This is a genomic window from Paenibacillus sp. FSL K6-0108 (assembly GCF_045040695.1).
GTDB lineage: Bacteria > Bacillota > Bacilli > Paenibacillales > Paenibacillaceae > Paenibacillus > Paenibacillus pabuli_B.
The window spans coordinates 6,920,391-6,978,061 of the sequence record NZ_CP150288.1 but is presented as its reverse complement, the minus strand read 5'-3'; the positions used below and the strand labels follow the sequence as shown (position 1 = coordinate 6,978,061).

The window sequence follows — 57,671 nt, the reverse complement described above, 5'->3', positions numbered from 1 at the left end:
TCTCGATCCCGAATTCACGGATGCCATTGAAGAAACGTTGACTGGACACGGCATCAAGCTGGCGCTGGGCCAAACCGTACAGAAATTCACCGGAGAGAATGGCAAAGTGAACAAGGTCGTTACATCCAAAGGAGAATTCGAAACGGATCTCGTTATTCTGTGCATTGGTTTCCGTCCAAATACCGAACTGCTCAAAGGGCAAGTGGATATGCTGCCAAACGGAGCAATCATCGTAGATAAATATATGCAAACCAGCCAAAAAGACGTCTTCGCTGCTGGAGACAGCTGTGCAATTCATTACAACCCAACCGGCAAGGCAGCGTACATTCCACTGGCAACCAATGCAGTGCGGATGGGTACACTTGTAGCGCGGAACCTGGTTCGTCCTACGACACCGTACATGGGTACACAAGGAACATCAGGTATCAAAATTTATGAGCAAAATATTGCAGGTACTGGCCTGACGGAAACATCTGCAGCTGATGAGGGGCTGATCGTTGAAGCGGTAACACTTGAAGATGCATACCGTCCGGAGTTCATGCCAACGGCCGAGAAGCTGCTTCTGAAAGTGATCTATGAACAGGCTACTCGGCGCATTGTTGGTGCACAGGTGATGTCGCAAGCTGATCTGACACAATCGATCAATACAATCTCTGTCTGCATCCAGAACAACATGACGGTAGATGAGCTGGCCTTCATCGACTTCTTCTTCCAGCCACATTACAACAAACCTTGGAACTTCCTGAACTCGGCTGGTCTTCAGGCGTTGCCTCCAGTAGAATTAAAAACACCAGCGATGGTATAACCAAGCAATGGTATATTCAAAATATCTAAGAACTGCCGCATTCATTCTGCGGTAGTTCTTTTTTTGTTTTTTCTGCACATCAAGCAAAAGAAAACAGAAGGATTAAAATGTTAGTTTTCAGACTTTGTGATAAAAGTAACAAACCTCCCGAAACCTTCGCGATACAATGAACATATCAACAATAGAAGTTGCTGATGATGTCCATGAACTATGAAGGAGAGGATCGTTATGGCAGCAAAAACACCTCTTGAGGTTGCACAATATACGGCGCATACGGGGATGAAGAAAGCTCAAAATCCGGTGTCCTCCGTATTGATACTCAGTTTTCTGGCAGGCGCTTTTATTGCGCTCGGATTTCTGCTGGATATTCGGGTCATTGCCTCTGCTCCGGCCGAGTGGGGCAGCTTGGTTAATCTGATTGGTGCGGCAGTATTCCCGGTAGGTTTAATCTTGGTGCTGATTGGCGGCGGGGAGCTGCTGACAGGAAATATGATGGCCGTTCCACTCGCGACGATTGCACGCAAGCTGTCTGCGGGAAGCATGTTGAAGAATCTCACCTTAGTAACGATCGGTAATTTCCTTGGGGCGATCTTTGTGGCCTATGCGTTCGGGCATGTGCTTGGTCTGACGGCAGAGGGGGCTTATTTGACCAAAGTGGTGGATATGGCTGGACACAAACTGGATGACAGCTTCCTTCAGGCTTTTATATCCGGGATCGGGTGTAACTGGCTGGTAGCTCTTGCTGTCTGGCTGTCTTATGCATCGGATACGATGAGCGGAAAAGTACTGGGCATTTGGTTTCCAACGATGGCCTTCGTGGCTATTGGATTCCAGCACGTTGTCGCCAACATGTTCCTGATTCCTGCGGCCATCTTCGAAGGGCATTATTCATGGGGGCAATATATTATGAATTTTATTCCGGTATGGCTGGGGAACCTGACGGGAGGGGCACTATTTGTAGCGGCTGCCTACTGGATGGTGTACCTGCGCAAGCATGAGCCGGAAGTGAAGCCTGAGGTGGTCATGGCTGCGGCCCAGCCCGTGGAGACGGAAGCCAGAACGATGTGGAGCAAGCAGGCGTAGCGGTATATTCCGAGTAACCGTGATACGAGTGCAATGACGAGCGCGAAGGTAAACCGAAAGGTTAAACAGAATAGTAACAGAAATTGGCGATTCTAATCTCGTTCAAGTCATGGCGGCTGTCCTGTGCTGGCTGTGACGGACGAGAGATGAAATCGCCTTTTTTTTGATCAACACATTTTCACGCAAAATAAATTCGCCATGACAAGGTTCGGGGGAACGAAACCTGTTCATGGCGAATTTCGGGAGTGGTCCATGATATGGCATGAGGAGGAAGTGGGGAAACACTAACCTAATGCCTTGTTGTTAATTTACCCCTGAATTTGGAGATTGAATCAAGGGGAAATAAGATTTTTTGAAAAAGATTTGGAGCGGTTGTGGCGATGAAAAAAGACTGTTCTCTTTACGCGGTTACCATGAAGAAGATATGATATGAGGATAGCTTTGAAGGGGGAGGAACTTGTATATGATCGATCAGGAGAATGGTATATTTCCGGCGGTTTGCCCGCTCGATTGTCCGGATACTTGCGGCCTGCTGCTTCATAAGGAGAACGGCAAAATTGTGAAGGTAGCGGGCAATCCGGACCATCCAATTACAAAAGGCGCCATCTGTAACAAGGTTCGAAATATGACGGAGCGGGTGTATCATCCCGAGCGGCTGCAATATCCGATGCGACGTATCGGGGCCAAGGGCGAAGGCAAGTTTGAGCGGATCAGTTGGGACGAAGCCATCGGCGAGATTACGGCAAAATTCAGTTCGCTGGCAGATGCCTACGGACCGGAGAGCATCCTGCCCTACAGCTTCTATGGAAACATGGGCATTCTTGGTGTGGACGGCATGGATCGTCGATTTTTCAACGCGCTAGGTGCGAGCAAGCTCGAACAGACCATCTGTAATGCAGCGGGAAATACTGGCTGGAAATATACGATGGGTGCGAACCGGGGGACCTTGCCCGAGGATACAGAGCATGCGGATGTCATTCTGGTGTGGGGAGGCAACATCGTCAGCACCAATATGCATCAGGTTGTTCTGGCCGAGAAAGCCCGCAAAAAAGGAGCCCAAATTGTCGTCATCGACGTCCATCGCAATCGGACCGCCCAATGGGGAGACTGGTTCATTCCACTTTACCCGGGTACAGACAGTGCATTGGCACTCGGATTAATGCATGTATTGTTTGAGCAGGGACTGACGGATGAGGCTTTTATGCAAAAGTATACCGTTGGCCATGAGGCACTGCGTGATCATGTCCGCAGCTACACCCCTGAGCGCGTTGCACGTATTACAGGCGTACCGGAAGCGGATATCATAAAGCTGGCTGAGCTGTATGGCAACGCACAGGCAGCCCATATTCATATCGGCAATGGCCTCCAGCATCACGACAACGGTGGCATGAATGTGCGCAGCGTAGCCTGTCTGCCTGCCATTACAGGGCAGTGGCTGAAGCGCGGCGGTGGCGCCATTCGTACCAACAGCTACGCGAGCACCAATAGCGATGCGCTGGAGCGTCCGGAGCTGCGGCAGAATCCGGAGCCGCGCGTGGTGAACATGAACCGGATTGGCGAAGCGCTGCTGGAAGCCGAGCAGCCGATTCGGGCGTTGATGGTCTATTGCAGCAATCCACTGGTAGTGGCACCGGATACCGAGCGGGTGGAGCGAGGTTTTGCACGGGAGGATCTGTTCACGGTTGTCCATGACCTGTTCATGACGGATACGGCGAAATACGCGGATATTGTGCTGCCTGCGACGTCTTCATTTGAAACGACGGATCTGTATACGTCCTACTGGCATCAGTATGTTCATTTGCAAGAGCCGGTCATTGCGCCTTTGGGTGAGAGCAAGAGCAATGTGGAATTGTTCTCTTTGCTTGGACAGGCAATGGGGTATGACCCGGAGATTTTCGGTGAGACACCGGAACAGATGATCGAGGAAGCACTTCAGGGTACAGGCAATCCCTACATGAACGGAGTGACGTTGGAAGGGCTGAAGCAGCATCATTTCGTCAAGCTGGATATGTCTGCACATGAGTCCTATTTGGAGCAGCTACCTACACCTTCGGGGAAAATTGAGCTGTATTCGGAAACGATGGCACAGAAGGGATTGCCGCCGTTGCCTACGTACAGTGTTCTCGTCGAGGGGTATGACGGGGAAAACCCGGCCGGACCTGCGGATGTTTATCCGCTGATGTTTCTGTCACCGCCAAACCATAATTTCCTGAATTCCACCTTTGCCAATTCGGCCAAACATCAACGTTTGGAGAAGATGCCATTATTGCAAATGCACCCGGAGGACGCCGCCCGCAGACATGTGGAAGACGGCGATGCTGTGGTCGTATGGAACGACCGCGGCCGGATCGAACTGACCGCCAAGGTGAGTGAATCGATGCTGCCAGGAACGGTGATCAGCCAAGGGTTATGGTGGGATGGCAATGGCAAAAAACAGCGGGCGAACTCGCTCACGTCCAATCGTCTGTCCGACATGGGAAACGGGGCAACATTCTTCTCGGCCACTGTCGAAGTGAAGCGTCAATGAATGTGCTTGCAGATCGGGTCTTTTCAGGTAAGATGGACAAAGGATAGATTGAAAGCAGAATGATAAAGAGCAAGATTCGGAATTCAAATTACAACATTGTAAATTTCTAAGTTCAAATGGCCTTCGCTCTGGCTAATCATGCCGTCAGGGCAAGGGTCTATTTTTTATGGCAATATGCTTTTTGAAGTTACTAAGGAGAATAAATACAATGATGAGATGGCTGGATACGTATCCAAAAGAAGTGAAAATATTTTTGCTGGCAAGTTTGGTCAATGCGACAGGCAGTGCCTTGATGTGGCCGCTGACCACGATGTATGTATTTGACGAGCTTGGACGCACGATGGCGAACGCGGGGTTTGTTATTCTGATCCAGTCGTTGGGCGGCATCTTCGGGCAATTGCTCGGCGGTGCATTGTACCACCGGGTGGGGGTCAAGAAGCTGATCGTCGGATCACTGGCGTTGAACGCTCTAGGGCTGTTTGCTCTGCCGTGGATTAGCGCGTATTGGGTTGTATTTATATGTGCCATGGGCTGGATTGGCCTTTTTAGTTCATTGTCGTTACCAGCGATTCAAGCCTTTATCGGTTTCCGGTTTGCGGAGCGACGCGGGGAACTGTTCAATGTAATCTATGTCGCCAACAATATCGGTGTGGCAATTGGTACAGCACTCAGTGGTTTTCTGGCTGACTTTTCCTATCACCTCAGTTTTGTACTGAACGGGGTGACCTCCGCCGGATTTGCGATTTTCTTCTGGTATTATCTGTCGCGGGCAGAACCGAATCAGGGCGAAGTGCATCTGACCAAACGCAAAACGGTTCAAGGTGGGCCGGGCGTCTGGGCGCTGCTGGGCAACACCCGATTATATCTGTTCATGAGTCTGGGTGTGCTGTTCCTGCTGTTTGGTAATTCCATCTGGAATACGGGTGTGTCTCCATATATTATTTCCGAGGGTATGGAGAAAAGAATGTACGGTTTGCTCTGGACCTTAAATGGAGTGCTGATCTTTGTGGGACAACCCTTTACCAGCTGGGTCAAGCGTACGATGGCCCGTACATCGACCGCTCAGATGACGGCAAGTGCGGTGTTCTACGGCATGGCCTACATCGTCATGATCACCATGTATAGCTATCCGGGGATGGTGCTTGCGATGGTACTGGCTACCTTTGGGGAAATGCTGATCTCACCTGCTACGCCGGCATTCATCTCAGAGCATGCGGGGAGATCGGCACCCTTCTATATCGGGATATCTGGTGGGATCGGTGCGGTTGGCCGGGTGATCGGGCCGTATGCCATGGGTGTCATGTATGACAAACAGGGACTGATCCCTGTAGCGTGGCTGGCGACCGGCACGGCGGGTATTGCGGTGCTTGGTTTTGTACTGCATGCGGTGCTGAACCGAAATCGCGAAGTGAAGGAGTACGGATTGGACGCTTAGCCTTTCGGGGCTGAGTGGTAAGTGGAAGGGAGAAGACAGGTTGAAGTGGAGGAGCAAAGAAAGGAAAGCTACTTTAACCTGTCGGATCACGCCGTAAGCTTCTATTGACAAAAAAATCTTTTTATGCTATAATTTACATATAGTTATATTCCGTATATACTAAGGTTCTCCTGGCCAGGGGGAACCTTATTTTTGTGTGTACGGGAGGGTAAAACATGAAGCAAAATGAGTCCAGCATCACATCCTTGATTTCGGCTTTTGGCCGAGCCTACCACTGCCAATACGATACACCTCTTATTTTTGATGATTATATAGCCAAAGAGCTTATCTCTCCCCAAGAATTTTCGGATATCCGCGAGAATATGATTCAAGGCATCCATTTTTTTAATCCGGACATGGCTCATCTGATCAAGGACGACCCGGACAAGATTTTAAAATGGATTACTCAGGTACAATTATCTCCAATCACACTGGCTCGAGCCGCCTTTTGTGAGCATGTACTGCTGCATGAAGTCGAGTTGGGAATGAAGCAGGTTGTTATTCTTGGCGCCGGGATGGATACGTTTGGTTTGAGGCATCCGGAATTGGAGGACACGCTGGAACTCTTTGAAGTGGATCATCCGGCTACACAACAGTTCAAGCGGGAGCGGCTGCATCGGGCCAAGCTGATTATTCCGGGCAATCTTCATTTTGTGCCAATGGATTTTACCCGTGAGCCTTCGTATGAACGTTTGACTGATGCAGGTTTGCGGAAGCACAAGACGATGGTCAGTCTATTAGGTGTTTCGTATTATTTGTCCAAAGAAAATCTATCTAACTTGCTCCGACATGTATTTTCGGATCTTCCAACGGGAAGCTCCATTGTGCTGGATTATGCAGATGAACATCTCTTTGAGGAAAAAGGAAAGTTTAACCGTGTTGATAATATGGTTAAGATGGCTGCAATGGGAGGCGAACCGATGCAATCCTGCTTCACTTATGAGGAGATGGAGCGGCTATTGGCCGATGTGGGACTTCTTATATATGAGCATCTATCGCCAGAAGACATACAGGATCGATATTTCAGCAATCGCACAGATGAGTTATCTGCCTTCGAGACGAACCATTTTATCCATGCGGTGAAAAAATAAAACCTTATCCTAATGTGAGTATCATAGACTAGGGTTTGAACAAGAAAGGGGATGTCCCGTCAGTTATGAACATGACGAGGGCATCCCTTTTTAGCGTTAGAACTGTTTAACGAACCGAGCGTGTGTTATTGGCGTCAATTTCCACATTCAGGCGGTCCTGCCGCTGATTTTGCGGGAATAACATGACTGCAATTCGTTAAACTTTATAATCCACAATATCCGCAACCTATCCAAACTGGGCTTGATGCAATCGGCTATACGAGCCCTGACGTGCCAGAAGTTCATCATGGCTGCCTTGCTCGGCTACGCCGCCATTCTCCACAACGACAATGCGATCCGCGTGTCTGATCGTGGCCAGTCGATGGGCAATAATCAGTGTAGTACGCCCCTGTGCCAGCTCGGATAAAGCCAACTGAATGGCGACTTCCGTCTCGGTGTCCAGTGCGGAGGTCGCTTCATCCAGAATGAGGATCGGCGGATTTTTAAGAATCATGCGAGCAATGGACAGACGCTGCTTCTGCCCGCCAGACAATTTGACACCTCGCTCACCGATCAGGGTATCGAGTCCTTCCGGTTGAGATTGTATCAGCTCTTCCAGTTGGGCCCTGCGGATGGCTTGCCAGATTTCTTCATCAGGTGCATCCAGTTTGCCGTAGGCAATATTTTCACGAATCGACCCATCAAACAGGAAAATATCCTGCTGCACAATCCCGATATGAGAGCGCAGTGACTCCAGCGTCATATCTTTTACGGGAATCCCGTCAATGGAGATGTACCCCGCATCCACATCATAAAAGCGTGGAATGAGGCTGCACAGCGTAGATTTTCCTGCACCCGAAGGTCCAACCAGCGCAACCGTTTGCCCTGCCTGAATCTCCAGATTGACCTGATCCAAGGTTGGTTTGTGTTCCCCATAAGCAAATGATACGTCATGGAAGGCGATGTCACCTTTCACATAAGGGATGGGTTTGGCTTGTGGTGTATCATCCACATCGGGCTCGGCTTCCAGCAGCTCCAGATATCTTTTGAATCCGGCAATGCCTTTAGGATACGTTTCGATGACGGAATTAATCTGCTGAATTGGCCCAAGAAACACATTGGATAACATGACAAAGGCGATAAATTCTCCGTAGGTCATGCTGCCCTGAATGACAAACCATGTACCGCATACCAGAACAAACAGTGAGACGAATTTCATGAGAATGAAGCTGAGTGAGGAATTCCACGCCATAATGCGATAGGTGATCAGTTTGGTAAGACGGAAGCGTTCATTATTTTCGACAAAACGTTTCACTTCATGCTTTTCATTGGCAAACGCCTGAACGACACGAATTCCGCTCACATTGTTCTCTACGCGTGCATTATAATCTGCGATATCCGCAAACATGCGTTTGAACGCTTTGGACATTTTGCGGCTGAAATAGAGGGACAGGAAGATCATCAGCGGCACGATAATAAAAGTCATTACAGCCAGCTGCCAGTTGATGCCCAGCATAATGCCGAAGGCACCAGCTAACGTCATCAGGGCAATGAACAGATCCTCGGGTCCATGATGCGCAATCTCGCCAATATCCATCAGATCGTTGGTCATGCGAGAGACGAGGTGCCCCGTCTTGTTGTTATCAAAAAAACGGAAGGATTGCTTCTGCACACGCTGGAACAGTTCCCGCCGCATATCGGATTCGATGTTAATACCCAGCTTATGTCCCCAGTAGGTAACTGCATAATGGAAAAAGGAACTGAGCAGATAGATGCCCAGCAGTCCGGCACAGGCTGCTAATATCATGGACCAGTTGCCTGCGGGAAGCAATTGATCGACAACCTTGTTCACAGCCAGCGGAAATGCAAGCTCCAGCAGTGCAGCCAGAATGGCGCAGGAGAAGTCCAATATAAAGAGTCCCCGATAAGGACGATAATAGGCCATGAAACGGCGAAGCATATGTAGCCACTCCTCTCTAACGCAAAAGCCCAGGCAGGCTCATCGGCCTGTCCGGACATTACGTTTCTATCTATGAAATGATTATTGACTCCATCCTCTTATTTACGATTTCGCTGTGCACGTTCTACGATCATATCGGCAAATTCTTCAGCCTGACCCTGAATCGCAATCGGGTCGAAGTACCAGTAACGGTCCTCCAGCAATTCGTACACTTGATTGTTTTTCACAGCCGGGAGTGATTGCCAGATGGCGTCACCTTGGTAATTTTTATTGTTCTCCCCTACCGTCAGGAAGATATGGTCTCCTGCATAATCACCAACGACTTCACGCGAAATCTCTTTCCACTGGGTGTCGCCCATCAGTTCCTTCTTCGTAATCTCGAGTGGTGCAAGTTCCAAAGCACGATAAACGGCTTGTCCACCGCGACCAAAGTTGTCTCCATATCCATAATAGCTCTTGTCGGATACTTCGAGGATGGAGAAGGTTTCCTCCGGCTTAATGACTGCTTTTACTTTGGCGCGAGCGGCTTCAATACGTTCGTTGTATGTTTTTAGCCAGGCTTCAGCTTCTTCGGATTTGTTCATGAGTTCTCCGAAGCCTCGAATTTCATCCTCTACATTGGTAAACGTACCGTAGGGAATGACCACGGTAGGTGCGATTTTTTGATAACTCTCAATTTCTTCAGCTTGATCAGAGTAGGTAATGATCAGATCCGGGTCCAACGCGACGACCTTCTCCAAGGATACGGCACCTCGGTCGCCAATATTCTCTATGCCCTCCACCTGATCGGCGTAGAATGGATTTTCCAGATAATATTTAATAGATCCAACGGGCTTTATACCGAGTGCGAGCAGATCACTTACGTACATATCCGTAACAATCCGTTTCGGTTCAGCCGGAATTTCCACATCTCCACTTAATGACTTGTAGATCCGCGTAGAACCGGAAGAGTCGGTATTTATTTCGGTCGAATCTGTTGTCGATTCTGAACCCGCCGCTGTTGGTTCCGTTGTGCCTGAACCCGTTCCACTGTTGCAGGCAGCCAGGATCATGATGATGGCGAGCATCAGCAGCAAGCCGGAAAAGCGTTTTTTTGTAGCAAACATATAATTGTTCCCCCTGTGTATATAATCAATAATGATTATTATTCTCATTACTAACATAGAGGATGACGTAACATTTGTACATGGACATCTATGATGACTAATGCATGGACAATTGTGATGTCAGTTTGTGCATGATGTGCTGCAATTGCTCCATAACTGAGATGGGGTCGAATCCATAAAACATATCCGAATCAATCTCGTACAATCGCCCTTCCCGGACAGCACTTAAGGTATTCCAGGACTCCTGAGCAAACAGCTTGTCCACAGCCTGCTGCTCCGACGATTCGCGGGCATAATCTATAAAAATATGATCTGCGGCATACAAATGAATTTCATTGAGCGGAACATGGATGTAACCTGTGAGCAGTTGACCATCTTTCTCCATTCGTGCAGGAGGGGTGAAGCCCAGTGAGTGATATAAAATATGAGACGCTCTGCCCCACCCCTGACCATAGATGTAAGCTCCACTCTCACCAATCATGAATATACATACCGCTGAACCACGTGTGCCCATCATCTGATCCAGCGTACGATTGGCTTCTTGCTGAAGCGTATCATAACGATCTAATAATGCACGAGCTTTGGCTTCCAGCCCTGTGATACGTCCCAGATGAATGAATTGCTCCTGCCAGTCCAGTTCTTCAAAGGGCATCAAAATGGTTGGTGCAATCTGCCGTAAGTCATCCCTACCCGAATGAGGTGCGTAACCAAGGATGACATCAGGATGAGAATCTGCGATTAACTCCGGATGATTGATAAGATCATGCTCGAAACACTGATCAAATTGATCTTGTCCATTTCTGATCATTCTACTTCTCATCCATTCTGCAACGGCACCCAGATGCGGGACAAGGCCCAGAGCGAGTAAGGAAGCGGTGTAGTTGTATGTAAGGCTTACGATTTTTTTTGGCGTTTTCCGATAGAGGGTTGGTGCACAACCTACCGTTTGTTTGAATTTTCGACTTAGATAAAAGGTGTCCCTGTATCCCGTTAACTTCGCAAGCTCCTGCAATGTGGGAATGGGATTAGCAAAAAGCAGCTGTTCCTGGACAATTCGGATTCGCAGCCTAGTAACATATTCGACGAATGTAAGTCCGGTGTGCTTTTTGAATTCTCGTGAAAAATGCTCTGGGCTCACATTAACCTCCCTCGCTAATTGCTCCCGGGTAAGGGGATGGGCAACCATCTCATGTATGTGTGCAATAACAAAATCCAGCCATGAATGATCATCATGAGCCAGACGCACAGCATGATCCCGTAACGTATCCAACAGCTGGTAAAATAATGCATGAGCTTTGAATGGACCGGATTCATTACTTTTTGAACAGACCAGAATCAAGTCGGAGACCAGTTCGCCAATGACACGGTTTGTAATGGCAGCAGGAGGTCCGAAGGGCCAGATGCTCTGTTCGTTATCGACAAATTCAAAGGCCATGGCAATGCCCTGGACCGGAGATAGTGAGCCGCGTTTGCTCTCATGCTGCAGCAAGGTCCCCGCTTCGCGTACAACAGCAGAGCCGGTATTAACCATCAACTGTCCATGAGTACTAATCAATCTTGCCTGACCAGAGGTAATGACATAGAGAACATGCTTGTTGCTCCAAAGATCATCTATACGAGAGTAAGATTCCTGATCATGGAGCCGAACCAGATGGCATAGCCTGAACATTGCCGGAGGGAAGGTGATTGTTTCCTGCAAACGACCAGGTGTGAGTTGGTCAGATTTATGAAAGGTTGTATCCAGATTGCTCATGACATAACGGACTCCTTATACGGGATTGGATTAATATGCAGTATAATACCACAAAGGCATGATGCAGGTACCCAAATCATTCCGTTCACATATTTCTGTGAAAAATGGATAAAGAGGTTGAAATCGCTATCAACTCCGACTATAATGAAAATGTCGAAACGTTTCAATCTATGGTTTACAGGTATAATCATTATGATTTATAATGAATTCTTCCTCTAGTCCAATATTGAAATGTTGTTTATCGACAAGGCTGTATCTACAAATAAAGGGCACATGAATCCGTAATGGGGCTTAGAAAACGTGCAGAGGGCTTTTTTTTGAGAATGCTTCGAAACGTTTCGATAGATAGGCATTTGATGCAGCATCTCATGTATGATGAATAGGAATGAGTGGTTGTTGCAACCATTTAACATATAAAATGATAAGAGAGAATTTGGTCTAGTTAGAAGGAGTGAACGTGGAATGGCAACGATTAAGGATGTGGCAAAGCTGGCAGGCGTGGCGCTCTCGACCGCTTCCTATGCACTCAATGGGGACAGCAAAGTAAGTGCCAAGACCAAGGCAAAAGTGCTGGCGGCAGCACGGGAACTGAATTATCGCAAAAACGGCTTTGCCATGGACCTGAAGCGGAGCCGGACGAACACGATTGCGTTGATTCTTACAGATCTGTCGGGTCCTTATTACTCCGAATTGATTCGCAGCGTACAGGACGTAGCGCTGGCTAACGGATATGATCTGATTGCATGCAGCTCTATGGGAGGACGGGACTCCACAGCGGTTCGTTTCTTGCGAGAAAAAAGAGTAGATGGCGCCATTATTCTGGCTCATAACATCCATGATGATATTCTGGTCGAATCTGCCGGGGAACGTTTCCCTATCATTGTGATGGATCGGCAGCTGTCAAGTGACCACCTGGTCAACGTGCTGGTGGATGGGGAGCAAGGCGGTTACCTCGCTACGCGGCACCTCATTCAGAAGGGTCATAAGAGCATTGCCTATATCAGTGGGCCATCCAATTCTTATGATAATGCTCTGCGTTACCAAGGATATTTGCGAGCCATGCAGGAGGTGGGCCTGGAAGAGAAGTCCAAATGGCGTTTAAGCGGTAACTTCGTACGTGAGGGCGGATATAGTGCAACCAAGATGATGATTATGCAGGGCGAGCTGCCATCAGCTGTATTTTACGGGAACGACGAAATGGCGATTGGTGGACTGAAAGCATTTGAAGAGAGTGGTATTTCGGTACCGAATGACATTTCGGTCATCGGATTTGATGATATTCAGCTGTCTGAATATGTTCATCCTCCGCTTACAACAGTGCGACAGCCCAAGCATGAAGCGGGATCATTGGCAGGGCATTTGCTCTTCCAGATGCTGAACGGCGAAGCAGTGAATCCATCGTATACGTTAACCATTGATCTGGTGGAGCGGGAATCTGTACGTTCAGTACAGGTGGAGTCAGGAATCCAGCCGGTCTAAGGATTAACCCACTTTTTTTTGAGTAGTTGAATCATGGGGATCACCGTCCGAATGGGCCAGTCAAAGGTCACTTCGCAGAGGACCCCTATTCTTTTTCAGATTTATCGAAACGTTTCGATTTTATACTAATTGAAGGAGTGAATCGTATGACAACGATGATTAATGAACCAATCCGGCTGACTGCCGGGGAGTTATCCTTTACCTTTTTGAACAGTGGGGACCTGTACCAGGCCAAGTCCGGTACGACCATGCTGAATCAACTGCTCAGCAACCAGATTGATGGATCTTTGAATAACCTGTACCTGCGTGTACACGAGGGAGAGAAAATCAGCTCGTTCCCACTGCTGGGTGTGCGTTCGAACAGCAAAGTAATCACAAGCAAAGCGCAATCCGGCAATCAACTGATCTGGGAAGGTACAGTACAGCTAGAAGGCAAAGAACAAGGCGTTGGCTATCAGGTTGTGTTTACAGCCACAACGCAAGGCGTCTGGTTCTGGGATGTAAAGCTCACAGGACAACAACTTAACGTCGACGTGGTATATGGACAAGATGTAGGTCTTGCTGATCCAGGTGCAGTACGCAGCAATGAAGCCTATCTGTCACAGTATATTGACCATACGGTGTTCGAGGATGAAGCGAAGGGATATGTGGTATGTTCCCGTCAAAATCAGCCTCAGGGCGGTGCTTTCCCTTACATGCAACAGGGTTCTCTGACTAAGGCAGTTGGTTACTCGACAGACGGATTCCAATTCTTCGGTCTCTCCTACAAGGAAACAAATCAGCCTGAGAGCCTGAGCCATAATACATTGGCAAATGAGACGTACCAATATGAATTTGCCTACACAGCATTGCAATCGGAGCTTGTAAACCTGGACGGGGAAGCCCAAGTGGTCTTCTACGGACTGGCCAAAGCAGATCATCCTGCTGGAATTTCCGCTCTGGAATTCGGGGATGAAGTGACTGCAGCATGGAACGAAGTACAAGCATTGACTGTGGAGCAAGGCGAGACGTTGGAACAGGTGAAACTGTCATCCTTCTTGGGTGAACCACTTGCTGCGCTTGATTTGACACAAGATGAGATTAATGATCTGTTCCCTGATCGCCATCAGGAAGAGCGTAGCGGAGATTCGCTGTTATCCTTCTTCACGGGTAGTTATGAACATATTGTCCTGAAAGCGAAAGAATTGCTCGTAGAGCGTCCGCACGGCCATATCCTGATGAGTGGTGGCAATGTACAGCTTGGTGCGCAGGTTATTACGACGACATCGTATATGTACGGTATTTTCAATTCACAACTCGTTATTGGTAATACCAATTTTAATAAAATGATCAGTAATGCCCGCAACGCATTGAACGTGCCGAAGACGGCTGGACAACGCATTTATGTGGAAATGGACGGACAATATCGTCTGCTGATGATGCCTTCCCTGTTCGAGATTGGCTTCAACTATGTGCGTTGGATCTACAAAACCGAATCGGATACCATTATCGTGACCAACTACACTGGAGCACACACCACTGAAGTGAGCATGAACGTGCGCTCGACAAGTGGCAAAGCATATCGTTACCTGGTAACCAACCAAATTACGATGAATGTCAATGAATACGAATATCCGCTGCATATGACGCAAGATGGCAACACGCTGATCTTCAAGGCTGATCCGCAAGCGATTAGTGCCGGAACGTATCCTGATCTGCAATACTGCATGTCGGTGGATGGCGCAGCCGTAAATGTTGGGGACGAAACGTTGCTGGCGAGTGGCATCCGCAGTGGATCTGCATCGCTGGTTACACTTAGTCTGGAAGAGAGTGCAGCATGGACGCTGAAGATACAAGGCGTATTGGAAGGTCAAGTAAATGAAGCGGATGGTTCTGTGGCAGCATGCTCCAGCCTTGCTTTTGAAGAGGAAGTTCAGGCATACCGTGAGTTCTTCGCAGGTGTAATGAATGGTTTCCGTTTGTCTCGTGGTGAAGGCCAAAGTGCAGAGGATCTGTTCAAAGTGAACGCGCTGGCGTGGTGGTACACACACAACATGCTGGTTCACTACTCCGTGCCTCACGGATTGGAGCAGTATGGCGGCGCGGCGTGGGGTACTCGGGATGTATGCCAAGGTCCGGTTGAATACTTCATGGCTACGCAAAAATATGAGCAGGTTCGCGATATCATCAAAATGGTATACACCCACCAATATGAAGATGATGGCAACTGGCCGCAATGGTTCATGTTTGACAAGTACTTTGCCATTCAGCAGGAAGAGAGCCATGGTGACATCATCGTATGGCCGCTGAAAGTGCTGGCAGACTACCTGACAGCGACTCGTGACTATGCGATTCTGGATGAGAAAGTGCCGTATACCGTTAAGCACAGCTTTGGTTTCACGGAAGAAACGGCAACTGTATTGGATCACGCGAAAAAAGAGATTGAATACATCCGCTCGCATTTCCTGCACGACACATTCCTGTCTTCTTACGGTGATGGGGACTGGGATGATACGCTCCAGCCAGCCAATGCCCAGCTCAAACAATATATGGTGAGCAGCTGGACTGTTGCTTTGACTTATCAGTCTGTCAATGTGCTCGCACAGGCGCTGCAACATAAGGACGCTGCATTTGCACAGGAGCTGGACGTTCTGGCTCAAGGCATCCGTGAAGACTTTAATCGTTATATGCTGGGTACAGATGTGATTCCAGGCTTCGTATACATGGAAGAAGCGGATCAGGCGAAGCTAATGCTTCACCCAACGGATACAGAGACAGGCATTCAATACCGCCTTCTGCCGATGACACGCAGCATGATCGGTGAATTACTGAATGCAGAACAAGCTGAATCACATTATGCGTTGATTCGTGAGCAGTTCCTGTGCCCGGATGGGGTACGTCTGATGAATCGCCCGGCTCAATATGCAGGTGGGGTGAGCAGTCACTTCAAACGGGCAGAGCAAGCGTCCAACTTCGGTCGCGAGATCGGTTTGCAGTATGTACACGCTCATATCCGTTACGTTGAAGCGATGGCGAAGCTTGGTAAGACAGATCAGGTGTGGAATGGTCTTGCCATGATTAACCCGGTTGGCATCGGCGAAGTTGTACCTAATGCGGAGATTCGTCAGGCGAACGCGTATTTCAGCAGTTCCGACGGCAAGTTCAATACGCGCTACGAGGCGCAGGAGCATTTTGACCAACTACGCAAAGGAACAGTACAGGTGAAAGGTGGATGGAGAATCTACTCCAGCGGTCCTGGAATCTACATGAACCAACTGATCTCGAACGCACTTGGCATTCGTCAGGAAGGCGGAGATCTGGTTATTGACCCGGTATTGCCAGCTGAGCTGGACGGCATGCAATTCGAATTCGAATATGCAGGAGAGCCGGTAACGTTTATCTATCACTTGAATGAAGGTGCTGTGAACCGGGTAACGATAGACGGTAAGGACATCCGCACTGAGCAAACGGTGAACCGCTACCGTCAAGGTGGAGCTCGTATCTCGCAGGATGAGTTCAAACAGGCGCGTAATGCTTCGGAGCGCACCATTGTTGAAATTTATATGTAAACTCAATACAAGCTCGATGTTTCACTAGAGTGGAAGGTCATCCTCCTTAACAGGCAGGGTGACCTTTTTTTATTGAAGAAGGATTCATTGGCAGGTCAGGGGGGAACTCGCTACGGTACGAAGATCATTCTAACGCAATGGAACGGCCAGTACCGTGTGTAGCAGCGCATTATGGCGTATATGCTTCGTCACATAGCCTAAGTCCTCCAGCGAGCCGCACAGTCCGTCCAGCAGCGGGAAATGACGTTCCTTTATCGTTTGTAACTGCTCCTCATGACCTGCTGCCTCAGCCTGCTGGATATACGTCTGACGGTGAGCTGCATCAGCAAACATCAGGTCTGTCAGGCAGATCCGTCCACGTGCAGTTAACACTCGCTGCATCTCTTGTAATGCCAGTTGCTGCTGATCTGGGCTCAGATGATGGAAGGCGAAGCTGGATACGACAAAATCAAAGGACTGGTCAGCGAAAGGCAGCGCCAGAAAGTTGCCAAGCTTCACATGCATCTCGGGATATTTGGTGCGGCATGTACGCAGCATCTCCCGGGATTGATCGATGGCAGTCATCGCTGCACCGCGCTCTAACAGTTTGCCAGCCAAATTCCCCGTGCCTGTACCGATATCAAGCCCTTTTTCGCCGGGTGCAGGAGATATCCAGCTTGCTGTCTGCTCCAGTGCCTCGTCGTAGTTGTCATATATATTGAAAGGTCTTGCACCTACTCCCACTTCCAATTCTTCCGATCTTGATCCTACATTTTCTGGATACGTTGTATCGCTGTTTAGCCTATGTGCTGTCCGGCTATTCTGCTGGCTGCGAACTTCATCGCCGTAATGATCTGGTCCGTCTTCTCGATCCGACTCAACCGTTGCTTGCATGGCTACAAGTCCTGAATCAATGCTGACATTTGAGGCAATTTGTCTTGGTAGACGACTATTCGCCGCCTGTACACGTTGATCGTGGATTGCCGCCTGCGTATCGTAGTTCCAGCGGTCATGCCAGTTCTGCCGGGCTTCCCTGAGGCGGCGTGCACTGTCTGCAAGATCATGCAGATGGCTGACATCCAGTGGCCCGTCCTGGCGGTTGAGATCAATCATGCGCTGGGTTGTATCCAGCATGCGTTTGAGCTCGACCCACTGGGCATACATGACTGCCTGCTGCAGCTCCAGATATTCTTCCAGCCGCTGCTGATTGCCCTGGTCAATCTCTCCGAGCGCTTGGGTGATATCCTGAAGTGACATTCCGATCTCACGCAGAGCTGCAATGGTTTGCAGCCGCCAGATATCATTCTCGGTATATGTACGGTATCCGTTATTTGTCTGTTTGACGGGGGAGATCAGTCCTTTTTCCTCATAGAAGCGAATGGCTCTCGCCGATATGCCGAGTCTGTCCGCGGCATCCTTGATGTTCATCACATACACCTCCTTATCGAATCAGTATATTATCGATTTAGTATAAAGGATGACGTTACGGAAAGGTTAAGCATGAATTTCATTCTACACAGTGAAATTTTAGTCAAACCTGAGGCTATGCTACAATATAAGGCAAATGAGCTTTTGCATCGTATTTAATTGCAAAATGCCAAAATGAGCAAGGAATATCCTATTTATTAAACGCTGCTTCGCACAGCGTTATCAATTATTGCACGAAAGGTTGAAGTTTTATGCTTACCAGTTACACGTATACCATTCGGCCATCCGAAATTAAGGATGCAGCCCAACTGATGGAACTGGATGCTCTGGTATGGGATAAGCATACCTCTCCGGCCCCGTTTCAGTGGCGCTCCAGACAACAATATTTGCAGCATTGTCCTCCAGGCAGCCAGCTGATTGCCGTTCAGGGAGAACGGGTATGTGGTTATGTGGGCTTTTATCTGCCGACAGGAATGCCTGTTAACCGACATGTATACGAGATTAATATCGCCGTTCATCCCCATGATCGTCGCTGTGGTATTGCCACAGCTCTGATGGATGCCATGAAGCAGCATGCCTCTGAACAAGGGATCACCAAGCTTAGGTTGCGGGTGTTATCCAGCAATCCGGGGGCAATTGCTTTTTATAAACAGTGCGGATTTGTGACGGAAGGCAGACTGGTGTCGGAATTTTATATTGCAGGCAAGTATGTGGACGATATTCTGATGAGTTATTTCATCCAGGCCAACGGATAGAACAGAGTCGAAGGAGGAACAACAATGGACATGGGACTTCGAGGTAAAAAGGCACTGGTGCTTGCATCCAGTCGAGGACTGGGCAAAGCGGTAGCCGCTCAATTGGCGTCAGAAGGCGCCGATGTCATGCTCGCCAGCCGGAGCGAAGAGAAGCTTGCAGCGGTGAAGCAGGAGCTGCTGGCGCTTGGTGGTGGCGGACGTATCGAATATTGTGCAACCGATGTGACAAACAAGGAAGATATTGATGCCCTGATTCGCAAGACAGGCGAACAGTTTGGGCAGATTGATATTTTGGTGAACAATTCAGGCGGGCCGCCTTCAGGAACATTCGAATCATTGACCGATGAAGATTGGGAGCGTGCATTTGAATTAAATGTACTTAGCTATGTCAGACTGATTCGCGGTGCGCTTCCTTACATGAAGGAGAACGGCGGACATATTGTAAACATTGCCTCCACCTCGGTGAAGCAGCCGATTCCCGGTCTGATTCTGTCCAATACGTTCCGTACGGGTGTATTCGGATTGGCCAAGACTTTGTCACAGGAGCTTGCACCATATGGCATTCTGATTAATACGGTTGCGCCTGGTCGGATTGGAACGGATCGAATACACAAATTGGACGCAGCGCGTGCAGAGCAGAACGGAATAAGTGAGGAAGAGGTTGCCGAACAATTCCGTAAGGAAATTCCACTGGGACGTTATGGTCAACCCGAGGAGTTTGCCAAAGCAGTTGTGTTCCTCTTATCAGGAGCAAATACGTACATTACAGGTACATCTCTTGTGGTGGACGGTGGCATGGTACGTGCGCTCTAAGAAGAAGTCGGATCGAGAGATTACAAGTTATATGGATGCATAAATGCGCAAATAAGATAAGCCCCTCCTTATTCTCCACATATTGTGGAGGAGGAGGGGCTTTAAGATTTAATGTATGCCTATGCCATTGTGTGAGGGCCAGATTCCCAGCAGGAATTGGTCCTACAAGCATTCAAATTATGTAAGTCTAATTAGCGCAAAAGTTCCCATTCATGCTGCAGCATGCCATACACCGCATGGTTTACATAGCCCTTGGGCAGCTTCTCCGCCTGGCGAATAACGCCTTCAAGGACGAATCCAAGCCGTTCAGGGATGGCCCGGCTCCGCTTGTTGTTGGTTGCAGAACGAATCTCGACACGGTTCAAATCCAGTGTGACTAGAGCGTAGTCCACCAGAACGCGGCAAGCGCTGGTCATCAAGCCTTGTCCTTCAAAACCTTTGCCAAGCCAGTATCCGATGCTTACCGAGCGGTTGGTCCAGTTAATTTCGTGGAAGCCGATGATGCCTGCAAGATCGCCTTTCAGCCAGACGCCTGCAGTAAAACCGCCGTTTTCCGCTCCCTGTTTCAATGCATTGCTGATAAAATTGGAAGTATGCTCAATCTCGGTAACGTTGTCCACCCACGGTAACCAATGCCTCAATTGATCCCGCGAGCGGTCTGTGAGTTCGAACAACGGTTTGGTGTGCTCCATTGCAAGTGGGCGGAGTTCGGTATATTCATCCAATGAATAGGTAAACATGAGTGCAACCTTCTTTCTTTGTAATAATGGTTTATCGGGAAGTCTTTGGTAGCTTGCGCTCCAATGCAAACAGGTCTTCTTCCATCGAGGCCATGCGTTGATTCACCGTCGTACGGGCGTCACCCAGTGCCTGATTATATATGTAGGGAGCCAACTGGGTCATGAAAAGATCCAGCACACCCCAAGCTGCCAGATCGCCCAGTTCTTCGCCGCGTTCCTCTTCGAAATACGACTGGATGGTGCGTATGGCTTCATCCTGTTGTTCTTTGGACAGTTTTAGCGCGTTCAATGGGAAACCCTCCCTTAAATTCTGTTTTTCTATCATGCTACATGATTCGTGCGAACCCGTCAAAATGGTTTTGGGCCTATCTTGTGTGCAATTGATCCTGATTATGGTGGCGTTATTTATTGAACTCCTCCCTCGTTAAAGGTATATTTAAATGAAACGCGTTGCAATTGCTGAAAGTTCCAATCAATTCATGAAAGGTTTGATACCTGTGGACAATCGTACAACCCCACCTAACTTTATCAAAAATATTATTACCGAAGATCTCCGGTCAGGGAAAGTCCAGGAAGTCATTACCCGTTTTCCTCCGGAACCGAACGGTTATCTGCATATCGGCCATGCCAAAGCGATCTGGATTAACTTTGCACTGGGTGGCGAATTTGGCGGCAAAACAAATCTGCGCTTCGATGACACGAACCCGGTCAAGGAAGATGTGGAATACGTACAATCGATTCAGGAAGACGTGAAATGGCTTGGATACGAGTGGAGCGAAAAACGTTTTGCCTCGGATTATTTTGATGAAATGTACAACCGTGCTGTCTTGCTGATCCAAAAAGGAAAAGCTTACATCGACGACCAAAGCGCTGACGAAATACGTGCCATGCGTGGAACGCTCACGGAGCCGGGCAAGAACAGCCCATACCGTGACCGTTCAGTAGAAGAGAACCTTGACCTGTTCACACGGATGCGTGCAGGCGAGTTCCAGAACGGTGAGAAAGTGCTGCGCGCCAAGATTGATATGGCCTCACCGAACATCAATTTGCGTGATCCGGTCATTTACCGAATTGCTCATGCCCATCATCATAATACGGGTGATAAATGGTGTATCTATCCGATGTACGCATTCGCGCATCCGCTCGAGGACGCTATTGAAGGGGTAACCCATTCCCTCTGCTCTCTGGAGTTTGAGGACCAACGTCCATTCTATGACTGGGTTATTGCTGAATGTGAGATGGAGAACCAACCGCATCAATATGAGTTTGGCCGCCTGAACCTGTCGCAAATGGTGACAAGCAAACGGAAGCTGAAACTGCTCGTGGACGAAGGCCATGTGGATGGATGGGATGATCCGCGCATGCCAACGATTTCGGGTCTGCGCCGCCGGGGATATACACCGGAAGCCATTCGTGATTTCGTATTCGAAACAGGCATTTCCAAAAGCCAAGGGGTTATCGATCTGCAAACGCTGGAGCACTTTGTACGTGAAGATCTGAAATTGAAAGCTCCGCGCACGATGGCTGTCCTGCACCCGCTCAAAGTGGTCATTACCAACTATCCTGAAGGGCAAGTGGAATGGCTCGAAGCAGAGAACAATGTGGAGAACCCGGAGATGGGCAATCGCCAAATTCCATTCTCCCGCGAGATTTACATTGAGCAAGACGATTTCATGGAAAATCCGCCGAACAAATATTTCCGTTTGTTCCCGGGCAACGAAGTTCGTCTTAAACATGCGTACTTCATCAAATGTAACGATGTGATCAAGGATGCGGAAGGCAATGTGACTGAAATCCATTGTACCTACGATGTGGAGACGAAGAGCGGCAGCGGCTTCACAGGCCGTAAAGTCAAAGGAACGATCCATTGGGTGGAAGCGACCCAAGCAGTTCCGGCTGAATTCCGTCTGTATGAACCTCTGATCTCCGCAGAAGCACCGGAAGCTGATACCGAGCCAGAGGTGGCCGTGGCAGGCGCTGAGGTTGAAGTTGTGGAAGAGCAACCGGAGAAAACATTCCTGGATCAATTGAATCCAAACTCTCTTGAAGTCGTTCAAGGGTTTGTGGAGCAGGAGATGAAGGAAGCGAAAGCACAGGATAAATTCCAGTTCTTCCGTCATGGTTACTTCAGCGTCGATCCGAAACATTCCGAGCCAGGCCGTCCGGTGTTTAACCGGGTCGTATCCCTGAAAAGCTCGTTCCAACTGCCAAAAGCATAAGGCAGGTGGATGAACTTAATGTCCGTTCATCAGAGTGCTGGCAGTCAGCCAAGTTATAAGTTAAAGAAAGGGCATCCTTCGTCATGATCATGACGAAGGATGCCCTTTTGTTTTTTGAGGTAAGAATCTAACGAACTGAGGACACGCTATTCAAGTGTATTTGGGCGTTCCAGCAGCGTAACGAATCGTAGACACCTTATTTCCTCGTTTGGCCTGTCTTTTTTGGATTTTAGCGTCTCTTATGCGAAATAACGTGGCTGAGATTCCTTAGCTTTAGAATTTCGTGAAATTGCTGTAAATAAGGCGGCTAAGGTTCGTTATGGGCAACAAACCTTAGCGATTTTCTCTTATCTGCTACTATTCTTAATCTTTTGTTTGAATGTTTGAACGTTTTATTTACACCATAACGGAGAGGACAGAATAAAGCTGGAGAAGCGGAGCGTTCGCCTAAAAGCTTTCTGAAAGAAAGCTGCATCGGTAGCATACGCTTATCACCGGATTTTACCCTTATAGAAAGGGAATCCAAAAAATTCGGAGATAACAGCGATCGGAAGGTTGTTCTGTCATCGGAGTGCTCCAGTGTGACTTTGAACGTGCGAATAGCCTATAACAAAAAATTACCTTTCACCCATTTCCGTCAGCACAGTTGGCTGATAGCCGTTGCGACGGTTCGAGAACCACATGATACCAAAACCAACAGCACCAATCAGGGAGAAGAATACCCCGATGTTATACATAACCTCAGCACCGAAGCTCTGGAACAGCCAGCCACCGAACAGGCCGGCAATGACACCGGATATGCCGCCCCAGGCCATCGTATACACGGCCTGACCAGAGGAACGGTAAGGCCTTGGAATAAACAGCATCGTCAGCTGGGTCCCGACATAGAAATACCCGCCGAACGTAATGGAATGCATAAGCTGGATGAACACAATCTCTAATGGGTTGTTCGCCAGGGCCATGAGCTGCCAGCGGATGGCGAACAGCAGACTGATCAATATTAGCGAAGCGAGAAGCATGCTCATTTTGCGTTTGAGAAAACGGTCCAGGAGCAAGAATACACCGACTTCAAGAATGGATGAGGTGAAGATGGCCCAGCCAACCATCTGTTTATCGCCACCCATCTCCACGATGTACAATGACATAAATGTACTGTTCATGGCGTTGGGTACGGAAACGAGCACCCCAAGCCCGATAAAGATCATAAAGTATGGATTGAACATCACCCTGCCGAAACGTCGAAAGTTCACTATCGGTGTATCTGAAGCGATCGGCTGTCTGGGTAGAAACAAGGCAAAGACAAAGGCTATGACAATCATGAAGGCAAAGACAATCGATACACTGCCTGCTCCCAAGCGGTCAATCAGCGGTCCGGCAGCTGCAGCAGTCAGAGCCCAGCCCAGCGATCCCCAGAGCCGAAACGTACCGAATTTCTGAGTGGTTCCATCGATATAACCGAGGATGAGGCTGTTGGTTTGGGCAAACAACGGACTTTGAAAAAAATAAAAAAAGATCATGGCAGCATAGATCCAGGCATACGTAGGCGCATAGAATACGGCCTGAGCGAGTACAAAGGTGCCACCCATCATCATCATCAGGATAATTCGAATATTGCGTGATTTATCGCTCCAGAAGCCCCAGAACGGATTTGCGAACAAGGATACAAACGGACCAATCGCCATCAGACTGCCAATCTCCAATTTGGTCATACCGATCTCTTGCAGATACAACTGAAGAAAACCGGCGAAGATTGAAATGGCTCCATAAATGAAAAAGTTATATAGTTTCAGCGAAACCAAAGAGGGATTACCTCTTCCGGGTGCATATCTATCCAATAGAGCCATTCCTTTCAGAATCATATTCTTCAATGTATCATTTGTTGAAAGGGTATTCAATGTATAGAATAAGTTTATCGAACGAGGAGGATAACCGTGAGCACTATGGAATGGACAGGTATTATATTGGCGGGAGGCTTATCCCGCCGTATGGGTTCCAATAAAGCAATGTTGGAATGGAATGGTTCCAGCGTGCTGGAACAGGTCATCCAAGCGATGACACCAGCTGTGAATCGTATAATCGTTTCTGCAGGAACCAGCACGGCTGCATACAACACATTGCCCTACGACTGCGTTCAGGATAATTACCCCGGGAAAGGGCCGCTTGCAGGGCTGCATGCCGCGCTGGAAGCCTCAGAGACGGACTGGAACCTCATCTGCGCCTGTGATATGCCGCTGCTGGAGTCGTCCTTTTTCGAAGGTATGAAGAGGCTCACCGAATCAACTCAAGAGCATCATGTGATCGTTCCACGATTGGCAGGGCGTGTTCATCCGCTTGCAGGTGCATATCATAGGCATGTTCTCCCTGGACTTGAACAGCGTTTAATAGATAATCAATTGAAGGTAACCCAATGGCTTGAAGAGATTGAATGTCGATATGTCGACATGGATGAGCTGGAAAGCGCTGGTGTCCATGATGTGGCCATTCAGCTTAGTAATATGAATACGCAGGAAGACTATGAGTTTCTTCGGAACCGATAAGACGGATCTAACCCATCCATTCATTCATTACGTTAGTGAAAGGTCTAGCGAATCTGCTGGAGCTCTCACTGTTCTCCGTCCGATTTCGTTTCCCCGTTGGATGCTCTGGATCCGATGTCGCTGGAGCTCTCTTGAGCGGCGTTGCGATATTGAATTGGGCTCTGGCCAGTCCATCGTTTGAATTGCCGACTGAAGTGCGACAGATGGGTGTAACCCAGCTTCCATGCAATCTCTCCCAGAGAGAGCTTTGGCTGTTCAATCAGCACTTTGGCTTCCTGCAGCTTCAGACTGGACAGATAGGCTCGTGGAGATTGTCCGTACACCTTGCGGAAGATCTGCAGCCCGTATCCCGGGCTGATGCCAAACGAGGATATGATCTGCTCCACTTTGACGGTGGATACATTGCCCTCTTTGATTCGAAGCTGCGTATGGAACGCTTGCTTGATGGCTTCTGCGATGGCCCCTGCATAGTGCATGGCTGCGGGAGCTGGAGCATTAGGCGAAGCATCAGATCGGGTGGACAGCGGTTCGCGGTCAGCTGCTTGAGACAATAAGGCAAACAATTCAAACATGCGTGCCTGCATGATAAATTTGTCTGTGGAAGTGTATGCCTCCGATGTTCTGATCATGTTCATCCAGTTCTCCAGGACAGGGCGTATTTGCATATTATCTGTGGTACCCGTCTCATAGATTCGGCTGTGATGTGACATCAGCTTCAAGGTGAAAACAGGGTCATCCACATTGAAATGTGCACTGAAATACGTCATGCCTTCGGGTGATACACATCGGTTCGTATGTTTGAATCCGGGTGGAATCAGCAGAATGGAACCTTCCTCCACCGTATAGGTATACCCGTGAATAATGCTTTCCTGTGTTCCCTCTATAATCAGCATAATCTCAAAGCCCGGATGGGATTCCTCCGGCATCGCCCAACCGTATGGAACTTGTTGGCTGTGCGCTCCATAGAATTTAATGTTACAGTCGATAATAGGCAGCCAGTGAGCCAGTGTATGATGTGGCATTTCTCGAAGCTGTGATCGGATATCCATGACATTCACCTCGGAAAAGGGTAAAAACAACTCGCCTTGTACAATCGGCACCCATAGTATACTTCATTATAATCAGTTTAACGCCAACATTGGAAATCGTAGAACAGGAGAGCGTTCGACAGGTTGCTAAGTGTCTAATGTACTTCAATAGATAATAATGTAAACGTTATCATTATTCAATTGAATCATTTTATTTTGTATAAATGACAAGAGCTTCATACTTCCGGATGAAAAGGGGATTTGAATATGGACAAGTTATTGTACGGGGTAGCCTACTATGACGAATATATGCCTTATGAGCGATTGGACAAGGATATTCAGATGATGAAAGATGCAGGCATTAATGTAGTGCGGATTGCGGAATCCACCTGGAGTACGCATGAACCACAGAATGGCGTATTCGACTTCTCTTCAGTGGATCGTGTACTGGATGCTATGCATACAGCGGGGATTCAGGTCATTGTGGGCACCCCTACGTATGCTGTTCCGACGTGGATGGTCAAGGAGCACCCGGATGTTCTGGCAACCACGGTACAGGGTCCGGGGAAATATGGGGCGCGGCAGATCATGGATATCACACATCCAACCTACCTGTTCTATGCGGAACGCATTATTCGCAAGCTGATCTCCCGTGTCAGCAAACACCCTGCTGTGATTGGCTATCAGACAGATAACGAAACGAAGCATTACAACACTGCCGGAGATAATGTACAATTGCAATTCGTCAAATATATGCGCAACAAGTTCAGCTCATTGGATGAGCTGAACAAGGAATTTGGTCTCGATTATTGGAGTAACCGCATCAATAGCTGGGAGGACTTCCCGTCGGTTGTTGGTACAATTAACGGCAGTCTGGGAGCTGAATTTGCCAAATTCCAGCGCCAACTGGTAACTGATTTTCTGGCGTGGCAGGTGGGAATTGTAAATGAGTACAAACAGGAAGGTCAGTTTGTCACCCAAAATTTTGACTTCGACTGGCGTGGATATTCGTACGGCATTCAAGGGGATGTAGACCATTTTGCCGCATCCAAACCTTTTGATATCACCAGTGTGGACATCTACCATCCATCGCAGGATGATCTGACCGGCATTGAGATTTCATTTGGCGGTGACGTGGCGCGCTCCACCAAACAATCGAACTACCTCGTACTGGAGACGGAAGCACAGGCATTCTGGCACTGGGTTCCTTATCCGGGACAGCTTCGCCTTCAGGCGTTTAGCCACCTGGCCTCCGGAGCAAACATGGTCGCCTATTGGCACTGGCATTCCTTGCATAATTCGTTCGAGACGTATTGGAAAGGATTGCTGAGTCACGATTTTGAACCGAATCCAGTCTACAACGAGGCCAAAACGATCGGTAGGGATTTTGCTAGACTTAGCCCGCAACTGGTGAACTTGAAGAAAACGAATCGGGTAGCGGTGCTGTTCAGCAATGAGGCGTTGACGTCGATCAAATGGTTCGGATTTAATTTTAACAGTGACAAAAAATACAACGACGTTGTGCGCTGGATGTATGACGAATTATACAAAATGAACATCGGCTGTGATCTGATTGATCCGTCTGTGGAGAGTTATGAAGGTTATGATGTGATCGTTGTGCCTGCTTTGTACGCAGCTTCCGATGCCTTGCTTGAGAGGCTGAACCAATTTGTGCAGGATGGTGGACATGTCGTTTACTCTTTTAAAAGCGGATTCGCTAATGAGCATATTAAGGTCCGCTCTACCCGCCAGCCTGGACTGATCAGTGAGGCTTGTGGCATCAGTTACAACCTGTTCGTGGAGCCAAAGAACGTCTCGCTTCGAGATGATCCGTTCAAGGTTGGAGAGGAACAGAATCAGATTCACACCTGGATGGAGCTCATCACACCAACAACTGCAGAAGTGCTCGCATGGTATGATCATCCTCATTGGGGAGAATATGCGGCAATTACCCAGAATGCCTACGGCAAGGGCAAAGCAACGTACGTTGGATGTTATACCAGCTCTGCGGTGATTCGCAACGTGTTGGAGCGTGTCATGAAGGAAGCCGGACTGTGGGGAACCGATCAGGAGTTGGCTTTTCCAATCATCGTGAAGAGCGGAGTGAATGATCAAGGGAATACAATTCGGTATTTCTTTAACTACTCCGATCAGGCGACTTCATTCGCGAATGCCTACGGAGACGGAACGGAACTTCTGGCGGGAACAACGGTATCCAATGGACAGATCATTGAACTGGAGCCATGGGGGTTCTGCATTATTGAGCAATAATGGGAAAACATAAATGAATTGACAAGACAAAGTTCAATGACTATAAAAAGAATACAAAGACCAAAGCGCCCTCGGCTTCACGCTGGGGCGTTTATCTTATTTTAGCTCATAGCTCAGGAGTGGATGCCTTGTGTTTACCGAATTTTACCGGAAGCTTACTGATCCGTTCAAACGCAGCATTCGCAATAAATTAATTCTCACCATGACGTTTTTGGCGATTCTGCCCGTAATTGCCATGACCGTTGTGGCAGCTGAAAATACCCGTTCTTCCATGGAAGAAGAGATTATGGAGACCAATAGGGCGAATATGAATTGGGCCTCCATCTATCTGGGTGAACAATTCGCGCGGATGAACAATCTCATTTATTCCATTCAGATCAGTGATGAGCTGCATCAGTATTTGGCATTGAATCAGGATGCTCCAGCTGCCAGCAGGTTTGATGAGCAGAAGGCAGTGTTCAACATGCTGAACAGTGTATATTATTCGGCTGGCAACTATGTATTTGGCGTGGAATTATACCTGAAGGAACTGGACACGCTGTTCACTTTTAACTCAATGGAAAGCCGAATTCGATCGGTCCTGAACATCCCTGAGGCATACCATGAACTTTTTGAGCAGCATAAGGACTTTACGATTATTAATGATCCGAATGATCCAGAGAAGTTTCATATGACTCGCAGCATGAACCGTTTCGAGGATCAGGCGCAGATTGGCGCAATCAGTCTGGAAGTCAAGTGGGCTGAATTCAATCAGACGCTGGAATTGCTGGACAGTCGGGGAGATTATGCAGTGTACATCGCGGACAGTTCGGGAAGTCCGGTCTATCAGCCAAACAAGGAGATACAGCCTTCAGCAGAGGCACTGGAAAAGCTTGCAGCTACGACGGACAGTTCCGGTTTCATACGCACTGCCAAGGAGTATGTATTCTATCATGCCATTGACCCGTCAGGAATGCGTCTGATCAAAATTGTACCTTCCCATGTCATCAATGAGAGTGCCATGGAAACGATGAAGTATGGTCTTGTTGTGGGTGGGCTGGCTACGGTGGTTTCAGTGCTGTTGGCAGCATTGGTGGCTTGGCGAACATCCAAACCGATTGTCAGACTGGCAAATTCCATGAAGGGAATCCAGTTGATCAAGGACAAGGAAGTGGTGCGCAGTGGTCGGGTAGATGAGATTGGCCTGCTGGAGAAAAATCTGCATGGTATGGCAAGCCGCATTCGGGAGCATATCCGGGATAACTATCTCATGAATCTGGAGAAACAGACTGCTGAGCTCAAAGCGCTTCAATCCCAGATTCACCCACATTTTCTGCAAAATACGCTGCAGATGATCGGAGGTATGGTGTACTCACAGAAGCCCGCAGACAGTTACAAAGTGATTCGTGCATTAAGTGAGATGTTCCGTTATATTGTCAGAGCACCGGATGGCCTCGTGCCATTACAGTCTGAATTGGACCAGCTGGAGCATTATATGCTCATCCAGAAGCAGCGTTTTGGCAGCAGACTTGAATATCAACTGGAGGTTGAAGGCGGGCTCAGTGACTGTTACATTCCGAAGTTGTCCCTGCAGCCGATTGTGGAGAATGCATTTGTCCATGGTTTGGAGAAAAAGCAGGGAGAGTGGAAATTGAACATTCAAGTTGTCCGACTAGATCATGAGGTAACCATCCGCATTTCCGATAACGGGGTGGGCATGGATCAAGAGAGACTGGCTGAGATGCAAACGAGATTGTCCAAGCTGTCCAAGCAAGGAGACAGAGTATGGAGCTCAAGCACTAGCATTGGCCTGGTCAATGCCGCATCACGCATCGTGATGCACTTTGGGCCTGCATACGGCATGAACATGGAGAGTGAGGAAGGACAGGGAACCTGTGTCACTGTTCGAATTCCTTGCCATACAGGAGGCGAGATCACGTGAACAAGGATCATTATAGAGTGCTATTAGTGGACGATGAGCCATGGAACAGAGATATTTTGCGCAATTTGGGCACGTGGGATGAGCTTGGCATGATGGTAGCAGGTGAGGCAGAGGATGGCGGAGAGGCGATCCGGCTGGTTGAGCAGCATCAGCCCCATATTATCATTACAGACATGCGTATGCCGGGTAAAGATGGCGTGGAACTGCTCCAGACGCTGAGTGCACAATATCCGCATATCAAAGTGATTGTGGTCAGCGGTTATGATGATTTTAATTATGCGAAACATGCCATTCGCCACCGTGCCGCTGACTATCTGCTCAAGCCGGTCAATCCCGATGAATTGAATAACGTTCTGGCCAAGTGTAAGCGAGAATTGGAAAAGACCGAGTCCGGGCCGGAGTCTTGGGAACCTTATCCTTCCGCTTTTGCAGGCGAGTTCTCGCTGTTTCAGCAGCAGGCACGCCTGCGTTTTAACGACTTGAACGTTCAGGGATTACATGAGTTGTTCGGGCAGCTGGAGCACCGACTTGATACGAGTGATATTCGAAGACCGCAACAGCTTGGACGGGTCGCATACGAATTGCAGACGCTGCTGGGCGAGCTGTGTGTTTCCAACGGATTATGCGAGCAGCCTGCAGCAGCTGTGCTCCCGCCACCGACAGCCCTGGCGTCCATCACATCGGCGGTGGAGTGGATATCGGCGCCGTACTATACTTCGTTGGAGCAGCTGATTGCGCAGCGCAAATTCAAGAACAAGCTGAACCTGGATGAGGTGAAGCAACACATCGAGCAGCACTGCATGGAGATGATTACGCTGGAGCAGCTCGCGCAGATCTTTTTTGTCAGCAAAGAATATCTCAGCAAGGTATTCAAAAAAGAATACGGCGTGAATGTGACCGACTATATTGTCCAGTTACGGATGGCAAGAGCCAAGGAATGGGTGCTGGATGATCAGGTTCCATTCAAACATATCGCCGAGATGACAGGTTATGAGGATGTGTCGTATTTTTACCGGGTGTTCAAGAAACACTTCGGGGTTTCGCCTGGAGAGATGAGAAAGGGACAGCCTCGTATATCGGGTAACAGCCCCAAATAATTCATTCACAGAGAGTTTGCTGCTGGATTAAGGTTTAAAATAATCCAATAAACGAGTCTAATTTTGTCCAATGAAGCGCTTTCATTTCGTGATATATAATGATCCTATGAAAGACAAACCAGTTACACCGGGAGGTCATAAGAGATGAAAGTATGGAAAAGCGTAGCAAGTGCGGTACTTGTGAGTGTTCTGCTCGCAGGCTGCGGTTCCAATGCGGGCACGGATGGTAAGACGGAGGGGGCTGCATCGGGCAGTACAGTGTCCCTCAAAGTATTCATTGCACAGCCGCGGCTGAAAGAACATTACGATAAATATATAGAACAGTTCAAAGCCAAGGAGAAAGCCGAAAAGAATATTGAGGTCAACGTACAACTGGAGATGCCGCCAGCAGATAATGCGCCGCAGATTCTAAAAACTCGACTTGCATCGAATGATGCACCGGACGTGTTCGCACTTCATGCGGTCAATGAGATTCCGCCGTTCAGCAAAGCGGGTTATCTGGAAGACCTGTCGGGTCAACCTTTTGTCGATAAATTACTGGATTCCGTTAAGCCTTCCGTAACGGATGCGTCGGGTAAAGTCGTGGCCGTTCCTTTGGAAACGTTATCTTGGGGATACCTGTACAATAAGGATATTTTCAAAGAGCAGGGGCTGGAGGTTCCTACAACTTTGACGGAAATGAAAGCGGTCGTGGAAAAGCTGAAAGCAGCCAACATCACTCCGTTTGAACTGTCCTACAAAGAGGCCTGGATTCCGCAATTGTTCCTGCCACTTACTGTAGGTGCACTGACTCAGTCAGAACATAAAGACTTCCTGGACAAGATGAATCAGGATCAAGGTTCTTTCTCGGATATGAAAGCGTTGTTCGATATCTTCGATCTCGTTAATGCCAATGGAACAGAGAAAGCGCTTGAAGTGGGCGGTGATGATGGATCGGCAGCCTTTGCAACAGGCAAAGCAGCCATGTGGATTCAAGGACCATGGTTCGCAGAGACCATTCTGAAGTCCAATCCGGATATCAACTTCGGCGTAGCTCCACTGCCGATCAATGACAACCCGGATGATACCAAAATCAACCTGAGCACATCGACTTCGCTGGCCGTATCTTCCTCCAGCAAAAACAAGGAAGTGGCACTCGACTTCGTAAACTATGTTCTCGATGATAAGGATTCCAGTGCATTCTACGAAGCACTGAAATTCAATCCGGTTGCCAAAATTCATGATTTCAAAAGTTTCCCTTGGGTAGACGATGCCCTGAAATATGTTAACGAAGGCAAAGCGTATCAGGACCCATCCATTCCTCAAGCGGTTAAGGATGAATCAGGCAAAGCGCTGCAAGGTTACTATTCCGGACAACTGGATCAGCAGCAGGTGATTGATGCGCTCGACAAGGCGTGGAAATCCTACAACAAAGTCAACAAGTAAGCAGATGAAACGGCTGGCAGAACGGTCTTCGTTCCCCCCGTTTACGCGAGTCTGCTTATAGTAAAAAGGGGGAGAATCAATGGCTACGAGTGTATTCAAGAAGTATCTGTCGCTGCTAGCGTTCACTGCGCCTGCCTTTGTCATCTATGCCATTTTCCTGCTGTACCCCACATTTAGCGGTTTGTTCTACAGCTTGACGGACTGGAATGGTCTGAACCGGGATTACAGCTTTATCGGTCTGGGGAACTTCGTGGAGCTGTTCAAGGAAGACCCCGACTTTCTGAATTCACTGTGGTTCACGTTGAAATATGTGGTGTTTATGCTGATTCTGCAAAATGGAATTGCCTTGCTGCTCGCCGTGTTCATTGAGACACGGACGCGCAGCAAGGGGTTATTCCGAACCCTGTTTTTCATGCCGAACATGATCAGTACAATCATCAGCGCCTTTATGTGGACATTCATCTTCTCCCAGGTGCTGCCGCAGCTGGCCGAGAAGCTGGCTGTCTCCTTCTTGGACCAACAGTGGCTGGGTGATCCGAAATTTTCATTCTACTCCATCCTGATCGTATCGCTCTGGAATGGTGTGGGGTATATGATGATCATCTATCTGGCAGCACTCCAGGGTGTACCGAAGAGTCTGAAGGAAGCGGCTGTTATCGATGGAGCCAACGCGTTCCAGGTACTGCGTAATGTCGTATTGCCGATGATTACGCATGCCGTGACGATCTGTTTCTTCCTGACACTGAACGGAGCCTTCAAAGTATTTGAAGTCGTGTACGGTCTGACAGGTGGCGGTCCAGGCAGAGCCACTCAGGTCATTACGATGAATATTTATGAAGAGGCATTCTCCAACAATTTTAGATATGGATATGCCAGTGCCAAGTCGGTTGTGTTATTCGTCATCGTGCTCATCTTCACGCTCATTCAGATTACGGTGATGAAGAAGAAAGAGGTGGAAGCATGAGGATGCAACGAATTAACAGCTACCTGATTCGACTGCTGCTGGTGCTGGGTTCCCTCGTCGCCATGCTGCCAATCTACATGGCGATTGTAAACTCATTCAAAACGCAAGGTGAAATGTTCCAGTCCTTTATAGCTCTCCCAACGACATTTCATTGGGAAAACTACTCGGATGCTTTTACCAAAATCAACCTGCTGGGCAGCTCATTGAATTCGGCAATCGTGTCCTTCCTGGGTATTGGCGGTATCGTATTCTGCGCTTCATTGGCCGGATACAAGCTGTCGCGTACCTCAGGCAGATTGAGCAATCTGATCTTCTTCCTGTTCGTGGCATCCATGCTCGTTCCTTTTCATTCGATCATGATTCCGCTGACACGGGTTGCCAAAGGACTTCATGTCCAAGGAAGCACATACGGTCTGGCTCTGATCTATATCGGACTTGGTGTGAACATGGCGATCTTCCTGTATCACGGGTTTGTTAAGTCCATCCCGCGTGAATTGGAAGAGTCGGCACAGATGGATGGATGTAATGAGTTCCAGACGTTCTTCCAGATCATCTTCCCACTATTGCTGCCGATTACGGTTACGATCGCGATCTTGGACTTCCTGTGGATCTGGAATGACTTCCTGCTGCCACTGCTCATGCTGACGGATGTGAATCGTTATACGTTGATTCTATCCACCAACATGCTGTTTGGCGAGTACAACAAGGAATGGCCGCTGATTTTGTCTTCCCTGGTACTTACCGCGATTCCGGTAGTTCTCATCTATGCGTTCTTCCAAAAGTTCATCATGGAGGGTATTGCAGAAGGTGCGGTAAAAGGGTAAGGAAACCTGCCTGCGATCTAGACGAGACGTATCTGTCTTATTGATACAAAAACTTAAAAGAACCGCCTTGAACCGAGGGATGTCATTCTTTCCGGTCAAGGCGGTTTTTCATTTCATGATGACATCAGCTTGTTGACTGCCTGTGCCAGAAAGTGAAGTCCACGCTCCATCTCATCCGGTGAAGCGTAGGCATAGGACAGACGAATGTGCTCTGCATCCAGGCGGTCATAGAGATAACCCGGGTGAATCAGCACATGATTCTCCAGACAGGCATGGAACAATTCGCGAATGGAGAGAGGACTGACGGTAAACCGGAGCCAGATATAAAAACCTCCGGCAGGTACGCTCCACTCAGCGAGTTCACTGAAATCGCGTTGCAGAAGTTCAAGCATAAAGTCTCTGCGTTTGCGCAGTTCTGGCCGCAGGCGATCCATATGCTGCTTGTGGTATCCATCGGCAAACCAGAGCGCAGCAGCCTCCTGAGCGAGGGAGCTGGTGCCATAATCCGTCTGCATTTTGATGTCTGCGAGGCGACGGATCACCGGCTCCGCTCCAACCAGCCAGCCGAGGCGCAGACCGGGGCTGACTGCCTTGGACAGGGTGCCCATATGAAGTACCCGTCCTTCCTTATCGCGAGCCTTCAGCGATGGCGGCGGGGGCTCGTCCAGCCACAGATCGCTGTAGGCGGCATCCTCCAATATGGAGATGCCGGTGTTCCGCGCTGTGGCGAGCAGTTCTTCCCGGCGGCTGTCACTCATGACAGAGCCGGTGGGATTGTGGAAGCTCGGAATCGTATAGAGCAGCGAGACGCTGTCCTTGTTTGTCGCATTCTGTACGGCATCTTCCAGACGCGGAGTATGCAATCCTTCGGCATCCATCGGAATGCCGCTCATTTTCAACCCGGCGGATTGGAAGGCATGAATGGAGTACAGATAAGATGGTTTTTCCAGCAATACTGCCGATCCGCGGGGGAGGAGACCAACTGAAATAAGGTGCAGCGCCTGGAGTGAACCGGACACGATCAGAATGGAGTCAGGGGAGGCATGTATGCCATTTGCTTGCAAGTAGAAGGACAAAGCCTGTCGAAGCTCCAGACTACCTTGAGGTTCGAGGTAGTTTAGTGCACGAGAACGACTGGATAGAGTATGGAGGATGTCGTTAAAAGCTTCCTGAGGCATCAGCTCAGGGGCAAGCTCGCCCGTACCAAGCCTGATAACGCCTGGCTGGAACTCAGCCCGGTTAATCAGCTGTACCTCTGGCAGATTGGGGTAATACCAGCCTTCTTCGATGGCTTCCTCCCAGTTGGGCAGGGCTCCGTGAGCCAGCGCATGCCAGCCGGAGCCGCAGACATATGTTCCGCCGCCATGTCTGCCTTCAATCATGCCTGCGGCTGCCAGATTATCCAATGCCGTGACCAGCGTGCTGCGGTTCACACCCATGGATTGAGCCAATGTCCGCTGTGAAGGAAGCCGGTAGCCTGCTGTCCATTCTCCGGCAGTAATTTTCTCGCTGATATAGACTTCAATCTGTCGGTACAGAGGTAGGGAATGGGAGGGGTCCGGCTTCCAGCCACCCCCATGTCGAGCATCGGAACGATTCATGATTTGGTTCGCCTCCTTCTTGAATGAAAAATGATGGTTTTCCGTTTTCTTTCCTTTCAGTCACTATATCATTTGGTTGGGTTCAATGCCATCCAAGTGGTTGGTTACGTCTGGCGTTATCCTATTTAATATGGAGACATATAAGAGGGGGATGAACGATGGGTGTAATTATTCACGCAGTAGTGCTGGCGTTTGGCCTGATCTTGCCACTAGGTGTACAAAATGTATTTATTTTTAATCAGGGCATGAGTCAGCGAAGTTATGCGCGGGCGCTGCCAGCGATAGTAACCGCAGGACTCAGTGATACGTTGTTGATTGGAGCAGCCGTCGGAGGGGTGTCCCTCATTTTACTGCAGTGGCCGCTGCTGGCGAATGTATTGTATGCGGGAGGGAGTATGTTTTTACTCTATATGGCATGGAGCATTTGGAGGTCATCCAGGCCAGCGAATGGTTCTGCAACTGCACTGTCTACGGGGCGACAGGTCGCCTTTGCTGCTTCTGTTTCCTTGCTTAACCCGCATGCCCTGCTGGACACGGTGGCCGTAATCGGCACCAGCTCACTTCAATACGAGGGGGTGGCACGCTTTTATTTTGCAATAACGGCAGCAGTGGTATCATGGGTATGGTTCCTGGGACTTGCCGGTGCAGGCAGGTTAGTAGGCAGAACAGATCGGACAGGCCGGGTCAGTGTTTTCTTCAATCGATTGTCCGCTGTAGTCATGGTCGGAATGGCAGGCATGATGCTGTGGAAGCTGATCGTATCGTAAAAATAGAAAAGAATGGGGCTGTCTCAAAAGGAATACGCCTCGATCCAAGCGCTAACGAACCTACCACACCTTAAAAGCCAGATCATCAACGGTTGCAAAATTTAACGAACCTCAGTAACGCTATTTCGTCATAAAAGGGCTTCAAAACCTAAAAAATCAATGAATGGACGAAATAACGTCTCTGTGATTCGTTAGATCTCAGATCTGGGCAAATGGGAGCGAATAGCGTGTATCAGGTTCATTAAAACAAAATAACACTAAATGAGGATGTCCCCCGTCATATTCATGACTTATGGGACATCCTCATTGTCGTATGCTGGCCTTATGTTTAATGAGCCAAATGCGTATTCTATCTTATTCTGCCTTCAGTAGCATGGATTCAATAAAAGCTTTGAGATCCCTGGATGCGCTGTTCAGTTGATCAATCACCTCGCTGAACTCGGTGACGAGTTCGGCTTGCTGGGTACTGGATTGGGCGATAGATGTAATCTCCTGTTCCATCTGACGAATGGAATGCTGTACTTCCTTCAAGGACTGCTCAATGTTTACTGTTGCTTCTTTGGTTCCGGTGGATAATTTGCGTACTTCGGAAGCGACGACGCCAAAACCTGCTCCTGCTTCCCCTGCTCGTGCGGCTTCAATGGCAGCATTCAGGCCCAGCAGGTTTGTCTGCTCTGAAATCTCGCGGATGAATGATGCGACTTTGGTGACTTCACTGGAGTTTTGTACGGCCATCCGTGTGTTGTCCAAAATCTGTGAAGATGAAGCAGTCAATTGCTGGGACTGAGCAGCTACGGTCTGAACCATATCCGTCAATCTGCCGCTGATGCTGCCAATTAACTCCGTGAAATGCCCTAGTTGTTCCTCATTTTGGAGGGAAAATCCGATTGCGAGTGCACCCACGATATTTCCAGCTTCATCATAAAGTGGGGTAGCCGTAGAATTAAGGGCAGTCCCGTAGTGATGGGCCTCAATACGATTGGCTGAAGTCTCACCGTTAATGAGGGCCCGGCGCAATGTAGGATCATCAAGCGAGATCGGGTCGTCTGCCTTGATGCCCAAGTCGAGGTCTTCGCTGGGCACATAGTACCGGAATTTCTCGGTGTCGGTCACAGCAATCATCAGATTGTGCTCCTTAAGCATGAGTTTAAAATACGGGCTTGCTGCGACGAGTGCTTCAACAATATTCATTCGGATCAACTCCTATATATGTGTACGTATTATCGTGATGTATTGTATATACATCGTCACAATTACGGGATTCTTGAAGACCTGGCTGGGCATAAGGCAGATTAATTTTATTTTAATTATGGAATCAGTAAGATTTTAGGCAAACCATTCGCTTATCCAGACAAAAGATAAATTCAGAATCCAACAAAGCTGCTGAAGACAGAACGTCCTCAGCAGCTTTTTGGTATAACGATGATGGTTACAATCATGAAGTTAATTGGCATTATTATATTCTTGATATCTGTCTGCTCTGATGCACCTAAATAATGGATGTGTTACCCACTCGCAAGATCACGCTGTGCCTATCCACCAATCTGGGACATGCGTCGTACCGTCGGTGTATGGCTTTGCATTTTCTTCTCCAGGGCCAGCGCCATTTCATGATTCTTGGGCTTGGTGCCAAGAGCCTTGAGGAAGAGAGCTGCCATGGCATCGGGAGCATCCACGAAGCGGCGAACGTTGTATTCATCCGACCAGTACAGACATGCCTTGATATGCCCGTCTGCTGTCAGGCGCAGACGGTTGCAGTTGTCACAGAAGTGATCACTGACCGGATGAATCAATCCGAATGTCCCTTGTGAACCGGCAATCTTCATGTTCCGTGATGGTCCATTTCCTGCCGGACCTGCCGTATTTTCCACCGTCCAGCCAGCCTCTGCGCATACATCCGTGACGGCTTCCAGCGGCAAATACGATTTGCGCCATGAATCGGATGCCTGCCCAATCGGCATATATTCAATGAAGCGCACATGCAGCGGCTGATCTATGGTCATGGCAATGAAATCCTTGATCTCATCATCATTGATGCCCTTCATTAAGACGACATTGAGCTTGATTGGAGCAAGTCCAACTGCCGTAGCGGCTTCAATGCCCTTCAGCACCTTATTTACATCCCCGCCGCGAGTAATCATGGAGAAACGGCTCGCCTGCAGGGAATCCAGACTGATGTTGATCCGGTTCAGTCCAGCGTCTTTCAGGGCCTGAGCTTGTTTATCCAGCAATAAGGCATTGGTAGTTAACGCAATATCTTCAATCCCGTCAATGGCCGAGATCATACTTACGAGTTGATGCAGATCTTTCCGTACCAGAGGCTCGCCTCCGGTTAGACGGACTTTACGCATCCCCATTGGAGCCAGCACCTTGAGCACCTGGGCGATTTCCTCGTAGCTCATAATTTGGTCATGCGGGGCAAATTCCATGCCTTCTTCAGGCATACAGTACACACAACGCAAATTACAACGGTCCGTAACAGAAATACGGATGTAGTCATGTATCCTGCCAAAAGAATCCTGGAGCATTTCCATGCAGACCACCCTTTCATTGATTCAGATTGGAACGCTTCTATATGAAATGAACCGACAATGTCTAAACGAACAGTTGCATCAAATTTTAGCTATTTCTCCAATCCGCGTCAATGATGACGTTAGACAATCGCGTTTTTATCGGAATGAGTTAGTTGGAATTGTCCCACAAGCTGCTGCAAAAATACCGTGATGGCTTCTACATTGTGCGATGAATGCTGAACGTGCAGCATGTCGTTAATAAGCTCGGCCATCTCGGCTTCCACCTCCGAAGACGTGGAACGATTTTTGTGGCTGATGGCGGCGATATTCTCCATTAATACCACGACCTGATCTACAACCTGTGTTCGTTGGGGTTCTTCAGCCGTTGCACTTTGGAGTAACTGCGAAGCAGCCTGAACAAGCGTGGTGCCTTCAGCCAGCACCTGATCGCCTTCCTTGATGGATTGGGAGGCTGCTCCTGCCGCTACGGAGATATTATCCAGAATCTGATGAATATCTTCCGTGGAGGAACGGGATAATTCGGCCAGCTTGCGAATCTCACCGGCAACGACAGCAAATCCGCGACCGTGTTCGCCGACATGGGCTGCTTCAATGGAAGCATTCAGTGCGAGCAGGTTGGTCTGTGCCGAAATTTCATTAATGACAGCAAGTGCGCGGTAGATGTCCTGCATGGTGGCCATAAAGGATAGAATCGTATGGTTGGTGTCGGACACGGCTCCCGCAATCTGGGTCATTTTGTCTCCGATACGCTCCACTTCCTGGCGGGCAACATCAATCTGCTCTGTGGCAGACACTTCAAGCTGCTGTAGGGTGAGGCGCATTTCGTCGGCGGCTGCTTTGGCCTGATCCAGGTCCTCAAGCTGCTTGCGTATTCCCTGAATCATGGAGCCAAGTTTGAGATTTACACGTTCGGTTGTTCCCTGTGTAGTTTCTGTTGACGCCCGCATCTGGTGCTGGTTGTTCATCACATCCACGGTGGCAAGCTGTACTTTGAGCATAATTCCTTCCAGAGAGTCGATCATATTGTTGATCCATTTCGCCAGTTCACCTGATTCATCCTGGGCAAAAGCTGACGTGTCCAGACGCTGGGTCAGATCCCCTTTGCCTTCGGCGTTAATTCGAATAAAGCGGCTAATGCGGCGCAAGTCCTCGTGGGCCCGCCGAACATGTTTTCGTTGTAACTGACTCGCAGTGAACAATCCATAGAGGATATTAAAGGCAGCGATGGCTGCTGCGCTCCATGCACTTCCAGTCAGCGCATATACAAGTGTCGCTCCTGCAATGCCTGACAACAGGATGTACAAGCTGTGCTGCTTGAATTGGCGCCAGCCCATACTGCGTATCCGATACACTTCCTCCAGATCGCCTTCACACATCATGCCCCACAGATCCGGACAGTGGGGAAGCTGGAACGTGATGCCTTTACCTATAACCGAAATATGACGATAGTCTGAATAACCCGGAAAAGCCACAAACAGATTGGAGCCATTGCTAATGGTATTCGCTACACCAGGATGAAGTTCGTTGGTGGAAGGATCGGTGAACATCAGTTCCAATTCGGTATGTTCTTTAACAGATACAACGCCCCACTCGGTGGTTACGCCGTCTTTCAGATTCTCCCCATGGGTGAATGTATGATCCTCGAAGCGGCTGCGGGACAGGGCAGTCCCGGGCTGCAGCTCGGGCCGCAGTCTTGATTCAGCCATAAAAAGATAATTATCCCCGGAATCGGGGTAGATGTGGCCTGATTCACGCTGGATCAGATCGCCTAATACATCATTAGGTACACGACTGCAGAGGGATCCGATGTAACGACCTTTCTCCATGATCGGTACGATAAACATCAAAGTTACATCATCGTGAAACGTGGAAGAACGTGGTCCAATTTCTAGTGTGAGCGGATCAGAATAAGGTCCAAACAGGCACTTTTGTCCGTTGATATCCGCTTGGGTATACCTCAATCCTGGCCCGATCAAAGCTTTTCCATCTCCGTAGACTTGTCCAATATGTTTCTTATATGTAGAAAATACAACCTGGTTTTGCTCGTTAAGCATAAAAAGCTCAGTACTATCCGTAGCGCGTACATAACTTGCTGTGAACCATACCTCCAATGCGTGTACATTTTCAGTGCCCTGCAACATACCTTGCGGATGAACAGCTCGTATCTGCTGAAGCAATCGATCCAGATGATTCCACTGCTCCTCAGCCCAATCCATCAAGAGCTGCCGCCGGGTCTCGGCGATCCCCTCAAAGATTTCCTCCACGTCTTGCTTAATATTTGCATTCAACCGATACGACCGCCACAGCGGCCACCCTTTTCTCCATCCCAGCCAATCAAACATACGGACCACCCCGATTTCTGATTTTAAAATCTTTTGCGAGACTGTTCGGAAACGCGATTATCCAGCCACTATGGGTGGTGGACGGGAATCAATGACACCGCCTTCATGATCCCGGAACCAGACACCGTATCGGGGCGAGATTTCACGTCCTTCTATATGAGCATTTTTGCAAAATGCTGTTATCAATGTTTATACAAGAAAATCACCAAGAATACGAGGGTATATGTCATATTTTCCGAATATTTATTCAATAAATACAAATGATTATCCGCCTTTATTTGAATACAACAAAAGTTCTATGTAAGTGAAGCAGATGTTAGATAACATACACGGGCATTGTCATGCTTAGGACTGAGAATCGCTATCATTTTACACTGTGTAACATGAACAGGCCCATACTCAAAACAGTCTGTATAATGTAATCCCGGCCCAAAGATATATAGTATTACCTAACAAGCAAAACCTGTTACGTTCATGTATATAAACCTTCCATTCAGCCTTGGTGTGAAAAGACTGCCAACTTCCCGCGAAAAGGAGAATGCCCATGTCCTCTATCATCGTCCCCGACACCTGCCATATTGAGCTGGATCACGTGTCCGTTGTATTTGGCAGTGGAGTACAACAAGTTGCCGCCCTGTCCGACGTTTCATTTCAAATCCATTCCAATGAATTTGTCTCTCTGCTTGGCCCCTCGGGGTGTGGAAAGTCCACACTGCTGCGACTCGTAGCGGATTTGCTCCAGCCAACGACAGGCAGCATCCGTGTTGCCGGGGAAGAACCGGAGCGGGCGCGGTTGCAGCGCCAGTTCGGGATTGTCTTCCAGACGCCAGCTCTGTTTGATTGGCGCACGGTGCGCCACAATGTGGAGCTTCCACTGGAGCTGCTCGGCACAAGCCGGAAGGAGTGTCGCCGCATGAGTGGTGAACTGCTTGAAATGGTCGGGCTGACTCGTTTCGCTGACCATTATCCATGGCAGCTCAGTGGGGGCATGCAGCAGCGTGTTTCCATCGCACGGGCACTTGCGCTTGATCCGCCATTGCTGCTTATGGATGAACCTTTCTCCGCACTGGATGAATTCACGAAGGAGAAGCTGCAATTGGAGCTGCTTGATATTAAGCGATCTACAGGCAAGACATTCCTTTTTGTCACACACAGTATCCCCGAAGCCGTATTTCTGTCTGACCGCATCATCGTCCTCTCCGCACACCCTGGTCAGGTGCACTCCATTCATTCCGTCAATCTGCCTACTGAGCGGGATCGAGAGCTGAGGGAAACCGAAGCCTTTTACCGCATGATGACCACCATCCGCAATTGTTTCTATGAGGAGCGTGATCCAATCCATGTTCCTGCACACCAATAAACTGGGTTTTCGCTCCTGGGTAGTGATCTGGATATTGTCCGTATTGCTGCTGTGGGAAGGAGTCGCCTGGATTCTCCATTTGTTCATGTCACCCCAACAGGCAGCATCCCGGCTTCCTTATCTTCATGAGGTTCTCACAGCCCTGTTTCGTTACTCAGGCACATTGGCTGAACAGGGGGCCGTAACATTTGGGAATGCAGCAATTGGTTTTGCGGGTGGAGCCTTGTTGGGTCTGCTCCTGGCCCTGCTCATGAGTGTGGCGGTTTGGGTGGAGCGCACCCTATCTCCGTATGTCATCTCTTCCCAGATGGTACCCGTAATCGGTCTTGCGCCCATTGTCTATGGCATTATCCATAACGCCGAGTGGGCCCGAATTATAATGGCGGCTTACGTTACGTTCTTCCCGATTATCATCCACACACTCAAAGGATTAAAAAGTGCATCGCCAGAGCATCTGGAGCTTATGCGTTCCTGTGGAGCTTCCCTGCCTGCACGTTATATCAAATGTTTGCTGCCTTCTGCACTGCCGGGTCTGTTTTCCGGTATGAAAATAGCTGCTCCACTTGCAGTCACATCCTCCATTGTGGTGGAGCTGATGGGAGCCCCTGATGGACTTGGCGTGCTGATGGTCAGTTCTCTGTATTACGGCAGTGCCCAAATCGGCATGTTCTGGGCAACCATCATGCTCAGCATTGGCATTGGACTCATCTCGTATCTTGCCATCAGCCTCGCTGAGCGCTGGCTAACCCCATGGCAGCCCGAATTCAGGGCCAAGGGAGGGCGTACTGCATGATGAATGAACGTGTGATGGTAAGCCGCAAGGGTGAGGAGGGTGCGACGGTTGCTGTCTCTGGAACAGCCTCCATGGGGGAATCTATCGTGGATTCGGTTAGGTTGCCAACTGCTTCGGGTTCGGATATTCATGGACAACAGGGACAAGCCGGACAGAGACGGTTGGTCAGCAGCGTTCGCAAAAGATCAATTGGCCTGCGTCTGCTGCCATGGCTTGCCGGAGCCTTATTTCTTACCCTGTGGCAGCTTCGGTTGTTCCATCAGTTATTCTCGCTTGAAAGTTACCAACTGCCTGTGCCAACTGCGATTGCAGCGTCCATTAGAGAAAATGCAGCAATGCTCTTCCGATACGCGATGTACAGCGGAACCGAGATGCTGGGTGGCTTTCTGCTCGGCTCCTTGCTGGGAGCTCTGGCGGCTGCGGGTGCATCCTTTTTCCCAACGAGTGGCAGGGCGGCGGTAGCTGTAATGTCAGCACTGAACGCCGTTCCGATTGTTGCGCTGGCCCCGATTATGAACAACTGGTTTGGGGACGGAGTATGGTCCCGTATTGCTGTCGTGGCTGTAATTACGATGGCTGCCATGGCTGTGAGTTTATTCAAGGGATTGACCTCGATTCAGCCACAATACAGTGATCTGATGGGTGGTCTTGCTGCCAGCAGGATGCAGGTTTTCGTGAAGCTGCGCTGGCCTCATGCGCTGCCCTCCCTCTTCGCAGGTCTGAAAATTAATATGTCGACCAGCATTATTGGCGCCATTGTGGGTGAATTTTTCATCGCCTCCCAGGGGCTGGGCTACTTGCTCTCAGATCAGATCCGACTGGCCAACATGCCGCTTGCCTGGTCCTGTATTGTTATCGCCGCCGCCCTCGGCATCGTGCTGTATGAAGTCGTCGTTCTGGCCGAGAAACGGCTGATCCCGTGGAATCGTGCACGTACAGATTCGTAAAGCTCATTAAGATGCCAACCTTCCAAAGATCGATTGACTTGTGAAGCAGGCTTCACAGTACCTGATTGAAGATCCTTATATAAACAGGGGGTTGTTCTGTATATGTACAAAACGTTAAAACCGGGTTTTCTGGCGTTGGTCCTGTTGATCGTTGTGATGCTGGGAGCATGCTCTGCGAAGTCAGAGCCGTCCGTCACTCCTGCTGCTGCCAGCTCGGAGGGAGAGGGAGGTGCAGATCAACCCTTAACCAAAGTGAAAATTCAGCTCAAATGGGTACCGCAGGCTCAGTTCGCCGGGATATATGCCGCCAAGGAGAAAGGTTTTTTTGCAGATGAAGGTATTGATGCCGAGATTATTCCGGGTGGCCCGGATATCGTGATCGAACAGCAGGTGGTCAACGGCGCAGCCGATGTGGGCATCACCGGGGTAGACAGTTTGCTGGTCAGCCGGGATAACGGTCTTCCTCTCGTCTCCCTCGCCCAGATTTCGCAGAAGAGCAGTTATCGATTGATTGCCAAGAAGTCCGCAGGTATTACCGATCCCGCCCAGATGAAAGGCAAGAAAGTGAGCACATGGTTCGGCAGTCAGCAGTTTCAGGTTCTCGCTTTTATGGAGAAGAACGGCCTTGATCCAAAGAAGGATATTGAACTGGTGAAGCAGGGCTTCACAATGGATCAGTTCTTCAACGATCAGGTGGATGTCGCCACGGCGACGATCTATAACGAATATCACGTGGTGCTGGAAAGTGGAACGAAAGAGTCCGATCTGGATGTGTTCAATATTGAAGATGCCGGGGTAGGTATGCTGGAGGATACGCTGATTGCCAAGAAGGATTGGGTAGACAGTAATAAAGAGCTGGCGGTCAAAGTGACCCGCGCTGTTCTGAAAGGCTGGAATTATGCCATCGACAATCAGAATGAAACGGTGGATATCGTCATGAAGAACGTAACGGACGGCAGCACGACCCGTGAACATCAGGTAACCATGCTCGAAGAGATTGCGAAGCTGATTCGTCCGGAAGGATTTACGGAGAAACAAGTGGGCAGTTTCGTGGATGAATCGTTTACCCGGACTGCGGATATTGCCCTGAAGTATGGCCTGATCAAAAAAGCCGCCAATCTGAACGAAGCACTGGAGAAAAGCATCTATGAAGAAGCGGTGAAATAAGCGTGGACGAACATTTACACAAAAACGAAGAGTGCAGAACCAATCTGAAGAAACGAAGTGTGCGCCTAAAAGCTTTCTGAAAGAAAGCTGCATCGGAAGGGGGTACTGCAATCGAAGTGGTCAATTGTAAAGTCTATAGGTTCAGCTTGGAGAGGAGGATGACGAATGAGCTCAGTGGATCAGCAACCCCAGCCGCTTGGTGGTACAAAGGAAGAGTGGCTGGAGAAGGATCGCAAATATGTGTGGCATCACATCTCGCCTCATAACGATCATCCGATGATTACCGTTAGCGGGGAAGGCAGCTGGATCACGGATCAGGATGGCACACGGTATCTGGATGCGATGTCGGGATTGTGGTGTGTGAACGTCGGGCATGGACGCGAGGAGATTGCTCGAAGTGCCTATGAGCAGATGAAAGCTCTCGCGTACGTGCCCATGACTCAGAGCCATGAGCCGGCGATTCTGCTGGCAGAGAAGCTGAACGACTGGCTGGAGGGGGAATATCGTATCTTTTTCTCCAACTCGGGTTCAGATGCCAATGAGGTGGCGTTCAAAATAGCCCGTCAGTTTCATCACCAGAATGGTGAGCCAACTCGTCATAAATTCATTTCCCGTCACCGTGCCTATCACGGCAACTCCATGGGCGCACTGGGCGCTACGGGGCAAGCCGCCCGCAAAATCAAATACGAGCCGCTGGGTGTAGGCTTTTCTCATGTACCGCCTCCTTATTGCTACCGCTGTCCATTTGGACGAAACAAGGATGGATGCGGACTGGAATGCGCCACCATCTATGAGGAGGTTATTCGCTGGGAAGGGCCGGAGACGGTAGCTGCGGTCATTATGGAACCGGTCATTACAGGGGGCGGCATGATTGTCCCGCCTCCGGAATACATGCGCACCGTGCAGGAGATTTGTCGGCGCTATGGTGTGCTGCTGATTGTGGATGAGGTCATCTGCGGGTTTGGCCGCTCCGGGCAAAAGTTCGGTCATCAGAATTATGGCGTGCAGCCTGATATCGTCACGATGGCAAAGGGCATGACGAGTGCGTACGCTCCGTTATCGGCGACAGCCGTTCGAGCGAATCTGTATGACACGTTCAGAGAACCCGGACCTGATTCACATTTTCGTCATGTGAATACATTCGGGGGCAATCCTGTATCCTGCCGCGTGGCACTGGCGAATCTCGAAATTTTGGAACGAGAGAATCTCGTCAGCCGTTCCGATGAACTTGGATACCTGCTTCGGGATAAGCTGGAGCCGCTGCTGGAGTTATCGGTGGTTGGAGATATTCGCACATTTGGCTTTGCCTGCGGGGTGGAGCTGATTGAAGCCGATGGCTCGCCTGCTCATGCGGATAAGGTCATGAAAGTGCTGGCAAGCTGCAAAAAGGACGGCGTCCTGATTGGCAAGAACGGGGATACCGTGCCGGGATTTGCGAATATTTTGACCATCTCTCCGCCGTTTGTCACCACCGAGGAAGAATTGAACCTGATCGCTGGCAGTTTGCTGGCTGCACTACGTAGTCTGGAAGCAGGGTAGTGATGGAGGCGAAGCGCAAATCTAGTCCCATGTATATCGTGCTTATGAATATGCGTGAGGAGGCGATGGAGGATGCAGACCACCACCGGGAAAATCATCAATCAGCTGCGTCTGGATGATCGAATTGAACAGTTGTCTTGTATTGGCCGAATTGTGGAGACGGGTGTCTGCCGACTCGCGTTGACTCCGGAAGATATGGAGGGCATTATCCAGGTTCGCCTCTGGATGGAAGAGGCCGGGCTTGTGACTCGCCTTGATCCGTTTGGCAATCTGATTGGTCGCCTTGAAGGTACAGATTCGTCCCTGCCGATCCTCATGATCGGTTCACATATCGATTCCCAGCCGTACGGCGGTCGGTATGATGGGGCCATCGGCGTCCTTGGCGCGCTGGAAGCTGTACAGTGCCTGATGGAACAAGGAATTCGCCCTCGGATGCCCATTGAAGTCATTGCTTTTTGTGATGAAGAGGGATCGCGTTTCAATAAAGGATTATTTGGCTCTCGTGGCATAACCGGACAGTTGGAAGAGGGAGAATTGGAGCGAAAGGACAAAAATGGGGTGACCCGACGAGAGGCATTGGAGGCCTTTGGCTGTGCACCAGAACAATTTGCCGAAGCGATCTATCCGGCTGGCTCTATTGGTAGTTATCTGGAACTGCATATTGAGCAAGGACCTGTTCTCGAATCGCTGGCCGCCCCGTTAGGTCTGGTGACTGGCATCTCTGGCCCGCTGTGGCTCACGGTGACAATGAAAGGCATGGCAGGGCATGCCGGTTCCGTACCGATGGGGATGCGTCATGATGCGCTGGTGGGCAGCGCCAAGGTCATTGCGGCTTTTGACGATATGGTCAGAGAAGAACCGGAAGCTCCGACAGTAGGGACCGTGGGGAGCCTCAGTGTCTTCCCGGACTCACGCAACATCATTCCTGAACAAGTCAGCTTTACGGTTGATTTGCGAGATATGGAGATGGAACGCAGAAATCGGCTTGAAGGAAGGTTAATGAGCCTCTTGGATGACGTTAGCTCGGAATATGGGCTGACCTACTCCTTGACCGAAGATACCAACAGTGAACCGCGATATTGTGCAGAACGAATCAAAAATGCCATTCGCTCGTCTGCCGAAGAGATCGGCCTGCCTTTACCAGAGCTGATGAGTGGTCCGTTCCATGATGCACTTGCCCTTTCTTACGTGTGTGACTATGGCATGATCTTTGTTCGCAGCAAGGATGGGGTCAGCCATCATCCAAGTGAGTATTCTTCGCCCGAGGACATTGCTCTCGGTACAGAAGTGTTGTACCGCACGATCAGGCAGATGTGCAGCCCGGAAGTTGGCGAATAACGAGGGGAACATACAGGAGGGGGGACGATGGAAGTTCATTTCTTTTAATTCTTTGGTAACGATCCGAATCCGATGGATACTTCAAATGCAATAGAATCGGTGGGATTTACAGTCATATAAGATGATGGTGATTTTCATATAAACGAACAGTTTCTTAGAGGAGGCGATGTGGCATTATGGGTAAAATCAGCATCGGAATGATCCAGGCTTCACACGAGGTTGAAGGCTCGGCACCAGTTGAAGTACACAAGGAGGCCGCCATCCAGAAACATATTGCCCTGGTGCGTGAAGCGGCTGCCAGGGGAGCGAAGATTATTGGATTGCAGGAAGTGTTCTACGGACCTTATTTCTGCACGGAGCAGAGTCCCAAGTGGTATGCATCTGCCGAGCAGGTACCGGAAGGACCGACGACCAGGCGTTTTCAGGAGCTCGCGAAGGAGCTTGGCGTGGTGATCATTTTGCCTGTATACGAGGTGGACGGGATCGCTTCATATTACAATACGGCTGCGGTTATTGATGCGGACGGCTCCTACCTGGGGAAATATCGCAAACATCATATTCCGCATGTGGAAGCGGGCGAAGGCACGAATGGGTTCTGGGAAAAATATTATTTCAGACCCGGTAACCTGGGTTATCCGGTATTTGATACAGCCTACGCCAGAGTGGGCGTGTACATCTGTTATGATCGTCATTTTCCGGAGGGCGCACGGCTGCTTGGGCTGGCTGGTGCGGAGATTGTATTCAACCCTTCCGCAACGGTAGCCGGAACATCGGAATATTTGTGGAAGCTGGAGCAGCCTGCCCATGCGGTGGCTAATGGCTATTATGTGGCTGCCATCAACCGAGTGGGCGTGGAATCGCCATGGAATATGGGTGAGTTTTATGGTCAGTCGTATCTGGTAGACCCGCGAGGCAGGATGGTGGCAATGGGCAGCAGGGATCAGGATGAGGTTATTATTGGCGAGATGGATACGGAGCTGATTCGGGAAGTACGCAATGTATGGCAATTTTATCGCGATCGACGGCCTGAGACCTACGAACATCTCGTTAATCTGTAGCAGTGGCCTGGGATAAAAAATTTGGGGATAACAGAGATCAACCTTGGAGGTGCAAGACATGATGAACAGCGCAGGGGCAACGTTGTCCGATTACGGATGGGAGAGTCGTTTTACCGAAATGAAGCCTGCAATGACGGGAAAGGAAGCGATGGAGGAATCGAACCGCTGTCTGTACTGTTATGATGCACCTTGTATCAAGGCATGTCCAACCGACATCAATATTCCTTCGTTTATCAAAAAAATCTCGACAGGTCACCTCAAAGGCTCGGCTCGGACCATTATGGAAGCCAACCCGGTTGGTGCAAGTTGTGCACGGGTGTGCCCGACAGAGGAACTGTGTGAAGGCGCTTGTGTACTGAATGAATCATCCAAGCCGATTCGTATCGGTGATTTGCAGCGATATGCAACAGACTGGGCACGGACGAAGAATGAGCCGTTATTCAAGGCAGCGCCTGCCAACGGAAGAAGTGTTGCAGTTGTAGGTGCAGGGCCTGCGGGATTGTCTGCGGCTAGAGAGCTGGGGCGAGCAGGGTACGAGGTGACGATCTATGAAGCCAAAGCGAAAGGCGGAGGGCTGAACACGTATGGTATCGTGTCCTTTCGCCTGCCGGAATCCGTAGCTTTATGGGAAGTCGAACAGGTGCAAGCACTGGGTGTGCAGATTCGGTATGGTGTGCGTATCGGGGTGGATGTGTCCGCTGAAGAGTTATTGGAGCAGCACGAAGCCGTTATTCTGGCTTGCGGAATGGGCGCTGTTCCGATGCTTGGCATTGAAGGAGAGACGCTGGAGGGTGTCTATGATGCCATTGAGCTGGTGGAATCCACGAAGCAGGGTGTACCCCCGGCTCTGAACGGTCTGAAGGTTGCCATTATTGGTGCAGGCAATACAGCGGTGGATGCAGCGACCTGTTCGGTACGCCTAGGGGCCGAGCGTGTACAGATGCTTTATCGACGAGGGGAGAGCCAGATGACAGCGTATGCCTTTGAATATACATTTGCGAAGCAGGAGGGTGTGGAGTTCCGTTGGTTCACTATGCCGAAGCGCCTTATTGGAGACGAGAATGGGCGAGTCCAGGCGATAGAATGTGTGAAAATGAAGCTGGTTACTCCACCTGGAGGTGGTCGGGCATTGCCTGTGCCGATAGAGGGATCGGAGTTCATGCTTGAATGTGACACTGTTGTTCGAGCCATTGGACAGAACCGTCTGCTGCCATTAATTGAGGCATTTGGCCTGCGTCATCACTGGGGTGTTGTTGAAGTGGAACCACAGACGTACCGTACGTCCCATCCACAGATCTATGCGGCAGGGGATGTGATCTTCGGACAGGGACAGGGCGAAGCGATGGTGGTTTCCGCAGCACAGCAGGGCAAGCTGGCGGCTGCATCGGTGATGAAGGCATTGCCCGGACAGGTGGAAGAGACGGCGTGAGCAGCGAGGGAGACAAGGGAAAGTGGAGATTGCACGGAAAGTGTGCAATGAAAGGGTGCAAGGAGAGAGTACGGGTGGGAGAGCGCAAGGGGACAGCGAGAGTGACAGAGGAATAAAGCTGAGCAAGAGGTGTGGGTGTGCATCAAATTCTCGTGTCCCTGACGCGCTAACGAACTCCACACATCTTATAGTGGCGATTATGAAGGATTGAAGAAACTAACGAATCTCACACGTCCTATTTTGATGAAAGACCGTTGAAATAAAGCCGAAATGAGTTATTACAGCAATATAAGACTTCTACGATTCCTTAGATTTTGAATTCACCACATATGAGTCAAATAAGAGGTCTGCGGTTCGTTAGAATTTAGGTGCTATCCTGAAAAACCATTACTACGCAGAGAGCCTGAGCACGACCAAATATTCCAGTGTAACTAGTGAGTTCAAACCACACCAAGGAGGGATCGTTATGGCTGATTTATCCATTAATCTGGCAGGTATTCGATCGCCGAATCCATTCTGGCTGGCCTCTGCGCCGCCGACCAATACCGGATATCAGGTTCAGCGCGCCTTTGAAGCTGGCTGGGGTGGTGCCGTCTGGAAGACGTTGGGCGAGCCTATCATTAATACCTCTTCGCGTTTTGCAGCCGTTCATTTTGGTGGGCAACGCGTCGCGGGTTTTAACAATATTGAGTTAATATCCGACCGTCCGCTCGAGGTGAATCTGCGTGAAATCGCCGAGACCAAGAGGCGTTTCCCGGATCGGGCAGTGGTTGCTTCACTCATGGTGGAACCGAAACGCGAGAAGTGGCATGAGATTGTGAAAAAAGTCGAAGCTGTCGGCGTAGACGGGCTGGAGCTGAACTTTGGCTGTCCACACGGCATGGCCGAACGTGGCATGGGAGCAGCGTCAGGTCAGCAGCCGGATCTGGTCGAATTACAGACGATGTGGGTGAAGGAAGTGGCGACCACACCTGTCATTGTGAAGCTAACGCCCAATATCACTGATATTACGGCGACCGCCCGGGCGGCGGTGCGCGGCGGTGCGGATGCGATTTCCCTGATTAATACGATTAACTCCCTGGCGGGTGTGGATCTCGATTCCTGGAATACTGTGCCGCATGTAGGTGGCAAAGGGGCGCATGGCGGCTACTGCGGTCCGGCTGTGAAGCCGATTGCGCTCAACATGGTTGCCGAGTGTGCCCGCAATCCGGCAGTGGGGGTGCCCATCTCCGGTATCGGAGGCATATCCGATTGGCGGGACACCGCGGAGTTTTTACTTATGGGTGCGACGGGGGTTCAGGTATGTACCGCAGCCATGCATCATGGCTTCCGTATCGTGGAGGACATGATCGATGGCTTGAACGATTATTTGGATGAGAAAGGTCTGCGAAGTGTATCCGAGTTGATTGGTCAGACAGTTCCGCGTTATTCGGATTGGGGCAATCTCGATTTGAATTACAAAGTGGTAGCCCGCATCAACCGCGATGTCTGCATCAATTGCAACAAATGCCATATCGCCTGCGAGGACACCTCGCATCAATGTATTGATATGCTGTCTGATCCCTCTGGCTCCTATCTGGAGGTCGTTGAGGAAGATTGTGTCGGATGTAATCTGTGCTCGATTGTCTGTCCGGTGGACGGCGCAATTGAGATGATAGAGATCGCACATGAACAGGAACCGTTAACCTGGAATGACCGTCAGTCTGCGATTGCCCTGCTGCAATCGGCCAGAGATCAATCCACCAAGGAGGCGATATCATGAGTACCCGCAAATTGATTCGTAATGGAATGTTGGTCACAGCGTCGGATACGTTTGAAGCGGATATCTACATTGAAAATGGAAAGATCATGCAGATTGGCATGGGACTTGTGCCGGATGAACGGATGGAGGTTGTGGATGCTTCCGGCTGTTATGTCATCCCTGGCGGGATTGATCCGCATACTCATCTGGATATGCCGTTCGGCGGAACGGTGACGGCGGATGATTTTGCAACGGGAACCGCAGCTGCTGCCTTCGGCGGCACAACGACGGTCATTGATTTCTGTTTGACGCAAAAAGGCCGACCTTTGCTGGAGTCCCTTCAGGAGTGGCATGCCAAAGCCGAGGGCAAAGCCGCCATTGATTACGGGTTTCACTTGATGATTGGCGAGATGAATGATCAGGTGCTGGAAGAACTGCCGCAGATCATTGAAGAAGAAGGGGTGTCTTCTTTCAAGGTGTTCATGGCATATAAAAATCAGTTCCAGGCCGATGATGGCATTCTTTTTCAGACGCTGCAAAAGGCCAAAGAGTACGGCGCACTCGTCATGGTACACGCCGAGAACGGTGATGTTATTGATCTGCTGGTCCGGCAGGCGCTGGCGGATGGGAGAACCGAGCCGATTCACCATGCTCTTACCCGACCATCCATGCTGGAGGGTGAGGCTACAGGGCGTGCGGCACGATTGGCAGCACTTGCCGATTCACAGCTCTATGTGGTGCACGTGACCTGTGCCGAAGCCGTGGAGCAGATTGCGCATATGCGAGACATGGGCTACCGAATCTGGGGCGAGACCTGCCCGCAGTACTTAACTCTGGATCAATCGAAGATGGATCAACCGGATTTTGAAGGAGCAAAGTATGTCTGGTCCCCACCGCTGCGTGAAGCTTCTCATCAGGAAGTGCTGTGGAATGCACTCAAGAGCGGTCAATTGCAGACGATTGGCTCGGATCATTGTTCGTTTAACTTCAAGGGACAGAAGGATTTGGGGAGGGATGATTTTAGTAAAATTCCAAATGGCGGACCTGTCATTGAGGATCGGCTCAGCATTTTGTATTCCGAAGGGGTAGTGAAGGGCCGGATTTCGCTGAATCAATGGGTCGATCTGTGCTCTACAAGAGCAAGCAAGCTATTTGGGCTATTTCCGCAGAAAGGAACCCTTGCTGTGGGGACAGATGCGGATATCGTTATTTTTGATCCATCGATCTCAAGGGTGATTTCGGCAGCTACCCACCATATGAATGTGGACTATAGCGCCTTTGAAGGCATGCAGATCCAGGGGTGTCCGGTGACAGTGCTATGCCGCGGGGAATATGTGATTCGGGACCGACAGTTTGTCGGAGCGGCAGGTGCGGGTCGCTATGTGAAGCGTGATAAATATGATGCCGGTGCACCATTACCTGTAAGACAGCCTGTGACGGCAGTGAATGGAGGGTGAAGCTGATGTCTGACCATGATATATTTGAAGCCGAAAAGATAGCGATTGAACGAATGGTGGCGCAGGGGTATCGGATCTATGCCGTTCGGGAACATCTGGAGGGTGCTCATGTCGTGTGGGGGCACCCCGACCTTCCCGGAGAGAAACAGGAGCAATATGTGGGTACGGCGTGTGGGCGGAAGTGGTTCAGTCAGATCCTCATCAGGCAGCTTCAGGAGCAAAAAGGAGCGTAGAAGGTCACGCGAGTGGCCCATGAACGTATTCATATGCATAGATGGCAAGTTCGATGGCGACGCGTTTCTCGGGAAGGGTATAGTCGTCACCCAGGAGTGTCTCAATTTTGTGTAATCTGTGATATAACGTCTGTCGGACGATAAACAAAGCCGTGGCCGTATCCTGCTTGGAGCAGCATAGAATAAAATATTGTTTAAGCGTACGCAGCAACTGGCCGCCTTTTTCCGCATCATAACGAATGACCGGACCGAGATATTCCTCAATGAAATCATCCAGACTCCCGCTCTGCTTCATGCTGGCAATAATGCGGTAACAGTGGAGATCGCTGTAAAAGGGCTGCTGCATCACACCGATATCCTTCTGAATGCGCAAGGTATCCTTGGCTGCCTCAAGACTGTCTTTCAGACGTGATAGATCAGCACAGCTATGACCTATGCCGAACAGACCCGAGAAGAGGCGATGGGTCTGTTCCTGTTCATGCTGCTGCAGCTGTTCGATGCAGCGCCAAAGACTGCTTTTTCGCTGAGATCCAGGCAAAGGGTCAAGTACAATCAGAATGATCTGCTGGTTTAAAACCGTGCTGTACAGGGCAAAGCCTTCCCGCGAGAACACGGAACGGGCAACGATATTGCGTTGAATCAGCAGTTTCTGCAGCTTGAGACTGTCTGTGTAGCTGGGGTTGCTATCGAACAAAATGACGGTACCTTTTCCTGAAGCAAGCTGGGCGTTGGCAGCAGATACATATTCATGGATTTCTTTCGCAGAATGATGTCCGTTAAGCCAGTCAATGACCCACATATCTTCCTTATAGCGTCGTTTTTCCTCCATGTATTTGGTGCGCATCCAGTCCTGAGCAATGGCGGCTGCACAACGTTCCAGTGCCTGGATGATGAACTCTTCAGAGGGTCTGTTATGCAGCTCTTGATCGTGATCCGGCATCTTCTCGAGCAACAGCACCAGATCGGCAAATGCATAATCAAGCGCCTGAACAGGCAGGGTGAGTGCATCCATTGAATACACCGAATGATTCCTCTGAACGAAATGATCTACCGAATGATCTCCATCTTCCGAATGAACACGATGTGTCAACCACTCCTGTCGACGAATCTCCAATTGGGCTGGAGGGCAGTAGGGAACGGCACTTGCTTCCCCATCCAGTGGATATAACGCTACAGGATAACCCGTTGTGCGAGACAATAGTCGGAGCAGTGGTTGTACACCGTCTCCATTCAAAAGAAGTTGGTTGAACGAGGTGGTGAGGCTGTCGAGCTCGGCAAGCATACGCTGATGGCTGCGAATCAGGGCGAAATGCAGGTCCTGTGTAATATCGATATAACGTACTTGTTCGTGGAACCAGATCAGTGGAAAATCTTCTTTGGCTGCAAGTTCTTTCATGGGTTCAAGCTGGGACTTGGTGTGAACTCCAAGTTCGATACAGAGTCCTGCAGCTCCGCGAGCAATTAACTGGCGCATGAAAGACAGTCCCTGCTTTTCATCATCCTGCCAGCCAATGCCGGTCGTCAGCACCAGTTCCCCGCCATTTAGCAAATTGCCTACTTCGGTAACCTCCATGATGTGCACCCAGCGCACATATCGCTCCAAGGCCCGTTCACTGGCGAGCACCTCAGCCTTGCGGAACACTGGACGTTTCAGCATGTCTCTGATCTGAATATGCAGCGTCGTTTCCCCCACACAATCACCGACCTTCCCACAAATTCATGCAGTTTTACATACCCGTTTTGTAAGTCGGGCTTCTGAAGAGCGTTTGTTCTAATGAGATGTATTGAAGGCATCATCTGACTGGAAAACGTGAACTTACATAATTAAGCCATATTATAAGTCTGTTTACAGCAGATGGGCTGAAATCTCACGTCCATTTGTTTTATTTTACAAAATAAGCTTTTCTTTTTATGGATTTACCCAAACAAGATTACTTCTGTGTATATTAAGGTGACATTATAAGTGGATAGGGGGATGGATAGAGAAAAAGATACAACCTTGGGTTATCGTTAATTCAAAAAAAGGTACTTCCGGTCGACGCTTGATGCGAAGCCAGAAGTACCTATTCACCCTACAACTTATTCTGTTGTAATAGTAGAACTTTAATCTTTATCTTTGAATTCAAATCCGTGTATACCTGCATACGTGAACTTGAAGCCGAGTTTTCTTAGATCAGCGGTGGTCATATATAGTTTTCCAAACGTTATGGGAAGCTCTTTTTTTAACAATGTCACGGAATAACTATTTTTGGTTAGCGTTATATGCGTAGCATTCGTTGTTACCGTTACCCCTACTTGATCAGCAAAAGCTTGAACCGGAAAATAGGTCTTGCCTTTCATCGTAAATGATCCCTGGCCTTTAAAGGTCAAGTATTCGCCGTTGTAGATAAATGGTACAGGATCATTAAGTGAATTTAATCCATCATAGCTGAAATTATCCCAGTAGTTGTCTCGATGATCATACGAATAATAAAAGAGGAACGTTTGATCGTCAGCAGGCATGGCATTGTCACTTGTTATGGAATAGAACATGGGCGGAAATGTATTCGGCATGCCGGT

43 protein-coding genes (2 of these 43 cut by a window edge) are annotated in these 57,671 nt (G+C 49.4%); 29 read left to right on the top strand and 14 right to left on the bottom strand.

Features of this window, described 5'->3' with window-relative positions; genetic code table 11:
• From MHB49_RS31695 to MHB49_RS31675, 5 genes are all read left to right on the top strand, one after another.
• Window positions 1-805 carry the 3' portion of an FAD-dependent oxidoreductase gene (locus MHB49_RS31695; protein ID WP_405154231.1) on the top strand. It extends 557 nt beyond the left edge of the window, so the window shows 805 of its 1,362 coding nt (coding positions 558-1,362); its start codon lies beyond the left edge, outside the window; its stop codon occupies window positions 803-805.
• Between the two features lie 228 nt (window positions 806-1,033).
• Window positions 1,034-1,888: a formate/nitrite transporter family protein gene (locus MHB49_RS31690; protein WP_405154230.1), complete on the top strand. Its 855-nt coding sequence runs from the start codon at window positions 1,034-1,036 to the stop codon at window positions 1,886-1,888.
• Between the two features lie 463 nt (window positions 1,889-2,351).
• Window positions 2,352-4,415, top strand: coding sequence for a molybdopterin-dependent oxidoreductase (locus tag MHB49_RS31685; RefSeq protein WP_405154229.1), 2,064 nt, complete (start codon window positions 2,352-2,354; stop codon window positions 4,413-4,415).
• A 211-nt stretch (window positions 4,416-4,626) separates the two neighbouring features.
• Window positions 4,627-5,850 carry an MFS transporter gene (locus MHB49_RS31680; protein ID WP_405157283.1) on the top strand — a complete coding sequence of 408 codons (1,224 nt, stop codon included), beginning with the start codon at window positions 4,627-4,629 and terminating at the stop codon, window positions 5,848-5,850.
• Between the two features lie 215 nt (window positions 5,851-6,065).
• On the top strand, window positions 6,066-6,980 hold the full coding sequence (locus tag MHB49_RS31675; protein ID WP_405154228.1) for a class I SAM-dependent methyltransferase: 915 nt from the start codon (window positions 6,066-6,068) through the stop codon (window positions 6,978-6,980).
• Between the two features lie 226 nt (window positions 6,981-7,206).
• Here MHB49_RS31675 and MHB49_RS31670 read toward each other — a convergent pair whose 3' ends face one another.
• From MHB49_RS31670 to MHB49_RS31660, 3 genes are all read right to left on the bottom strand, one after another.
• Window positions 7,207-8,919: an ABC transporter ATP-binding protein gene (locus MHB49_RS31670; RefSeq protein WP_405154227.1), complete on the bottom strand. Its 1,713-nt coding sequence runs from the start codon at window positions 8,917-8,919 to the stop codon at window positions 7,207-7,209.
• A gap of 98 nt (window positions 8,920-9,017) precedes the next feature.
• The gene (locus MHB49_RS31665; RefSeq protein WP_405154226.1) at window positions 9,018-10,025 is read right to left on the bottom strand and encodes an ABC transporter substrate-binding protein; all 1,008 of its coding nucleotides are present in this window, start codon (window positions 10,023-10,025) and stop codon (window positions 9,018-9,020) included.
• A gap of 97 nt (window positions 10,026-10,122) precedes the next feature.
• Window positions 10,123-11,778: an ABC transporter substrate-binding protein gene (locus tag MHB49_RS31660; protein ID WP_405154225.1), complete on the bottom strand. Its 1,656-nt coding sequence runs from the start codon at window positions 11,776-11,778 to the stop codon at window positions 10,123-10,125.
• Between the two features lie 462 nt (window positions 11,779-12,240).
• Between MHB49_RS31660 and MHB49_RS31655 the strand changes: the two genes are divergently transcribed.
• Together MHB49_RS31655 and MHB49_RS31650 are read left to right on the top strand one after the other, a co-directional pair.
• On the top strand, window positions 12,241-13,257 hold the full coding sequence (locus MHB49_RS31655) for a LacI family DNA-binding transcriptional regulator (protein WP_405154224.1): 1,017 nt from the start codon (window positions 12,241-12,243) through the stop codon (window positions 13,255-13,257).
• Window positions 13,258-13,403: 146 nt separating this feature from the next.
• Entirely contained in the window at window positions 13,404-16,805 is a 3,402-nt protein-coding gene (locus MHB49_RS31650) for a GH36-type glycosyl hydrolase domain-containing protein (RefSeq protein WP_405154223.1), read from the top strand.
• Between the two features lie 129 nt (window positions 16,806-16,934).
• Here the strand turns inward: MHB49_RS31650 and MHB49_RS31645 are convergent, their stop codons facing one another.
• A complete protein-coding gene (locus tag MHB49_RS31645; protein WP_405154222.1) occupies window positions 16,935-18,212 on the bottom strand; it encodes a methyltransferase domain-containing protein in 1,278 nt (425 codons plus the stop codon).
• Between the two features lie 251 nt (window positions 18,213-18,463).
• Between MHB49_RS31645 and MHB49_RS31640 the strand changes: the two genes are divergently transcribed.
• Both MHB49_RS31640 and MHB49_RS31635 read left to right on the top strand, forming a co-directional pair.
• Window positions 18,464-18,967, top strand: a complete 504-nt coding sequence (locus MHB49_RS31640; RefSeq protein ID WP_405154221.1) for a GNAT family N-acetyltransferase — start codon at window positions 18,464-18,466, stop codon at window positions 18,965-18,967.
• A 24-nt stretch (window positions 18,968-18,991) separates the two neighbouring features.
• Window positions 18,992-19,780, top strand: coding sequence for an SDR family oxidoreductase (locus tag MHB49_RS31635; RefSeq protein ID WP_405154220.1), 789 nt, complete (start codon window positions 18,992-18,994; stop codon window positions 19,778-19,780).
• A 191-nt stretch (window positions 19,781-19,971) separates the two neighbouring features.
• On the opposite strand, the gene MHB49_RS31630 is transcribed toward MHB49_RS31635, so the two are convergent.
• Entirely contained in the window at window positions 19,972-20,520 is a 549-nt protein-coding gene (locus MHB49_RS31630) for a GNAT family N-acetyltransferase (protein ID WP_247899676.1), read from the bottom strand.
• 31 nt (window positions 20,521-20,551) lie between these two features.
• Complete coding sequence (locus tag MHB49_RS31625; protein ID WP_247899675.1) at window positions 20,552-20,809, bottom strand: DUF2164 domain-containing protein; 258 nt, start codon at window positions 20,807-20,809, stop codon at window positions 20,552-20,554.
• 190 nt (window positions 20,810-20,999) lie between these two features.
• Between MHB49_RS31625 and MHB49_RS31620 the strand changes: the two genes are divergently transcribed.
• The gene (locus tag MHB49_RS31620) at window positions 21,000-22,739 is read left to right on the top strand and encodes a glutamine--tRNA ligase/YqeY domain fusion protein (protein WP_405157282.1); all 1,740 of its coding nucleotides are present in this window, start codon (window positions 21,000-21,002) and stop codon (window positions 22,737-22,739) included.
• 617 nt (window positions 22,740-23,356) lie between these two features.
• Here the strand turns inward: MHB49_RS31620 and MHB49_RS31615 are convergent.
• Window positions 23,357-24,598 carry an MFS transporter gene (locus tag MHB49_RS31615; protein WP_405154219.1) on the bottom strand — a complete coding sequence of 414 codons (1,242 nt, stop codon included), beginning with the start codon at window positions 24,596-24,598 and terminating at the stop codon, window positions 23,357-23,359.
• 81 nt (window positions 24,599-24,679) lie between these two features.
• Between MHB49_RS31615 and MHB49_RS31610 the strand changes: the two genes are divergently transcribed.
• Entirely contained in the window at window positions 24,680-25,276 is a 597-nt protein-coding gene (locus MHB49_RS31610) for a molybdenum cofactor guanylyltransferase (protein ID WP_405157281.1), read from the top strand.
• 65 nt (window positions 25,277-25,341) lie between these two features.
• On the opposite strand, the gene MHB49_RS31605 is transcribed toward MHB49_RS31610, so the two are convergent.
• On the bottom strand, window positions 25,342-26,325 hold the full coding sequence (locus MHB49_RS31605; protein ID WP_405154218.1) for a helix-turn-helix domain-containing protein: 984 nt from the start codon (window positions 26,323-26,325) through the stop codon (window positions 25,342-25,344).
• Between the two features lie 246 nt (window positions 26,326-26,571).
• Between MHB49_RS31605 and MHB49_RS31600 the strand changes: the two genes are divergently transcribed.
• The 6 genes from MHB49_RS31600 (at window position 26,572) to MHB49_RS31575 (ending at window position 34,806) form a co-directional block, all read left to right on the top strand.
• Window positions 26,572-28,575 carry a beta-galactosidase gene (locus MHB49_RS31600; protein ID WP_405154217.1) on the top strand — a complete coding sequence of 668 codons (2,004 nt, stop codon included), beginning with the start codon at window positions 26,572-26,574 and terminating at the stop codon, window positions 28,573-28,575.
• Between the two features lie 130 nt (window positions 28,576-28,705).
• On the top strand, window positions 28,706-30,496 hold the full coding sequence (locus tag MHB49_RS31595; RefSeq protein WP_405154216.1) for a sensor histidine kinase: 1,791 nt from the start codon (window positions 28,706-28,708) through the stop codon (window positions 30,494-30,496).
• A complete protein-coding gene (locus MHB49_RS31590) occupies window positions 30,493-31,593 on the top strand; it encodes a response regulator (RefSeq protein WP_405154215.1) in 1,101 nt (366 codons plus the stop codon). The genes MHB49_RS31595 and MHB49_RS31590 overlap by 4 nt, the downstream gene beginning before the upstream one ends.
• 144 nt (window positions 31,594-31,737) lie before the next feature.
• Window positions 31,738-33,018: an ABC transporter substrate-binding protein gene (locus MHB49_RS31585; RefSeq protein WP_405154214.1), complete on the top strand. Its 1,281-nt coding sequence runs from the start codon at window positions 31,738-31,740 to the stop codon at window positions 33,016-33,018.
• Between the two features lie 79 nt (window positions 33,019-33,097).
• Window positions 33,098-33,982, top strand: coding sequence for a carbohydrate ABC transporter permease (locus MHB49_RS31580; protein ID WP_247899668.1), 885 nt, complete (start codon window positions 33,098-33,100; stop codon window positions 33,980-33,982).
• Window positions 33,979-34,806 carry a carbohydrate ABC transporter permease gene (locus tag MHB49_RS31575; protein ID WP_247899667.1) on the top strand — a complete coding sequence of 276 codons (828 nt, stop codon included), beginning with the start codon at window positions 33,979-33,981 and terminating at the stop codon, window positions 34,804-34,806. The genes MHB49_RS31580 and MHB49_RS31575 overlap by 4 nt, the downstream gene beginning before the upstream one ends.
• Before the next feature lie 113 nt (window positions 34,807-34,919).
• On the opposite strand, the gene MHB49_RS31570 is transcribed toward MHB49_RS31575, so the two are convergent.
• Window positions 34,920-36,407, bottom strand: a complete 1,488-nt coding sequence (locus tag MHB49_RS31570; protein WP_405154213.1) for a PLP-dependent aminotransferase family protein — start codon at window positions 36,405-36,407, stop codon at window positions 34,920-34,922.
• A gap of 158 nt (window positions 36,408-36,565) precedes the next feature.
• Between MHB49_RS31570 and MHB49_RS31565 the strand changes: the two genes are divergently transcribed.
• Entirely contained in the window at window positions 36,566-37,174 is a 609-nt protein-coding gene (locus MHB49_RS31565) for a LysE/ArgO family amino acid transporter (RefSeq protein WP_405154212.1), read from the top strand.
• Window positions 37,175-37,528: 354 nt separating this feature from the next.
• Here the strand turns inward: MHB49_RS31565 and MHB49_RS31560 are convergent, their stop codons facing one another.
• The 3 genes from MHB49_RS31560 to MHB49_RS31550 form a co-directional block, all read right to left on the bottom strand.
• Window positions 37,529-38,365: a methyl-accepting chemotaxis protein gene (locus MHB49_RS31560; RefSeq protein ID WP_282189427.1), complete on the bottom strand. Its 837-nt coding sequence runs from the start codon at window positions 38,363-38,365 to the stop codon at window positions 37,529-37,531.
• 341 nt (window positions 38,366-38,706) lie between these two features.
• Window positions 38,707-39,708, bottom strand: a complete 1,002-nt coding sequence (moaA, locus tag MHB49_RS31555; RefSeq protein ID WP_247899664.1) for a GTP 3',8-cyclase MoaA — start codon at window positions 39,706-39,708, stop codon at window positions 38,707-38,709.
• A gap of 119 nt (window positions 39,709-39,827) precedes the next feature.
• Window positions 39,828-42,050, bottom strand: a complete 2,223-nt coding sequence (locus MHB49_RS31550; protein WP_405154211.1) for a methyl-accepting chemotaxis protein — start codon at window positions 42,048-42,050, stop codon at window positions 39,828-39,830.
• Window positions 42,051-42,594: 544 nt separating this feature from the next.
• Between MHB49_RS31550 and MHB49_RS31545 the strand changes: the two genes are divergently transcribed.
• The 11 genes from MHB49_RS31545 to MHB49_RS31495 all read left to right on the top strand — a co-directional run bounded on the left by MHB49_RS31545 (window position 42,595) and on the right by MHB49_RS31495 (window position 55,112).
• Window positions 42,595-43,410 (top strand): ABC transporter ATP-binding protein, encoded by an 816-nt coding sequence (locus MHB49_RS31545; protein WP_405154210.1) that lies wholly within the window; start codon window positions 42,595-42,597, stop codon window positions 43,408-43,410.
• Window positions 43,379-44,203: an ABC transporter permease gene (locus MHB49_RS31540; RefSeq protein WP_405154209.1), complete on the top strand. Its 825-nt coding sequence runs from the start codon at window positions 43,379-43,381 to the stop codon at window positions 44,201-44,203. Before MHB49_RS31545 ends, MHB49_RS31540 begins: the two co-directional genes overlap by 32 nt.
• The gene (locus MHB49_RS31535) at window positions 44,200-45,150 is read left to right on the top strand and encodes an ABC transporter permease (RefSeq protein ID WP_405154208.1); all 951 of its coding nucleotides are present in this window, start codon (window positions 44,200-44,202) and stop codon (window positions 45,148-45,150) included. The genes MHB49_RS31540 and MHB49_RS31535 overlap by 4 nt, the downstream gene beginning before the upstream one ends.
• Before the next feature lie 102 nt (window positions 45,151-45,252).
• Window positions 45,253-46,317 (top strand): ABC transporter substrate-binding protein, encoded by a 1,065-nt coding sequence (locus tag MHB49_RS31530; protein ID WP_405154207.1) that lies wholly within the window; start codon window positions 45,253-45,255, stop codon window positions 46,315-46,317.
• 165 nt (window positions 46,318-46,482) lie between these two features.
• Window positions 46,483-47,856, top strand: a complete 1,374-nt coding sequence (locus MHB49_RS31525; protein WP_405154206.1) for an aspartate aminotransferase family protein — start codon at window positions 46,483-46,485, stop codon at window positions 47,854-47,856.
• 72 nt (window positions 47,857-47,928) lie between these two features.
• A complete protein-coding gene (locus MHB49_RS31520; RefSeq protein WP_405154205.1) occupies window positions 47,929-49,194 on the top strand; it encodes a M20 family metallo-hydrolase in 1,266 nt (421 codons plus the stop codon).
• 176 nt (window positions 49,195-49,370) lie between these two features.
• On the top strand, window positions 49,371-50,252 hold the full coding sequence (locus MHB49_RS31515; RefSeq protein WP_405154204.1) for a nitrilase-related carbon-nitrogen hydrolase: 882 nt from the start codon (window positions 49,371-49,373) through the stop codon (window positions 50,250-50,252).
• A gap of 61 nt (window positions 50,253-50,313) precedes the next feature.
• Window positions 50,314-51,681: an NAD(P)-dependent oxidoreductase gene (locus MHB49_RS31510; RefSeq protein ID WP_405157280.1), complete on the top strand. Its 1,368-nt coding sequence runs from the start codon at window positions 50,314-50,316 to the stop codon at window positions 51,679-51,681.
• A gap of 466 nt (window positions 51,682-52,147) precedes the next feature.
• Window positions 52,148-53,443 (top strand): NAD-dependent dihydropyrimidine dehydrogenase subunit PreA, encoded by a 1,296-nt coding sequence (gene preA / locus MHB49_RS31505; RefSeq protein WP_405154203.1) that lies wholly within the window; start codon window positions 52,148-52,150, stop codon window positions 53,441-53,443.
• A complete protein-coding gene (gene hydA / locus MHB49_RS31500) occupies window positions 53,440-54,879 on the top strand; it encodes a dihydropyrimidinase (protein WP_405154202.1) in 1,440 nt (479 codons plus the stop codon). The genes preA and hydA overlap by 4 nt, the downstream gene beginning before the upstream one ends.
• 5 nt (window positions 54,880-54,884) lie before the next feature.
• Window positions 54,885-55,112, top strand: a complete 228-nt coding sequence (locus MHB49_RS31495) for a hypothetical protein (protein ID WP_405154201.1) — start codon at window positions 54,885-54,887, stop codon at window positions 55,110-55,112.
• 4 nt (window positions 55,113-55,116) lie between these two features.
• Here MHB49_RS31495 and MHB49_RS31490 read toward each other — a convergent pair whose 3' ends face one another.
• On the bottom strand, window positions 55,117-56,805 hold the full coding sequence (locus MHB49_RS31490; RefSeq protein ID WP_405154200.1) for a PucR family transcriptional regulator: 1,689 nt from the start codon (window positions 56,803-56,805) through the stop codon (window positions 55,117-55,119).
• 410 nt (window positions 56,806-57,215) lie between these two features.
• Window positions 57,216-57,671: the end of a hypothetical protein gene (locus MHB49_RS31485; protein WP_405154199.1), read on the bottom strand. Its footprint extends 1,119 nt past the window's final position; the window shows 456 of its 1,575 coding nt (coding positions 1,120-1,575); the start codon falls outside the window, past its right edge — the gene reads right to left on this strand; it ends in the stop codon at window positions 57,216-57,218.

Coding starts and splice junctions, on each gene's coding strand:
- MHB49_RS31690 (WP_405154230.1), top strand. CDS start 1,034: ATGGCAGCAAAAACACCTCTTGAGGTTGCACAATATACGGCGCATACG.
- MHB49_RS31685 (WP_405154229.1), top strand. CDS start 2,352: ATGATCGATCAGGAGAATGGTATATTTCCGGCGGTTTGCCCGCTCGAT.
- MHB49_RS31680 (WP_405157283.1), top strand. CDS start 4,627: ATGAGATGGCTGGATACGTATCCAAAAGAAGTGAAAATATTTTTGCTG.
- MHB49_RS31675 (WP_405154228.1), top strand. CDS start 6,066: ATGAAGCAAAATGAGTCCAGCATCACATCCTTGATTTCGGCTTTTGGC.
- MHB49_RS31670 (WP_405154227.1), bottom strand. CDS start 8,919: ATGCTTCGCCGTTTCATGGCCTATTATCGTCCTTATCGGGGACTCTTT.
- MHB49_RS31665 (WP_405154226.1), bottom strand. CDS start 10,025: ATGTTTGCTACAAAAAAACGCTTTTCCGGCTTGCTGCTGATGCTCGCC.
- MHB49_RS31660 (WP_405154225.1), bottom strand. CDS start 11,778: ATGAGCAATCTGGATACAACCTTTCATAAATCTGACCAACTCACACCT.
- MHB49_RS31655 (WP_405154224.1), top strand. CDS start 12,241: ATGGCAACGATTAAGGATGTGGCAAAGCTGGCAGGCGTGGCGCTCTCG.
- MHB49_RS31650 (WP_405154223.1), top strand. CDS start 13,404: ATGACAACGATGATTAATGAACCAATCCGGCTGACTGCCGGGGAGTTA.
- MHB49_RS31645 (WP_405154222.1), bottom strand. CDS start 18,212: ATGAACATCAAGGATGCCGCGGACAGACTCGGCATATCGGCGAGAGCC.
- MHB49_RS31640 (WP_405154221.1), top strand. CDS start 18,464: ATGCTTACCAGTTACACGTATACCATTCGGCCATCCGAAATTAAGGAT.
- MHB49_RS31635 (WP_405154220.1), top strand. CDS start 18,992: ATGGACATGGGACTTCGAGGTAAAAAGGCACTGGTGCTTGCATCCAGT.
- MHB49_RS31630 (WP_247899676.1), bottom strand. CDS start 20,520: ATGTTTACCTATTCATTGGATGAATATACCGAACTCCGCCCACTTGCA.
- MHB49_RS31620 (WP_405157282.1), top strand. CDS start 21,000: ATGAAAGGTTTGATACCTGTGGACAATCGTACAACCCCACCTAACTTT.
- MHB49_RS31615 (WP_405154219.1), bottom strand. CDS start 24,598: ATGATTCTGAAAGGAATGGCTCTATTGGATAGATATGCACCCGGAAGA.
- MHB49_RS31610 (WP_405157281.1), top strand. CDS start 24,680: ATGGAATGGACAGGTATTATATTGGCGGGAGGCTTATCCCGCCGTATG.
- MHB49_RS31605 (WP_405154218.1), bottom strand. CDS start 26,325: ATGGATATCCGATCACAGCTTCGAGAAATGCCACATCATACACTGGCT.
- MHB49_RS31600 (WP_405154217.1), top strand. CDS start 26,572: ATGGACAAGTTATTGTACGGGGTAGCCTACTATGACGAATATATGCCT.
- MHB49_RS31585 (WP_405154214.1), top strand. CDS start 31,738: ATGAAAGTATGGAAAAGCGTAGCAAGTGCGGTACTTGTGAGTGTTCTG.
- MHB49_RS31580 (WP_247899668.1), top strand. CDS start 33,098: ATGGCTACGAGTGTATTCAAGAAGTATCTGTCGCTGCTAGCGTTCACT.
- MHB49_RS31575 (WP_247899667.1), top strand. CDS start 33,979: ATGAGGATGCAACGAATTAACAGCTACCTGATTCGACTGCTGCTGGTG.
- MHB49_RS31570 (WP_405154213.1), bottom strand. CDS start 36,407: ATGAATCGTTCCGATGCTCGACATGGGGGTGGCTGGAAGCCGGACCCC.
- MHB49_RS31565 (WP_405154212.1), top strand. CDS start 36,566: ATGGGTGTAATTATTCACGCAGTAGTGCTGGCGTTTGGCCTGATCTTG.
- MHB49_RS31560 (WP_282189427.1), bottom strand. CDS start 38,365: ATGAATATTGTTGAAGCACTCGTCGCAGCAAGCCCGTATTTTAAACTC.
- moaA (WP_247899664.1), bottom strand. CDS start 39,708: ATGGAAATGCTCCAGGATTCTTTTGGCAGGATACATGACTACATCCGT.
- MHB49_RS31550 (WP_405154211.1), bottom strand. CDS start 42,050: ATGTTTGATTGGCTGGGATGGAGAAAAGGGTGGCCGCTGTGGCGGTCG.
- MHB49_RS31545 (WP_405154210.1), top strand. CDS start 42,595: ATGTCCTCTATCATCGTCCCCGACACCTGCCATATTGAGCTGGATCAC.
- MHB49_RS31535 (WP_405154208.1), top strand. CDS start 44,200: ATGATGAATGAACGTGTGATGGTAAGCCGCAAGGGTGAGGAGGGTGCG.
- MHB49_RS31530 (WP_405154207.1), top strand. CDS start 45,253: ATGTACAAAACGTTAAAACCGGGTTTTCTGGCGTTGGTCCTGTTGATC.
- MHB49_RS31525 (WP_405154206.1), top strand. CDS start 46,483: ATGAGCTCAGTGGATCAGCAACCCCAGCCGCTTGGTGGTACAAAGGAA.
- MHB49_RS31520 (WP_405154205.1), top strand. CDS start 47,929: ATGCAGACCACCACCGGGAAAATCATCAATCAGCTGCGTCTGGATGAT.
- MHB49_RS31515 (WP_405154204.1), top strand. CDS start 49,371: ATGGGTAAAATCAGCATCGGAATGATCCAGGCTTCACACGAGGTTGAA.
- MHB49_RS31510 (WP_405157280.1), top strand. CDS start 50,314: ATGAACAGCGCAGGGGCAACGTTGTCCGATTACGGATGGGAGAGTCGT.
- preA (WP_405154203.1), top strand. CDS start 52,148: ATGGCTGATTTATCCATTAATCTGGCAGGTATTCGATCGCCGAATCCA.
- hydA (WP_405154202.1), top strand. CDS start 53,440: ATGAGTACCCGCAAATTGATTCGTAATGGAATGTTGGTCACAGCGTCG.
- MHB49_RS31495 (WP_405154201.1), top strand. CDS start 54,885: ATGTCTGACCATGATATATTTGAAGCCGAAAAGATAGCGATTGAACGA.